Source organism: Streptomyces sp. NPDC039480, assembly GCF_055597165.1.
In genome coordinates, this window is sequence record NZ_JBVITX010000011.1 from 169,166 (window position 1) to 225,442 (window position 56,277).

At 70.7% G+C, this 56,277-nt stretch carries 55 protein-coding genes (1 of these 55 running past the window's edge); 41 read left to right on the forward strand and 14 right to left on the reverse strand.

Annotated elements, in window-relative coordinates; genetic code table 11:
* Window positions 1-728, reverse strand: partial view of a carbohydrate kinase family protein gene (locus ACZ56E_RS30605; RefSeq protein ID WP_471219072.1) — the 5' portion only. 199 nt of this gene lie to the left of the window's left edge; only the first 728 of its 927 coding nucleotides appear in the window; its start codon is at window positions 726-728; its stop codon lies beyond the left edge, outside the window.
* Window positions 729-905: 177 nt separating this feature from the next.
* On the opposite strand from ACZ56E_RS30605, the gene ACZ56E_RS30610 reads away from it, so the two are divergent.
* Entirely contained in the window at window positions 906-1,331 is a 426-nt protein-coding gene (locus tag ACZ56E_RS30610) for a QcrA and Rieske domain-containing protein (RefSeq protein WP_471219074.1), read from the forward strand.
* 37 nt (window positions 1,332-1,368) lie between these two features.
* Here the strand turns inward: ACZ56E_RS30610 and ACZ56E_RS30615 are convergent, their stop codons facing one another.
* Complete coding sequence (locus ACZ56E_RS30615; RefSeq protein WP_471219076.1) at window positions 1,369-2,367, reverse strand: hypothetical protein; 999 nt, start codon at window positions 2,365-2,367, stop codon at window positions 1,369-1,371.
* A 226-nt stretch (window positions 2,368-2,593) separates the two neighbouring features.
* Here ACZ56E_RS30615 and ACZ56E_RS30620 point away from each other — a divergent pair, with 226 nt between their 5' ends.
* From ACZ56E_RS30620 to ACZ56E_RS30685, 14 genes are all read left to right on the forward strand, one after another.
* Window positions 2,594-3,244, forward strand: a complete 651-nt coding sequence (locus ACZ56E_RS30620) for a papain-like cysteine protease family protein (protein WP_471219078.1) — start codon at window positions 2,594-2,596, stop codon at window positions 3,242-3,244.
* A gap of 5 nt (window positions 3,245-3,249) precedes the next feature.
* Window positions 3,250-4,128, forward strand: coding sequence for a hypothetical protein (locus ACZ56E_RS30625; RefSeq protein WP_471219080.1), 879 nt, complete (start codon window positions 3,250-3,252; stop codon window positions 4,126-4,128).
* A gap of 96 nt (window positions 4,129-4,224) precedes the next feature.
* Entirely contained in the window at window positions 4,225-6,249 is a 2,025-nt protein-coding gene (uvrC, locus tag ACZ56E_RS30630) for an excinuclease ABC subunit UvrC (protein WP_471219082.1), read from the forward strand.
* Window positions 6,246-7,181, forward strand: coding sequence for an RNase adapter RapZ (rapZ, locus tag ACZ56E_RS30635; RefSeq protein ID WP_468609614.1), 936 nt, complete (start codon window positions 6,246-6,248; stop codon window positions 7,179-7,181). The genes uvrC and rapZ overlap by 4 nt, the downstream gene beginning before the upstream one ends.
* Window positions 7,178-8,200 (forward strand): uridine diphosphate-N-acetylglucosamine-binding protein YvcK, encoded by a 1,023-nt coding sequence (locus ACZ56E_RS30640; RefSeq protein WP_398307510.1) that lies wholly within the window; start codon window positions 7,178-7,180, stop codon window positions 8,198-8,200. Before rapZ ends, ACZ56E_RS30640 begins: the two co-directional genes overlap by 4 nt.
* Complete coding sequence (whiA, locus tag ACZ56E_RS30645; RefSeq protein WP_471219084.1) at window positions 8,191-9,195, forward strand: DNA-binding protein WhiA; 1,005 nt, start codon at window positions 8,191-8,193, stop codon at window positions 9,193-9,195. Before ACZ56E_RS30640 ends, whiA begins: the two co-directional genes overlap by 10 nt.
* A gap of 188 nt (window positions 9,196-9,383) precedes the next feature.
* Entirely contained in the window at window positions 9,384-12,344 is a 2,961-nt protein-coding gene (locus ACZ56E_RS30650) for a M14 family metallopeptidase (protein WP_471219086.1), read from the forward strand.
* Between the two features lie 189 nt (window positions 12,345-12,533).
* Window positions 12,534-13,544 (forward strand): type I glyceraldehyde-3-phosphate dehydrogenase, encoded by a 1,011-nt coding sequence (gap, locus tag ACZ56E_RS30655; protein ID WP_471219088.1) that lies wholly within the window; start codon window positions 12,534-12,536, stop codon window positions 13,542-13,544.
* 105 nt (window positions 13,545-13,649) lie between these two features.
* Entirely contained in the window at window positions 13,650-14,861 is a 1,212-nt protein-coding gene (locus ACZ56E_RS30660; RefSeq protein ID WP_468609604.1) for a phosphoglycerate kinase, read from the forward strand.
* A 6-nt stretch (window positions 14,862-14,867) separates the two neighbouring features.
* Window positions 14,868-15,644, forward strand: coding sequence for a triose-phosphate isomerase (gene tpiA / locus ACZ56E_RS30665; protein ID WP_468609602.1), 777 nt, complete (start codon window positions 14,868-14,870; stop codon window positions 15,642-15,644).
* 101 nt (window positions 15,645-15,745) lie between these two features.
* Window positions 15,746-15,976 carry a preprotein translocase subunit SecG gene (secG, locus tag ACZ56E_RS30670; protein ID WP_055702100.1) on the forward strand — a complete coding sequence of 77 codons (231 nt, stop codon included), beginning with the start codon at window positions 15,746-15,748 and terminating at the stop codon, window positions 15,974-15,976.
* A 159-nt stretch (window positions 15,977-16,135) separates the two neighbouring features.
* The gene (locus ACZ56E_RS30675) at window positions 16,136-16,471 is read left to right on the forward strand and encodes an RNA polymerase-binding protein RbpA (protein ID WP_329389108.1); all 336 of its coding nucleotides are present in this window, start codon (window positions 16,136-16,138) and stop codon (window positions 16,469-16,471) included.
* A gap of 169 nt (window positions 16,472-16,640) precedes the next feature.
* A complete protein-coding gene (pgi, locus tag ACZ56E_RS30680) occupies window positions 16,641-18,293 on the forward strand; it encodes a glucose-6-phosphate isomerase (protein WP_471219091.1) in 1,653 nt (550 codons plus the stop codon).
* A 102-nt stretch (window positions 18,294-18,395) separates the two neighbouring features.
* A complete protein-coding gene (locus ACZ56E_RS30685; RefSeq protein WP_471219093.1) occupies window positions 18,396-18,884 on the forward strand; it encodes a DUF2087 domain-containing protein in 489 nt (162 codons plus the stop codon).
* Between the two features lie 52 nt (window positions 18,885-18,936).
* Here ACZ56E_RS30685 and pgl read toward each other — a convergent pair whose 3' ends face one another.
* Genes pgl through tkt form a run of 5 tightly spaced genes read right to left on the reverse strand, consistent with a single transcriptional unit; the run spans window position 18,937 to window position 25,529 of the window.
* Window positions 18,937-19,716 (reverse strand): 6-phosphogluconolactonase, encoded by a 780-nt coding sequence (gene pgl / locus ACZ56E_RS30690; protein WP_398307524.1) that lies wholly within the window; start codon window positions 19,714-19,716, stop codon window positions 18,937-18,939.
* Entirely contained in the window at window positions 19,713-20,762 is a 1,050-nt protein-coding gene (opcA, locus tag ACZ56E_RS30695; protein WP_471219096.1) for a glucose-6-phosphate dehydrogenase assembly protein OpcA, read from the reverse strand. Before opcA ends, pgl begins: the two co-directional genes overlap by 4 nt.
* The gene (zwf, locus tag ACZ56E_RS30700) at window positions 20,759-22,282 is read right to left on the reverse strand and encodes a glucose-6-phosphate dehydrogenase (RefSeq protein WP_468609592.1); all 1,524 of its coding nucleotides are present in this window, start codon (window positions 22,280-22,282) and stop codon (window positions 20,759-20,761) included. Before zwf ends, opcA begins: the two co-directional genes overlap by 4 nt.
* 6 nt (window positions 22,283-22,288) lie before the next feature.
* Window positions 22,289-23,407: a transaldolase gene (tal, locus tag ACZ56E_RS30705; protein WP_398307530.1), complete on the reverse strand. Its 1,119-nt coding sequence runs from the start codon at window positions 23,405-23,407 to the stop codon at window positions 22,289-22,291.
* A gap of 34 nt (window positions 23,408-23,441) precedes the next feature.
* Entirely contained in the window at window positions 23,442-25,529 is a 2,088-nt protein-coding gene (gene tkt / locus ACZ56E_RS30710) for a transketolase (RefSeq protein ID WP_471219099.1), read from the reverse strand.
* A gap of 418 nt (window positions 25,530-25,947) precedes the next feature.
* Here tkt and ACZ56E_RS30715 point away from each other — a divergent pair, with 418 nt between their 5' ends.
* The 3 genes from ACZ56E_RS30715 to ACZ56E_RS30725 all read left to right on the forward strand — a co-directional run bounded on the left by ACZ56E_RS30715 (window position 25,948) and on the right by ACZ56E_RS30725 (window position 28,546).
* On the forward strand, window positions 25,948-26,901 hold the full coding sequence (locus ACZ56E_RS30715) for a heme o synthase (RefSeq protein ID WP_365357022.1): 954 nt from the start codon (window positions 25,948-25,950) through the stop codon (window positions 26,899-26,901).
* Window positions 26,902-26,979: 78 nt separating this feature from the next.
* Window positions 26,980-27,327, forward strand: a complete 348-nt coding sequence (locus ACZ56E_RS30720) for a hypothetical protein (protein WP_471219102.1) — start codon at window positions 26,980-26,982, stop codon at window positions 27,325-27,327.
* Window positions 27,328-27,448: 121 nt separating this feature from the next.
* Window positions 27,449-28,546 (forward strand): amidohydrolase family protein, encoded by a 1,098-nt coding sequence (locus tag ACZ56E_RS30725; RefSeq protein WP_471219104.1) that lies wholly within the window; start codon window positions 27,449-27,451, stop codon window positions 28,544-28,546.
* On the opposite strand, the gene ACZ56E_RS30730 is transcribed toward ACZ56E_RS30725, so the two are convergent.
* The 3 genes from ACZ56E_RS30730 to ACZ56E_RS30740 form a co-directional block, all read right to left on the reverse strand.
* On the reverse strand, window positions 28,526-29,554 hold the full coding sequence (locus ACZ56E_RS30730) for a COX15/CtaA family protein (RefSeq protein ID WP_471219107.1): 1,029 nt from the start codon (window positions 29,552-29,554) through the stop codon (window positions 28,526-28,528). The two genes, ACZ56E_RS30725 and ACZ56E_RS30730, sit on opposite strands and share 21 nt — an antisense overlap.
* 79 nt (window positions 29,555-29,633) lie before the next feature.
* Window positions 29,634-30,404, reverse strand: coding sequence for an ABC transporter permease (locus ACZ56E_RS30735; RefSeq protein ID WP_471219109.1), 771 nt, complete (start codon window positions 30,402-30,404; stop codon window positions 29,634-29,636).
* The gene (locus ACZ56E_RS30740; RefSeq protein ID WP_468609580.1) at window positions 30,401-31,324 is read right to left on the reverse strand and encodes an ABC transporter ATP-binding protein; all 924 of its coding nucleotides are present in this window, start codon (window positions 31,322-31,324) and stop codon (window positions 30,401-30,403) included. The genes ACZ56E_RS30735 and ACZ56E_RS30740 overlap by 4 nt, the downstream gene beginning before the upstream one ends.
* Before the next feature lie 173 nt (window positions 31,325-31,497).
* On the opposite strand from ACZ56E_RS30740, the gene ACZ56E_RS30745 reads away from it, so the two are divergent.
* The 11 genes from ACZ56E_RS30745 (at window position 31,498) to ACZ56E_RS30795 (ending at window position 39,706) form a co-directional block, all read left to right on the forward strand.
* Window positions 31,498-32,238, forward strand: a complete 741-nt coding sequence (locus ACZ56E_RS30745; RefSeq protein ID WP_471219111.1) for a helix-turn-helix transcriptional regulator — start codon at window positions 31,498-31,500, stop codon at window positions 32,236-32,238.
* Window positions 32,235-33,656, forward strand: a complete 1,422-nt coding sequence (gene sufB / locus ACZ56E_RS30750; protein WP_471219113.1) for a Fe-S cluster assembly protein SufB — start codon at window positions 32,235-32,237, stop codon at window positions 33,654-33,656. The genes ACZ56E_RS30745 and sufB overlap by 4 nt, the downstream gene beginning before the upstream one ends.
* 62 nt (window positions 33,657-33,718) lie before the next feature.
* Window positions 33,719-34,900: a Fe-S cluster assembly protein SufD gene (gene sufD, locus ACZ56E_RS30755; RefSeq protein WP_471219115.1), complete on the forward strand. Its 1,182-nt coding sequence runs from the start codon at window positions 33,719-33,721 to the stop codon at window positions 34,898-34,900.
* Window positions 34,897-35,214 (forward strand): bifunctional 3-phenylpropionate/cinnamic acid dioxygenase ferredoxin subunit, encoded by a 318-nt coding sequence (locus ACZ56E_RS30760; RefSeq protein ID WP_468609574.1) that lies wholly within the window; start codon window positions 34,897-34,899, stop codon window positions 35,212-35,214. Before sufD ends, ACZ56E_RS30760 begins: the two co-directional genes overlap by 4 nt.
* Before the next feature lie 7 nt (window positions 35,215-35,221).
* Entirely contained in the window at window positions 35,222-35,986 is a 765-nt protein-coding gene (gene sufC, locus ACZ56E_RS30765; RefSeq protein WP_362995453.1) for a Fe-S cluster assembly ATPase SufC, read from the forward strand.
* Window positions 35,983-37,251 (forward strand): cysteine desulfurase, encoded by a 1,269-nt coding sequence (locus ACZ56E_RS30770; protein WP_471219119.1) that lies wholly within the window; start codon window positions 35,983-35,985, stop codon window positions 37,249-37,251. The genes sufC and ACZ56E_RS30770 overlap by 4 nt, the downstream gene beginning before the upstream one ends.
* A gap of 15 nt (window positions 37,252-37,266) precedes the next feature.
* The gene (sufU, locus tag ACZ56E_RS30775; protein WP_468609570.1) at window positions 37,267-37,740 is read left to right on the forward strand and encodes a Fe-S cluster assembly sulfur transfer protein SufU; all 474 of its coding nucleotides are present in this window, start codon (window positions 37,267-37,269) and stop codon (window positions 37,738-37,740) included.
* Window positions 37,737-38,075 (forward strand): metal-sulfur cluster assembly factor, encoded by a 339-nt coding sequence (locus tag ACZ56E_RS30780; RefSeq protein WP_030358830.1) that lies wholly within the window; start codon window positions 37,737-37,739, stop codon window positions 38,073-38,075. Before sufU ends, ACZ56E_RS30780 begins: the two co-directional genes overlap by 4 nt.
* 105 nt (window positions 38,076-38,180) lie before the next feature.
* Window positions 38,181-38,501 carry a DMT family transporter gene (locus ACZ56E_RS30785; protein ID WP_398307553.1) on the forward strand — a complete coding sequence of 107 codons (321 nt, stop codon included), beginning with the start codon at window positions 38,181-38,183 and terminating at the stop codon, window positions 38,499-38,501.
* The gene (locus tag ACZ56E_RS30790) at window positions 38,501-39,046 is read left to right on the forward strand and encodes a TetR/AcrR family transcriptional regulator (RefSeq protein WP_471219122.1); all 546 of its coding nucleotides are present in this window, start codon (window positions 38,501-38,503) and stop codon (window positions 39,044-39,046) included. The genes ACZ56E_RS30785 and ACZ56E_RS30790 overlap by 1 nt, the downstream gene beginning before the upstream one ends.
* Window positions 39,047-39,205: 159 nt before the next feature.
* Window positions 39,206-39,706: a hypothetical protein gene (locus tag ACZ56E_RS30795; protein WP_471219346.1), complete on the forward strand. Its 501-nt coding sequence runs from the start codon at window positions 39,206-39,208 to the stop codon at window positions 39,704-39,706.
* Window positions 39,707-39,953: 247 nt separating this feature from the next.
* Here ACZ56E_RS30795 and ACZ56E_RS30800 read toward each other — a convergent pair whose 3' ends face one another.
* Window positions 39,954-40,844, reverse strand: a complete 891-nt coding sequence (locus ACZ56E_RS30800) for a winged helix-turn-helix transcriptional regulator (protein WP_471219124.1) — start codon at window positions 40,842-40,844, stop codon at window positions 39,954-39,956.
* A 135-nt stretch (window positions 40,845-40,979) separates the two neighbouring features.
* Here ACZ56E_RS30800 and ACZ56E_RS30805 point away from each other — a divergent pair, with 135 nt between their 5' ends.
* The 11 genes from ACZ56E_RS30805 to ACZ56E_RS30855 all read left to right on the forward strand — a co-directional run bounded on the left by ACZ56E_RS30805 (window position 40,980) and on the right by ACZ56E_RS30855 (window position 50,921).
* Window positions 40,980-42,218, forward strand: coding sequence for an MFS transporter (locus tag ACZ56E_RS30805; RefSeq protein WP_471219349.1), 1,239 nt, complete (start codon window positions 40,980-40,982; stop codon window positions 42,216-42,218).
* A 9-nt stretch (window positions 42,219-42,227) separates the two neighbouring features.
* Window positions 42,228-43,217 carry a 2,3,4,5-tetrahydropyridine-2,6-dicarboxylate N-succinyltransferase gene (gene dapD / locus ACZ56E_RS30810; RefSeq protein ID WP_471219126.1) on the forward strand — a complete coding sequence of 330 codons (990 nt, stop codon included), beginning with the start codon at window positions 42,228-42,230 and terminating at the stop codon, window positions 43,215-43,217.
* 157 nt (window positions 43,218-43,374) lie between these two features.
* Window positions 43,375-43,935, forward strand: coding sequence for a SigE family RNA polymerase sigma factor (locus ACZ56E_RS30815; RefSeq protein WP_471219350.1), 561 nt, complete (start codon window positions 43,375-43,377; stop codon window positions 43,933-43,935).
* Window positions 43,932-45,158, forward strand: coding sequence for a YncE family protein (locus ACZ56E_RS30820; protein ID WP_471219128.1), 1,227 nt, complete (start codon window positions 43,932-43,934; stop codon window positions 45,156-45,158). Before ACZ56E_RS30815 ends, ACZ56E_RS30820 begins: the two co-directional genes overlap by 4 nt.
* Before the next feature lie 124 nt (window positions 45,159-45,282).
* The gene (locus ACZ56E_RS30825; RefSeq protein ID WP_468609558.1) at window positions 45,283-45,705 is read left to right on the forward strand and encodes a phage holin family protein; all 423 of its coding nucleotides are present in this window, start codon (window positions 45,283-45,285) and stop codon (window positions 45,703-45,705) included.
* A complete protein-coding gene (locus tag ACZ56E_RS30830; protein ID WP_471219131.1) occupies window positions 45,702-46,271 on the forward strand; it encodes a DUF3618 domain-containing protein in 570 nt (189 codons plus the stop codon). Before ACZ56E_RS30825 ends, ACZ56E_RS30830 begins: the two co-directional genes overlap by 4 nt.
* The gene (locus tag ACZ56E_RS30835; RefSeq protein WP_468609554.1) at window positions 46,268-46,534 is read left to right on the forward strand and encodes a DUF4235 domain-containing protein; all 267 of its coding nucleotides are present in this window, start codon (window positions 46,268-46,270) and stop codon (window positions 46,532-46,534) included. Before ACZ56E_RS30830 ends, ACZ56E_RS30835 begins: the two co-directional genes overlap by 4 nt.
* 69 nt (window positions 46,535-46,603) lie before the next feature.
* Entirely contained in the window at window positions 46,604-47,446 is an 843-nt protein-coding gene (locus tag ACZ56E_RS30840; protein ID WP_471219133.1) for an SDR family NAD(P)-dependent oxidoreductase, read from the forward strand.
* Window positions 47,447-47,536: 90 nt separating this feature from the next.
* Window positions 47,537-48,337, forward strand: a complete 801-nt coding sequence (locus ACZ56E_RS30845) for an SGNH/GDSL hydrolase family protein (protein WP_471219136.1) — start codon at window positions 47,537-47,539, stop codon at window positions 48,335-48,337.
* A gap of 99 nt (window positions 48,338-48,436) precedes the next feature.
* A complete protein-coding gene (locus ACZ56E_RS30850) occupies window positions 48,437-49,201 on the forward strand; it encodes an antibiotic biosynthesis monooxygenase (RefSeq protein ID WP_471219138.1) in 765 nt (254 codons plus the stop codon).
* 1,093 nt (window positions 49,202-50,294) lie between these two features.
* The gene (locus ACZ56E_RS30855; RefSeq protein WP_471219140.1) at window positions 50,295-50,921 is read left to right on the forward strand and encodes an SRPBCC family protein; all 627 of its coding nucleotides are present in this window, start codon (window positions 50,295-50,297) and stop codon (window positions 50,919-50,921) included.
* A 22-nt stretch (window positions 50,922-50,943) separates the two neighbouring features.
* Here ACZ56E_RS30855 and ACZ56E_RS30860 read toward each other — a convergent pair whose 3' ends face one another.
* The gene (locus tag ACZ56E_RS30860) at window positions 50,944-52,788 is read right to left on the reverse strand and encodes an endonuclease/exonuclease/phosphatase family protein (protein WP_471219142.1); all 1,845 of its coding nucleotides are present in this window, start codon (window positions 52,786-52,788) and stop codon (window positions 50,944-50,946) included.
* 250 nt (window positions 52,789-53,038) lie between these two features.
* Between ACZ56E_RS30860 and ACZ56E_RS30865 the strand changes: the two genes are divergently transcribed.
* On the forward strand, window positions 53,039-54,496 hold the full coding sequence (locus tag ACZ56E_RS30865; protein ID WP_471219144.1) for a hypothetical protein: 1,458 nt from the start codon (window positions 53,039-53,041) through the stop codon (window positions 54,494-54,496).
* 102 nt (window positions 54,497-54,598) lie between these two features.
* Here ACZ56E_RS30865 and ACZ56E_RS30870 read toward each other — a convergent pair whose 3' ends face one another.
* Both ACZ56E_RS30870 and ACZ56E_RS30875 read right to left on the reverse strand, forming a co-directional pair.
* Window positions 54,599-55,054: a hypothetical protein gene (locus tag ACZ56E_RS30870; RefSeq protein WP_468609540.1), complete on the reverse strand. Its 456-nt coding sequence runs from the start codon at window positions 55,052-55,054 to the stop codon at window positions 54,599-54,601.
* A gap of 26 nt (window positions 55,055-55,080) precedes the next feature.
* A complete protein-coding gene (locus ACZ56E_RS30875) occupies window positions 55,081-56,244 on the reverse strand; it encodes a chymotrypsin family serine protease (protein WP_471219146.1) in 1,164 nt (387 codons plus the stop codon).
* Window positions 56,245-56,277 lie beyond the last annotated feature (33 nt).

Sequence of the window (56,277 nt, forward strand, 5' to 3'; positions counted from 1 at the left end):
ACCACGTCGACCGGCTCGCCGGGCACGTGCAGCTCCGTGCCGTCCCGCGTGTACAGCGACAGGCCGTCCCCGCCGCGGGTGACGACCACGGCGGCGGGCCCCGAGGCCAGCCACTCGCGAGGGGTGCCGCCGAGCCAGTCGGCGTCCTCCTGCGACAGCTTGAGGAGCGAGACCGACGGCAGCCAGCTCTTGAACCGCGCCCGGTAGGCGTCCGCGTCCGGGATCAGACCGGCCCGTACGTTCGGGTCGAGGGCGGTGAAGACACCGCGCGCCGCCGCCCGGCGCATCAGCTTCTCGTACGCGCTCGCGCCCGGCTCCAGGACGAGCGAGCAGGTGCCGAACGACATCGCCCGTACGCCGTCGGGCAGCCGGTCGGGGACCTCGAAGAGCCGGTCGGCCGTGCCCTCGACGTAGAAGGAGTACCCGGCCGAGCCGTCCGCGCCGATCGAGGCGACGGCGAGCGTCGTCGGTTCCGGGCCGCGCTGCACGGGCAGCCCGTCGGCGGCGACCTCCACACCGGCCGCCCGCAACCCGCCGAGCAGCGCCTCGCCGAACGCGTCCCGCGAGACGCGCGAGCAGAAGGCGACGGGGGAGCCGAGCCGGCCGAGCGCCACGGCGGTGTTGTACGGGCCGCCGCCGAGCCGCGGCGCGAGCACGGGCAGCCCCGCGTCGCCGCCCGCGCCTTGCGGCACGAGGTCGATCAGGGCCTCTCCTGCGACGACAATCACGGGTGGTTCCTCTCGGGCGCTGTCTCGGCCGTCTCGCCCGCTCAGGCTAGGCCGTGCGCGGGCCCGCGGACGGAAGCGGGCGGCACTCGGGCACGCCCGTGCCCGACACGGTCGGAGCGCTGTGCACCGGTATGGTCTGATCCGTCACTGATCACGCCCCTGACCTGTGGAGACACCATGTCCGGCACGCCCCCCGCCCGCCGCACCGTGCTGCGGGCCGCCGCTCTCGCCCCGGCCGTCGGACTCGGGCTCACCGCCTGCTCGTCCGGCGACGGGTCGAACCGGTCGGCCCCGACCGCGCCGGTGGATCTCGGGAAGGCCGACGACGTGAAGGTGGGCGCGTCGAAGCTGTACACGGACCAGAAGGTCGTGGTCAGCCGGATCTCCGACGACGAGTACAAGGCGTACAGCACGATCTGCACCCACGCGCGGTGCCCCATCCAGAACCTGGAGGGGCACAAGCTGATCTGCCAGTGCCACGGCAGCCAGTTCGACGCCACGAACGGCAAGGTGCTGAAGGAGCCGGCCGTCGAGCCGCTCGTCGAGCTGCCGGTGAAGGTGGCGAACGGCAAGATCGTCGCGGGCCCGGCGAAGAAGGCCTAGGACACGCCCCAGCCCTCTCCGGAGGGCATGCAGGCTCTCACTCCCAGTCCCATGCGATCCCCAGGATGCCCGCCCGCACCTGCGGTTCGACCACGTGCACCGAGCGGTGGCTGCCGCTCAGCGTCAGCTCCTGGCGGCCGCCGCGCGGGGCGGCGGCGGAGTGCTGGGTGAAGCGGTGGCAGCGTACGGGCAGAGCGGCGTCGTCGTAGCGGATCTGCAGCGCGTACTGGCCGCCCGCGTAGGTGAAGCCGCGCATGTACTCGGTGGCCTCCCCGGCCGTGCCGTCCTCGAAGCCGTAACCGAACAGATGGGTGTCGCCCGCGCGCAGCCGCGCGTCGAAGAGCAGCTCGGCGACCAGCACCCCCGTCCCCTGGTGCCATCGCACGCGTCCCGTGCGGCAGTTCTCCAAGGCACGCACCCGGACGCGGTCGGGGGCGCACCCGGGATCGCCGTGGTGGATGGCCACATAGCGGTCCACGCCGTCCCGGTGGGCGCGCACGATGTGCTGCGACTCGCGGCCGACCAGCTCACGGCCCGCGCCGATCCGCACCCGCTCGTGGTGGCCGATGGTGTGCAGCCCGCCGTCGACCGGGGAGCCGAGCTCGGCCAGGAGCGAGCGCAGCACGTCGGAGGCCTCCACCAGGGAGCGGTACGAGCGGGCGGCGGGCCGGTTCCGGTCGGCGCGCTCGGCCGGCCGGACGAGCAGCCGGATCAGTGACTCCTCAGGGAGCTGGAGGATCTCCTCCAGGGCCCGTACGGCGCGCAGGGACTCGGCGCGCTGGGGGCGCCGGGCGCCCTGCTGCCAGTAACTCAGGCTCGTCACGCCGACGTTGACGCCGTGCCGGATCAGGTGGTGGCGTATGCGCTGAAGGGGCAGCCGCCGGGTGGCGATGGCGGTGCGCAGCGCGAGGTGGAACGGGCCGGTGCGCAGGGCGGCCGCCAGCTCCGCGAACTCGTCGTCCGCCGTCCGTGCCGCGTCCGCCGTCCCTGCCGCGTCCGCGGGCGCGCCTTGCGCGAGCCGGGTGCCGTGCCGCATGGGGGCCCCTATCTGTGAACGTTCACTCCAGCCGCCGGGCGTTCGCGCCGGTCGGAGCGGGCCAGCAGGTCGGCGTACGGCATGCGTTCACATCCGTACGCCGCCGTTCACGGCCCGGTTGATTCCGCATTGAAGCGTGTTGACCTGCACCCGACAACACTCGATGCTCAATCGCAGCGTCCGGACGCGCTCCTCCACACCCCACACCCCGCTCGGGAGGAACGCGATGCGCCCACCGATCAGCAGGAGCAGAAGCACAGGCAGACGCAGACGTCTCTGCGTGCTCGCCGCCGTCGCCGCGGCGCTCCTGACCGCACCCACGGCCGCGGCCACGGCGGCCCCGGCCCCCGCCGCGTCGACCACGTCGGCCACCTCCGCAGCCGACCCCTCCGTACTCGCCGCCAAGCGGCTGAACATCACCATGCAGGCGCAGCAGAAGACCAACTGGTGCTGGGCCGCGGGCGGCAACACCATCGCGGCCTTCATGGGCCGCAACTACAGCCAGAACCAGTTCTGCAACGCCGCCTTCGGGCGCAGCCAGAACACCGAGTGCCCCAACAACCAGGCCACGCTCGGCAATGTGCAGAACGGCCTGCGCTGGGCGGGCGTCAACCCCGGCTCGTACGTCACCGGCTGGCTGCGCTACTCGACCGTGCAGGCCGAGATCAACGCGAACCGCCCGGTCGAGACCCGCATCCAGTGGTCCAACGGCGGCGGCCACATGCATGTCATCTACGGCTACGACGACGCCAGCAGCTGGGTCTACTGGGGCGACCCGTGGCCGTCCAGCGACCGCTACAACTGGGCCTCGCACGCCTGGTACGTCGACAACAACACCTTCTCCTGGACCCACTCGCTGTACCGGATAGGGGCGTGAGAGCGATGACCCGTCACCTTTCCCGCCGCCTGACCCGTCCCCTTCCCCGCCGTCTGGCAGGGACCGCGCTCGCGGGCACGGCCGCCACCACCCTGCTCCTCGGCCTCGCGGCCCCCGCCGCCTCCGCCGACTCCGGCCCGCCCGCGCCCTCCGCCGCCTCCCGCGACGCGGCACACCGCGCGGCCGAGGCGCCGAAGACCCTCGACACGCTCTCCCGCTTCTTCTCGCGCGAGGGAGCGGTCACCAGGTCCGCCGCCGACCCGCGGGTCGAGGGCAGGACCGTCCCCGTGTACTACCTCTCCGCGGACTTCGTCGCGGGCAAGAAGGGCGCGCCGATCGCCCGCTTGGAGTTCCTCGCCAGCAAGGCGGTCTCCTCCGACGGCCAGGAAGCCTCCCTCTGGACCGTGAAGCGAGGCGGCTCGTGGCAGGTCGTGAACATCGCCACCGGGGACGACGAGACCCACTACGCGCGCGTGGGCGCGAAGAAGTCCCCCGGAGGCACCGTCTTCCACGAGCCGCAGATCAACGCCTGGTACGTCCGGGACGACCGGGACGGTGACCACGCGCGCGTGCTGCCCCTCGACAAGGACGCGGTACGCGCCGTCGGCGCCGACGGGACCACGGTCGCCGCCTACCGCGAGCGCGTCCGGAAGGCGTACGCCGACAAGCTGCCCGGCTCCGCGTACGAGAAGTCCGGCAAGGCGGGCGGCTACGACGCCGGGAAGCCCGCGCGGACCGCCGCCGACGCACCGGCGCAGGCCTCCGCCCAGGACGACGGCCCTGTCACGGTGGCCTCCTCGATAGCCGGCGCGGGCGCCCTGCTCGCCCTCGGCCTCTCCGGAGCGGCGCTCGTCCGGCGCCGCGCCGCCCGGCAGGAGAGCTGACCCCCGCGAGCGGCGGCCGGGCCACCGGCCGCCGCTCGCACCGGCGGAGCCGTAGGCCGCCCCGGACTGTCGGTGCCCGCCAGTAGGCTGTCCGACATGGCCGACCCTTCCAGCTACCGCCCCAAGCCGGGACAGATCCCCGACGCCCCGGGGGTCTACAAATTCCGCGACGAGCACCGCCGGGTGATCTACGTCGGGAAGGCCAAGAGCCTGCGCCAGCGCCTGGCCAACTACTTCCAGGACCTGGCCGGGCTCCACCCGCGCACCCGCTCCATGGTGACGACGGCCGCCTCCGTCGAGTGGACCGTGGTGACCAACGAGGTCGAGGCGCTCCAGCTGGAGTACACCTGGATCAAGGAGTTCGACCCCCGGTTCAACGTCAAGTACCGCGACGACAAAAGCTATCCGTACCTCGCCGTGACGATGAACGAACAGTTCCCGCGCGTGCAGGTGATGCGCGGCGCCAAGAAGAAGGGCGTGCGCTACTTCGGTCCCTACGGCCACGCGTGGGCGATCCGCGACACCGTCGACCTCCTCCTGCGCGCCTTCCCCGTCCGGACGTGCTCCGCGGGCGTGTTCAAGAACGCCACCCGCACCGGCCGCCCCTGCCTCCTCGGCTACATCGGCAAGTGCTCGGCACCCTGTGTGGAGCGCGTCACACCGGACGCCCACCGTGAACTCGCCGAGGACTTCTGCGACTTCATGGCGGGCCGCACGGGCACGTACATCCGCCGCCTCGAGCGCCAGATGGCGGACGCCGCCGAGGAGATGGAGTACGAGCGGGCGGCCCGCCTGCGCGACGACATCGAAGCCCTCAAGAAGGCGATGGAGAAGAGCGCCGTCGTCCTCGCGGACGCCACGGACGCCGACCTCATCGCCCTCGCCGAGGACGAGCTCGAAGCCGCCGTGCAGATCTTCCACGTCCGCGGCGGCCGCGTCCGCGGACAGCGCGGCTGGGTCACCGACAAGGTCGAGGCGGTCACCAGCGGCGACCTCGTCGAGCACGCCCTCCAGCAGCTGTACGGCGAGGAGAGCGGCGACGCCGTGCCCAAGGAGGTGCTCGTCCCCGCGCTGCCCGACCCCATAGAGCCGGTCCAGGAGTGGCTGACCGAGCGCCGCGGCGCGGGTGTCTCCCTGCGCATCCCGCAGCGCGGCGACAAGAAGGCCCTCATGGAGACCGTCGCGCGCAACGCGCAGCAGTCCCTGGTCCTGCACAAGACCAAGCGCGCCTCCGACCTCACCACGCGCTCGCGCGCCCTGGAGGAGATCGCCGCCGCCCTGGAGCTGGACAGCGTCCCCCTGCGCGTCGAGTGCTACGACATCTCGCACCTCCAGGGCGACGACGTCGTGGCGTCCATGGTCGTCTTCGAGGACGGCCTCGCCAGGAAGAGCGAGTACCGCCGCTTCCAGATCAAGAGCTTCGAGGGCCAGGACGACGTCCGCTCCATGCACGAGGTGATCACCCGCCGCTTCAAGCGGTATCTCGCCGAGAAGGAGCGGACGGGGGAGTGGGTCGACGAGGAGACCGGCGAGATCGCCGACCTCGGCCCCACCGAGGAGGACGGCCGCCCCAAGCGTTTCGCGTATCCGCCGCAGCTCGTCGTCGTGGACGGCGGCCAGCCGCAGGTCGCGGCCGCCAAGCGGGCCCTGGACGAGCTCGGCATCGACGACATCGCGGTCTGCGGCCTCGCCAAGCGCCTGGAGGAGGTCTGGGTCCCCGACGAGGACGACCCGGTGATCCTGCCGCGCACCAGCGAGGGTCTTTACCTCCTCCAGCGGGTACGTGACGAAGCCCACCGCTTCGCCATCACCTACCAGCGGAACAAGCGGTCCAAGCGCTTCCGCGCCGGGCCGCTGGACGCCGTGCCGGGCCTCGGCGACGCCCGAAAGCAGACGCTGATCAAGCACTTCGGTTCGGTGAAGAAGCTCCGATCCGCGACAATCGACCAGATCTGCGAGGTCCCCGGAGTGGGCCGCAAGACGGCCGAGGCCGTCCTCGCGGCCCTCGCCGGGGCGGTTCCCGCCGGCCCCGCCGTGAACACGGCGACCGGAGAGATCATGGAAGAGGAGGAGCCCGTGACCGCGGGCGCCTCGGAAGAACGACGGGGGCAGGAGACATGAGCGAGCACGACGAAGGTGAAGAGCAAGTGAGTGCGGGCACGCCCATCGAAACGCCGGGAGTCCCCGACGCCGCCATCCCCGAGCTGGTGATCATCTCCGGGATGTCCGGCGCCGGACGCAGCACGGCGGCCAAGTGTCTGGAGGACCTCGGCTGGTTCGTGGTCGACAACCTGCCGCCCGCGCTGATCCCCACCATGGTGGAGCTCGGCGCCCGCTCCCAGGGGAACGTCGCCCGCATCGCGGTCGTCGTCGACGTGCGCGGCAGGCGCTTCTTCGACAATCTCCGCGAGTCCCTCGCCGAGCTGGAGGCGAAGAACGTCACGCGGCGCATCGTCTTCCTGGAGTCCTCGGACGAGGCCCTGGTCCGCCGCTTCGAGTCGGTCCGCCGCCCGCACCCGCTGCAGGGCGACGGCCGCATCGTCGACGGCATCGCGGCCGAGCGCGACCTCCTGCGCGAGCTGCGTGGCGACGCCGACCTGGTCATCGACACCTCCAGCCTGAACGTGCACGAGCTGCGCGCCAAGATGGACGCCTCGTTCGCCGGCGAGGAGGAGCCCGAGCTGCGGGCCACCGTCATGTCCTTCGGCTTCAAGTACGGCCTGCCGGTCGACGCCGACCTCGTCGTGGACATGCGCTTCCTGCCCAACCCGCACTGGGTCCCCGAGCTGCGCCAGTACACCGGCCAGCACGAGGAGGTCGCCGCGTACGTCTTCAACCAGCCCGGCGCCAAGGAGTTCCTCGACCGGTACGCCGAACTGCTCCAGCTCATCGCCGCGGGTTACCGCCGCGAGGGCAAGCGGTACGTGACGATCGCCGTCGGCTGCACGGGCGGCAAGCACCGCTCCGTCGCCATGTCGGAGAAGCTCGCGGCGCGCCTGGCGTCCGAGGGCGTGGAGACCGTCCTCGTCCACAGGGACATGGGGCGCGAGTGAAACCGACCCGCCGGACCGTCCGCCTGAGCCGACTGGGCCGCAAGCGGGGTACCCAGCCGAAGGTGGTCGCGCTCGGCGGGGGCATGGGCCTGTCCGCCTCGCTCGCCGCGCTGCGCCGCATCACCGGAGCCGGAGACCTCACCGCCGTCGTCACGGTCGCCGACGACGGCGGCTCCAGCGGTCGGCTGCGCGACGAGCTGGGCGTGCTGCCGCCCGGCGATCTGCGCAAGGCCCTCGCCGCGCTCTGCGGCGACGACGACTGGGGCCAGACGTGGTCCCGCGTCATCCAGCACCGCTTCCAGTCCAAGGGCGACCTGCACGAGCACGCGGTCGGCAATCTGCTGATCGTCGCCCTGTGGGAGCAGCTCGGCGACCATGTGCAGGCCCTGGACCTGGTCGGCAGGCTGCTCGGCGCGCAGGGCCGCGTCCTGCCCATGTCGGCCGTGCCGCTGGAGCTCCAGGCCCTCGTCAAGGGCCACGACCCGGACCGGCCCGACGACGTGGACACCGTGCGGGGGCAGGCCACGGTCGCGCTCACGCCCGGCGAGGTCCAGTCCGTGCACGTCGTCCCGCACGACCCGCCGGCCGTCCCCGAGGCGGTCGCCGCCGTCCTCGACGCGGACTGGGTGGTGCTCGGTCCGGGCTCCTGGTTCTCCTCGGTGATCCCGCATCTCCTCGTGCCCGAACTGCTCGACGCGCTCACCGCGACGAAGGCCCGCAAGGTCCTCTCCCTCAACCTGGCGCCGCAACCGGGAGAAACCGATGGCTTCTCTCCGCAGCGTCATTTGGAGGTTTTGGCCCGACACGCCCCTAAACTCGCCCTGGACGTGGTGCTGGCCGACGAGGCAGCCGTGCCCGACCGTGAGTCACTGACCGACGCCGCGAAGCGGCTGGGTGCCACGGTCGAGCTGGCGCCGGTGGCCCGGCCCGACGGGACTCCGAGGCACGATCCGGAGCTCCTGGCAGCCGCGTACGACCGTATTTTTCGGATGCATGGAAGGATCGGCCCATGGCGATGACGCCAGCGGTGAAGGACGAGATCTCCCGGCTCCCCGTCACCCGGACCTGTTGCAGGAAGGCAGAGGTCTCGGCGATCCTGCGGTTCGCGGGAGGCCTTCACCTGGTGAGCGGCCGCATCGTGATCGAGGCGGAGCTGGACACCGCGATGGCGGCACGCCGCCTGAAGCGGGACATCCTGGAGATCTTCGGGCACAGCTCGGAGCTGATCGTGATGGCCCCGGGCGGCCTGCGGCGCGGCTCGCGTTACGTCGTCCGGGTGGTTGCGGGCGGCGATCAGCTGGCCCGCCAGACGGGTCTCGTGGACGGCCGCGGCCGCCCCATCCGGGGCCTGCCGCCGCAGGTGGTCTCGGGGGCCACCTGCGACGCCGAGGCGGCCTGGCGCGGGGCGTTCCTCGCGCACGGCTCGCTCACCGAGCCCGGCCGCTCCTCCTCCCTGGAGGTGACGTGCCCGGGCCCGGAGGCCGCGCTCGCCCTGGTCGGCGCCGCCCGCAGACTCCAGATCGCCAGCAAGGCCCGCGAGGTGCGGGGCGTGGACCGCGTGGTCGTCCGCGACGGCGACGCGATCGGCGCGCTGCTCACCCGCCTCGGGGCGCACGAGTCGGTCCTCGCCTGGGAGGAGCGGCGGATGCGGCGCGAGGTGCGCGCCACCGCCAACCGCCTGGCCAACTTCGACGACGCGAACCTGCGCCGCTCGGCCCGCGCGGCCGTCGCCGCCGGAGCCCGGGTGCAACGCGCCCTGGAGATCCTCGCCGACGAGGTCCCCGAGCACCTCGCGGCCGCCGGACGCCTGCGCATGGAGCACAAGCAGGCGTCGCTGGAGGAGCTGGGCGCGCTCGCCGACCCGCCGCTGACCAAGGACGCCGTCGCGGGCCGCATCCGGCGGCTGCTCGCCATGGCGGACAAGCGGGCCCAGGACCTCGGCATCCCGGGCACGGAGTCCAGCCTCACCGAGGAGATCGCGGACAACATGCTCGCGGAGAACATGGCGGTCTGACGCCCGTCCCGCACGCCTCCCGCCGCACGTCTCGGCCGTACGTCTCCTGAGCCGCCGGCGCCCCACCGGGCGCCGGCGGCTTTCTCGTGCCCGCCCCGCACGCCTTCACCCACCGTATTGACATGATCATGCACTGTCACGAGCCTGGCATCCCGCACATGTGTGCCGGACAACCGCAAGGGGGGCTCATGAGACGAAGAGCGAGCGCGAGATCGGTTCTCGTCGCGAGCGCACTGCTCGTCGGCGGACTTGTCACCGCCCCGCACGCCCAGGCCGAAGGACCCGCGAAGGCCCCGGCCGCCGACGACCCGGCAGCCGTCAACGTCTACCAGGCCGAGGTCACCAAGAAGCAGATCCCGATCCTCGTCGCGGCGGGCCAGGACGCCCACGAACTCGCCGGACAGGCGCCCGAGCGCGGCACCGGCCGCGTCGAGCTGTATCTCACCGAACGCCAGGCCAAGGCCGTCGAGCGCAAGGGCATCGAACTCAGCGAGCACAAGGTGTCGGCGGCGACGCAGAAGCGGCTCAAGGCCGCGGGGGACGGCGTCTACCGGCCGTACAGCGGAAAGGGCGGCCTCAAGGAGGAGATCGTCAGGACCGGGCAGGCCCACCCCGGCCTCACCAAGGTCGTCTCCATCGGCAAGAGCCTCCAGGGCAAGGACATCCTCGCCCTGAAGCTCTCCAAGAACGCCAAGAAGTCCAAGGACGGCGCCAAGCCGTCCACGCTCTACATGTCCAACCAGCACGCGCGCGAGTGGATCACCCCCGAGATGACCCGCCGCCTGATGCACCACTACCTGGACAACTACGGCAAGGACAAGCGCATCACCAAGCTCGTGAACTCCACCGAGCTGTGGTTCGTGCTCTCCGCCAACCCCGACGGCTACGACTACACGCACGCCGCCGACGGCAACCGCCTGTGGCGCAAGAACCTCCGCGACATCGACGGCGACGGGAAGATCGCCCCGGGCGACGGCGTCGACCTCAACCGCAACTTCGCCTACAAGTGGGGCTACGACAACGAGGGCTCGTCCCCGAACCCGTCCTCCGAGACCTACCGCGGCACGGGCCCCATGTCCGAGCCGGAGACGAAGGCGCTCGACCGCTTCCAGAAGCGCATCGGCTTCACCTACGGCATCAACTACCACTCCGCGGCCGAACTGATCCTCTACGGAGTGGGCTGGCAGGTCGCCACGCCGACCCCGGACGACGTGCTCTACCGATCGCTGGCCGGCACGCCCGAGAAGCCCGCGATCGCCGGGTACCACCCGCAGGTCGCCTCCGAGCTCTACACCACCAACGGCGAGGCCGACGGGCACGCGGGCAACATCAACGGCATCCCGATGTTCACCCCGGAGATGTCCACCTGCCAGACCGCGTCGAACGTCGACCCGAACGACGCCTGGCGGCCGCAGGACTGCGCGTCCATCTTCACCTTCCCCGACGACGAGAAGCTGATCCAGCAGGAGTTCGCCAAGAACGTCCCCTTCGCGCTCGCCGTCGCCGAGACGGCGCTCCACCCGGACCGGCCGGTCTCCGTCACCGGCATCGAGGCCCCTGACTTCACCCCCGACACCTTCACCACGTCGTACGCGCGGGGCGGGGACCAGGAAGTCGCCGTCACCGCCCGCAAGTCCGTCCGCGACAAGGAGCTCAAGTACCGCGTCAACGGCGGCCGTACGCACGAGGAGGACCTGCGGGCCTGGAAGGGCGGCGAGACCTACGGCGGCGAGGACAACCTCCACTTCGACGAATACCGCGCCGAGGTCGAGGACGCGCGCGTGGGCGACAAGGTCGAGGTGTGGTTCACCGGCCGTACCAAGAAGGGCCGCACCGAGAGCGAGCACTTCACCTACACCGTCGCCGAACGCCCCAGGGCGAGCACGCTCGTCGTCGCCGAAGAGGGCGCGACGGCCACCCAGACCCAGAAGTACGTCGACGCGGTGAAGGCCAACGGCCGCTCGGCCGCCGTCTGGGACGTCGCGAAACAAGGCGTCCCGCACCCCCTCGGCGTCCTGTCGCACTTCTCCGCCGTCGTCCACTACACCGGCGACCCCGTGCCCGGCGCACCCACCCAACTCGCCCTGCGCGACTACCTCAACGAGGGCGGCAAGCTCATCGAGTCCGGCGAGCGCGCCGGCGGCGACGTCGACCTCGGCGAGGCCCTCACCGACGACTTCGCGCAGTACTACCTCGGCGCCTACGAACGCCTCTCCGCACCCGGGGCCACCAGCTTCAAGGGCAGCGGCGCCCTCGACGGCGTGAGCACCCCGCTCGCCGCCGCCGACGCCAACCCGCTCGACAAGGCGGGCCGCTTCACCGTCACCTCCGACAGCCTGCCGCCCGAGAAGTTCCCGCAGTTCAAGAGCGCGGCAGCGGGCTCCTACCCCGGCCTCAGCAACCCGTACGCGCCCTTCGCGGGCCAGGGCATGGCCTCGGCCACCCACGCCGACCAGGACTGGAAGCGGCTGACCCGCACCATCGACCTGACCGGCGTCACGGCCGCGGACCGGCCCGAGCTGCGGTTCGCGCTCAACTGGAACCTGGAGCCCGGCTACGACCACGGGCTGCTCGAAGCCCGCACCGCGGGCGCCGACGACTGGACCACGCTGCCCGACAAGAACGGCAGGACGTCCGCCACCGTGCCCGCCGAGTGCGCGGCCGGCTTCTTCGTCAACGGCCACCCGTTCCTGCGCCACTACCTGACGGTGGGCGCCGACGCGTGCACGGCATCCGGCACCAGCGGCGCCTGGCACAGCTTCACCGGCTCCTTCGGCGGCTGGCAGCCCGTCGCCTTCGACCTCGGCGCCTACGCGGGCAAGAAGGTCGAGGTGTCGCTCAGCGCCGTCACCGACCCCTCCAGCGGCGGCCGCGGCCTCTTCGCGGACAACGCGCAACTGGTCGTCGGCGGCACCGCCACACAGACCGAGGGATTCGAGACGTCGCTCGGCTCCTGGAGCGCCGCGCCGCCCCCGGCCGGCAGCCCCAATATCACAGGTGACTGGACGCGGACCGGGGAGCTCTACCGATCCTTCGCGGCGGTCACAGCGCGTGACAGCGTGCTGCTCGGTTTCGGGTTCGAGCATGTGCCCGGAAGTGCCGAGAGGGCCGCTCTTATGGGCGCCTCCCTGGCACATCTGCGCAGCTGACAGTGCGTAATCGGGACCAAGGTCCCGGTGGCCCGTACCCCTACTGCGGGGTACGGGCCTTTGTGCCGCTTACGGCCCCTCTCGATGTCACCTCAGAGGCTTCAGAGAGGTAGGGTCGGAGGCGGTCGGGGACATCCCATACAACTCGCCGGCGTCTAAAACCGGCGTACCAACGAGGAGATCGGTTTCGTGACGATCCGCGTAGGCATCAACGGCTTTGGCCGCATCGGTCGCAACTACTTCCGCGCGCTGCTCGAGCAGGGTGCGGACATCGAAGTCGTGGCTGTCAACGACCTGGGTGACACCGCGACCACGGCCCACCTGCTGAAGTACGACACCATCCTGGGCCGCCTCAAGGCCGAGGTGTCGCACACCGAGGACACCATCACGGTCGACGGCCACACCATCAAGGTGCTGTCCGAGCGCAACCCCGCCGACATCCCGTGGGGCAAGCTGAACGTCGACATCGTGATCGAGTCCACGGGCATCTTCACCAAGAAGGCCGACGCCGAGAAGCACATCGCCGGTGGCGCGAAGAAGGTCCTCATCTCGGCTCCGGCCAAGGACGAGGACATCACCATCGTGATGGGCGTCAACCAGGACAAGTACGACGCGGCCAACCACCACGTCATCTCCAACGCCTCCTGCACCACCAACTGCGTGGCGCCGATGGCCAAGGTCCTCGACGAGAACTTCGGCATCGTCAAGGGCCTGATGACCACGGTGCACGCGTACACCAACGACCAGCGCATCCTGGACTTCCCGCACTCGGACCTGCGCCGCGCCCGCGCCGCCGCCGAGAACATCATCCCGACCACCACCGGTGCCGCCAAGGCCACCGCGCTGGTCCTGCCGCAGCTCAAGGGCAAGCTCGACGGCATCGCGATGCGCGTCCCGGTCCCGACCGGCTCGGCCACCGACCTGGTCGTCGAGGTCTCCCGCGAGGTCACCAAGGACGAGGTCAACGCCGCGTTCAAGAAGGCCGCCGACGACGGCGACCTGAAGGGCTACCTCTTCTACACCGAGGACCCGATCGTGTCGTCCGACATCGTCAGCGACCCGGCCTCCTGCACCTTCGACTCGTCGATGACGATGGTCCAGGACGGCAAGTCGGTGAAGATCCTCGGCTGGTACGACAACGAGTGGGGTTACTCCAACCGTCTGGTCGACCTCACGGCCTTCGTCGGCGGTCAGCTCTAACCCCAGAGCAGGCACCTCGATGTGAGCACAGGGTTCGTCCCGCGCGATGATGCGCCGGACGGGCCCTGTTGCACGTCAGCGTCAGCCCTCCCAAGGAGTCCAGTAGTGAAGACGATCGACGAACTTCTCGCCGAAGGGGTCGAAGGCAAGCGGGTCTTCGTCCGCGCCGACCTCAATGTGCCGCTCGCCGACGGCACCATCACCGACGACGGCCGCATCCGCGCCGTCCTGCCGACCGTCAAGGCTCTCGCCGACGCGGGCGCCAAGGTCGTCGTGGCCTCGCACCTGGGCCGCCCCAAGGGCGCCCCGGACCCGGCCTTCTCGTTGCTGCCGGCCGCCGAGCGGCTCGGTGAACTCCTGGGCGGGTCCGTCGCGTTCGCTCAGGACACCGTCGGCCCGGCCGCGCACGACGCGGTGAACGGCCTGCAGCCCGGCCAGGTCGCCGTCATCGAGAACCTCCGCTTCAACGCGGGCGAGACCAGCAAGGACGACACCGAGCGCGGCGAGTTCGCCGATCAGCTCGCGGCCCTCGCGGATGTCTACGTGGGCGACGGCTTCGGCGCCGTGCACCGCAAGCACGCCTCCGTCTTCGACCTGCCGGCCCGCCTGCCGCACTACGCCGGCTACCTCATCGCCACCGAGGTCGGCGTCCTGAAGAAGCTCACCGACGACGTCAAGCGGCCCTACGCCGTGGTCCTCGGCGGCGCCAAGGTCTCCGACAAGCTCGGCGTGATCGACCACCTCCTGGAGAAGGCCGACCGCATCCTCATCGGCGGCGGCATGGCCTACACCTTCCTCAAGGCCCAGGGCCACGAGGTCGGCATCTCCCTCCTCCAGGAGGACCAGATCCCGGCGGTGAAGGACTACATGAAGCGCGCCGAGGAGAAGGGCGTCGAGTTCGTCTTCCCCGTCGACGTGCTGGTCTCCGCCGAGTTCCCGGACCTGAAGACCAAGGCCCCGGCCAACCCCACCACGGTCGCCGCCGACGCCATCCCGGCCGACCAGGAGGGTCTCGACATCGGCCCCGAGACCCGTAAGCTCTACGCCTCGAAGCTCTCCGACGCGGCCACCGTCTTCTGGAACGGCCCGATGGGCGTCTTCGAGCACCCCGACTACGCCGAGGGCACCAAGGCGGTCGCCCAGGCGCTCCTCGACTCCCCGGCCTTCACGGTCGTCGGCGGCGGCGACAGCGCCGCGGCCGTGCGGACGCTGGGCTTCGACGAGAACGCATTCGGCCACATTTCCACCGGTGGCGGCGCCTCCCTCGAATACCTCGAGGGCAAGACGCTCCCCGGCCTCGCGGCACTGGAGAACTGACACCTGATGACTACGCGCACCCCGCTGATGGCGGGCAACTGGAAGATGAACCTCAACCACCTCGAGGCCATCGCCCACGTGCAGAAGCTCGCCTTCGCCCTGGCGGACAAGGACTACGAGGCCTGCGAGGTCGCCGTCCTGCCGCCCTTCACCGACCTGCGCTCCGTGCAGACCCTCGTCGACGGCGACAAGCTCAAGATCAAGTACGGCGCCCAGGACATCTCGGCGCAGGACTCCGGTGCCTACACCGGCGAGATCTCGGGCCCGATGCTGGCCAAGCTGAAGTGCACCTACGTCGCCGTGGGCCACTCCGAGCGCCGCCAGTACCACAACGAGACCGACCAGATCTGCAACGCCAAGGTGAAGGCCGCCTTCAAGCACGGTCTGACCCCGATCCTCTGCGTCGGCGAGGGCCTGGACATCCGCAAGGCCGGCCAGCAGGTCCAGTACACGCTGAACCAGCTCGACGGCGGCCTGAAGGACGTCCCGGCCGAGCAGGCCGAGACCATCGTGATCGCCTACGAGCCGGTCTGGGCGATCGGCACCGGCGAGGTCGCGACCCCCGAGGACGCGCAGGAGGTCTGCGGCGCGATCCGCGGCCGCCTCGCCGAGCTGTACTCCCAGGAGCTCGCCGACAAGGTGCGCATCCAGTACGGCGGCTCCGTCAAGGCGAAGAACGTCGCCGACATCATGGCGCAGCCCGACGTGGACGGCGCGCTGGTCGGCGGCGCCGCGCTGGACTCGGACGAGTTCGTCAAGATCGTTCGCTTCGGCGACCAGTGAGTATGCGCTAGCGGCGTTACGTCGTACCCTGACGGGGGCCGAAGCCTGCCTTCGGCCCCCGTCGTCGTTTCAGATCCGAGGAAGTTGGTCCAGCCGTGGTTATGGGGTTCTCGATCGCCCTGATCGTCTTCAGCCTGCTGATGATGCTGCTGGTGCTGATGCACAAGGGCAAGGGCGGCGGTCTCTCCGACATGTTCGGTGGCGGCATGCAGTCGTCCGTCGGCGGCTCCTCCGTCGCGGAGCGCAACCTCGACCGCATCACGGTCGTGGTCGGTCTGCTCTGGTTCGCCTGCATTGTCGCGCTCGGCCTGCTGATGAAGGCGAACAACTAGCGCCGCCCGCTGCTCGCTTGTCCGGTGCAGCCCAGCGTGCGCGGCTTATCATGGGGCTTGCGTCCGGGGGAGGGGTGTAACTCCCAACACTGGACGCGCGTTGGGCCTTACGTAAACTGAGGCGCCCGCAGCAGCACCATCACGCAGGGAGTTACGACCGTGGCAAGTGGCAACGCGATCCGAGGAAGTCGGGTCGGGGCGGGGCCGATGGGCGAGGCCGAGCGCGGTGAGTCCGCGCCGCGTGCGCGCATCTCCTTCTGGTGCTCCAACGGGCACGAGACTCAGCCGAGCTTCGCCAGCGACGCGCAGATCCCCGACACGTGGGACTGTCCCCGCTGCGGCTTCCCAGCAGGTCAGGACCGGGACAACCCGCCGGACCCGCCGCGCACCGAGCCGTACAAGACGCACCTGGCGTATGTGCGGGAGCGGCGCAGCGACGCGGACGGCGAGGCCATCCTCGCGGAAGCGCTCGCCAAACTGCGGGGCGAGATCTAGTACTTGAGAGCCGGCCGGGCACCGAGAGGTGTCCGGCCGGTTTCTTTCTCCCGGCACGTGTGCGGACAGACAGTTTCGGACATCTCATCCCGCTCTCTGATCGATTAGGTTGGAGGATGCAGCGGGGCACATGGACGTACGCGCGTACGAGAGAAGGCTGAAGTCCGAGATGAACGCAGAAAGCCGCGCCAGGCTCGATCAGACTCCCGAATGGACGGCGCTCGCCGAGCACCGTGAGCGGCTGGGGGAGGTGCGGCTGCGTGAGCTGTTCGCCGCTGACCCGGCCCGTGGCACGGCGTACACCCTGCAGGTCGGTGACCTGCACATCGACTATTCCAAGCACCTCGTCACCGCCGAGACGCTGACGCTGCTGCGCGAGCTCGCCGCCGCCACCGACGTCTTCGGCCTGCGGGACGCCATGTTCCGCGGCGAGAAGATCAACACCACCGAGGACCGCGCGGTCCTGCACACCGCGCTGCGCGCCCCGCGGGACGCCGTGATCAAGGTCGACGGTGAGAACGTGGTGCCGGCGGTGCACGCCGTCCTCGACAAGATGAGCGCCTTCTCGGAGAAGGTCCGCTCCGGCGAGTGGACCGGGCACACCGGCAAGCGCATCAAGAACGTCGTCAACATCGGCATCGGCGGCTCCGACCTCGGCCCCGCGATGGCGTACGAGGCGCTGCGCTCCTTCACCGACCGCGGCCTCACGGTCCGCTTCGTGTCGAACGTGGACGGCGCCGACCTGCACGAGGCCGTGCGGGACCTGGACGCCGCCGAGACGCTGTTCATCATCGCCTCGAAGACGTTCACCACCATCGAGACGATCACGAACGCCACCTCGGCGCGCGACTGGCTGCTGACCGAGCTCAAGGCCGGCCAGGACGCCGTCGCCAAGCACTTCGTGGCCCTGTCGACGAACGCCGAGAAGGTGTCGGAGTTCGGCATCGACACGGCCAACATGTTCGAGTTCTGGGACTGGGTCGGCGGCCGCTACTCGTACGACTCCGCGATCGGTCTCTCCCTGATGATCGCCATCGGGCCCGACCGCTTCCGCGAGATGCTCGACGGCTTCCACCTCGTCGACGAGCACTTCCGCACCGCGCCCGCCGAGTCCAACGTGCCGTTGCTGATGGGCCTGTTGGGCATCTGGTACGGCAACTTCCACGACGCGCAGTCGCATGCCGTCCTGCCGTACTCGCACTACCTCTCCAAGTTCACCGCGTACCTTCAGCAGCTGGACATGGAGTCCAACGGAAAGTACGTCGACCGGGACGGCAAGGAGGTCGACTGGCAGACGGGCCCGGTCGTCTGGGGCACCCCCGGCACCAACGGCCAGCACGCCTACTACCAACTCATCCACCAGGGCACCAAGTTGATCCCGGCGGACTTCATCGGCTTCGCCGAGCCGGTCGCCGACCTGCTGCCCGGCCTGGTCCCCCAGCACGACCTGCTGATGGCCAACTTCTTCGCGCAGACGCAGGCGTTGGCGTTCGGCAAGACGCCCGACGAGGTCCGTGCCGAGGGCGTCGCGGAGGAGCTCGTCCCGCACAAGACGTTCAAGGGCAACCACCCGACGACGACGATCCTCGCCAAGGAGCTGACCCCGTCGGTCCTCGGCCAGCTCATCGCGCTCTACGAACACAAGGTGTTCGTGCAGGGCGCCGTCTGGAACATCGACTCCTTCGACCAGTGGGGCGTCGAGCTCGGCAAGGTCCTCGCCAAGCGCGTCGAGCCCGCGCTGACCGAGGGCGCCGAGGTGCCGGACCTGGACGGGTCGACGACGGCGCTGGTCGCCAAGTACCGCGATCTGCGCGGCCGTTGACCCGGTGCGGCCGAACCGCCGCACGCGTTAATCGGATGCGGGCGTCCCGTCCGGCGGGTGACACTGCTTCGGCTCTGTCACCCGCCGGGAGGGAACCCCGTCATGGACCAGCTGCTCGCCTCGCTCGCCGACCCCGAGAGACTCAGGCTGTACGCACGCGTCGTCCTCGACGACCTGCCGCCGGGCGAGGCCGCCTCCCCCGACGCCCGCAGGCACCTGAGGCGTCTGCTCGCCAGCGGGCTCGTGGAGCGGCTGCCCGACGGGTCGCTGCGGGCCGACGCGGCCGTCTTCCGGCGCTCGCCGCTCCCCTTGGACACCCACCCCGGCGTGCCGCGCCGGCTCACCGGCTTCTTCGCGCACGGCCGCCTCACGGCCATTCCCGTGCGCCCCGTCGTACGCCACGAACTCCTCGTCCATCTCACGGACACCCTGTTCGACGCCGACCGCGTCTACAGCGAGGGCGAGATCAACGACGCGTTCCGCACCGTCCACGACGACACCGCGGCGCTGCGGAGGTACTGCGTCACCGACGGCCTCCTCGTCCGCGACCAGGACGGCAGCAGCTACCGCCGCGTCCCCGCTCACGTCTGAGGGCCCCGCACCACCCGGTGCGGGGCCCTCATTCGCGTACGACCGGAGGCCGCTATGCCACGGCCGGCGGATACAGCTCCGGCGGGAGCTGTGAGGCCGCCGCGGCGTCGAGCAGCCACAGCGTGCGCGAGCGGCCGTAGGCACCGGCCGCCGGGGCCTGCACCTCACCGGCGCCCGACAGGGCGATCGCCGCGGCGTTCGCCTTGTCCTCGCCCGCCGCGAGCAGCCACACCTCGCGGGCCGCCCGGATCGCCGGGAGCGTCAGCGAGATACGGGTCGGCGGGGGCTTCGGCGCGCCGTGCACGCCGACCACCGAGCGCTCCGTCTCCCGCACCGCGGGGAGCTCCGGGAAGAGCGACGCGACATGCGTGTCCGGGCCGACGCCGAGCATCAGGACGTCGAAGGACGGCACGGGGCCGTGGTCCTCGGGGCCCGCGGCGGCGGCCAGCTCGGCGGCGTAGTGCTCCGCCGCCGCGTCGACCTCGTACGGACCGTCCGACGCGGGCATCGGATGCACCCGGGCCGGATTGACCGGCACCGAGTCGAGCAGCGCCTCCTTGGCCTGCGTGTAGTTGCGCTCCGGGTCGCCGTCCGGCAGGAACCGCTCGTCGCCCCACCACAGGTCGAGCCGCGACCAGTCGATCGCGTCCTTCGCCGGGGAGGCGCCCAGCGCCGCCAGGAGGCCGTTGCCGTTGCGGCCGCCGGTGAGGACCACCGACGCGTGGCCGCGGGCGGCCTGCGCGTCGACGATCTTCGTGATGAGGCGGGCCGCCGCGGCCTGCGCCATCAGCTCCTTGTCGCGGTGGACGACGAGCTGCGGGGCCGCGCTCACTTCGCGGCCGCCTTCTTGGCCGCGGCCTTCTTCGCCGGTGCCCTCTTCGGCTCGGGAGAGGCCTCGGAGTCACCGGACTCCCGGGCCTCCTCGGCCGTCTCGGTCACCCGCTCGGTGGGCGTCTGCGCCAGCCGGTCCACGCCGTACTTCAGCGCGGAGGCGTAGGTGTCGTCCGGGTCGAGGCGGCGCAGCTCCTCGGCGATCAGCTCGGCCGTCTCGCGGCGCTTGAGCGCCACCGCGCGGTTGGGCTGGCCCTCGATGTGGAGCGTGGCGAGCGAGCCGTCGGCCCGGTCGAGCACGATGGGGCCGCAGTCGGTCTCCATGCGCACACCGGTGAGCCCGGGGCCGGGCGAGAGCGCCCGCTTCACCGGTACGTCGAGCCGGTCCGCGAGCCACATGGCGAGCAGCTCGCAGCTCGGGTTGAACTCCTCGCCGTCGACCTGCACCGACTTCACCTTGCAGGCGATCTGGTCCAGGGCGGCCGCGAGCATCGAGCGCCAGGGCGTGATGCGCGTCCAGGACAGGTCCGTGTCGCCGGGGTGGTAGGCCGCGGCGCGGGCGGTCAGCTCCTCGATGGGCTGCTCGGCCGCGTACGTGTCCGTGACGCGCCGCTGGGCCAGGGCGCCCAGCGGGTCGTTGGCCGGGTCCAGCGGGGCGTTCACCGGCCACCAGACGACCACGGGGGCGTCGGGCAGCAGCAGCGGCAGCACGACCGACTGGGCGTGGTCGATGACCTCGCCGTACAGCCGCAGGACCACCGTCTCGCCGGTGCCCGCCTCCACGCCGACCCGCACCTCGGCGTCGAGGCGCGAGCTGGTGCGGTCACGGGGCGAGCGCGCGGCCCGCTTGATGACGACGAGGGTGCGCGAGGGGTGCTCGCGGGACGCGTCGTTGGCGGCCTTCAGGGAGTCGTAGGCGTTCTCCTCGTCGGTGACGATGACGAGGGTCAGGACCATGCCGACGGCCGGGGTGCCGATCGCCCTGCGGCCCTGCACGAGCGCCTTGTTGATCTTGCTGGACGTGGTGTCCGTAAGGTCGATCTTCATGGCCGACGCCAGCTCCGTCCGTCTCGTGCGAGCATTTCGTCCGCCTCGGTCGGGCCCCAGGTGCCTGCCGGGTACTGCGCGGGCTTGCCGTGCTTGTCCCAGTACTCCTCGATCGGGTCGAGGATGTTCCAGGACAGCTCGACCTCCTCCGTGCGCGGGAAGAGGTTGGCGTCGCCGAGCAGGACGTCCAGGATCAGGCGCTCGTACGCCTCGGGGCTGGACTCGGTGAAGGACTCGCCGTACGCGAAGTCCATCGACACGTCCCGGATCTCCATGGAGGTGCCGGGCACCTTCGAGCCGAACCGGACCGTGATGCCCTCGTCCGGCTGGACGCGGATGACGATCGCGTTCTGCCCGAGCTCCTCGGTGGCGGTGTGGTCGAAGGGGGAGTGGGGAGCGCGCTGGAAGACCACCGCGATCTCCGTGACCCGTCGGCCGAGCCGCTTGCCGGTGCGCAGGTAGAAGGGGACGCCCGCCCAGCGGCGGTTGTCCACCTCCAGCTTGATCGCCGCGTAGGTGTCGGTCTTCGACTTGGGGTCGATGCCGTCTTCCTGGAGGTAGCCGACGGCCTTCTCGCCGCCCTGCCACCCCGCGGCGTACTGGCCGCGGACCGTGTTCCTGCCGAGGTCCTTCGGCAGCCGGACGGCGCCGAGCACCTTCGCCTTCTCGGCGACCAGCGCGTCCGCCTCGAAGGAGGCGGGCTCCTCCATCGCGGTCAGCGCCATCAGCTGGAGCAGGTGGTTCTGGATGACGTCGCGGGCGGCGCCGATGCCGTCGTAGTAGCCGGCGCGGCCGCCGATGCCGATGTCCTCGGCCATCGTGATCTGGATGTGGTCCACATACGACCGGTTCCAGATCGGCTCGAACATCTGGTTGGCGAAGCGGAGCGCCAGGATGTTCTGGACGGTCTCCTTGCCGAGGTAGTGGTCGATCCGGAACACCTGGTCCGGGGCGAACACCTCGTGCACGATCGCGTTCAGCTCCTGGGCCGACGCGAGGTCGTGGCCGAACGGCTTCTCGATGACCGCGCGGCGCCAGCACCCCTTGGGGGCGTCCGCGAGCTCGTGCTTCTTGAGCTGCTGGACGACCTGCGGGAAGAACTTCGGGGGCACGGAGAGGTAGAAGGCGAAGTTGCCGCCCGTCCCCTGCGCCTTGTCGAGCTCCTGGATGGTGGCCTTGAGCTGCTCGAAGGCGGCGTCGTCGTCGAAGTTGCCCTGGACGAAGCGCATGCCCTGGATGAGCTGCTGCCAGACCTCCTCGCGGAACGGCGTGCGGGAGTGCTCCTTGACCGCGTCGTGGACGACCTGGGCGAAGTCCTCGTCCTCCCAGTCGCGGCGGGCGAAACCAATCAGGGAAAAGCCCGGCGGCAACAGACCTCGGTTGGCGAGGTCGTACACGGCAGGCATCAGCTTTTTACGGGACAAATCGCCCGTGACGCCAAAGATGACCAGGCCCGACGGCCCCGCGATACGCGGGAGCCGTCGGTCTGCGGCGTCACGCAGCGGATTGCTGCTTGACAAAGTGGGTCAGCCCTTCGCGGGAGCGAGGCGCTTGAGCTCGGCCTCAGTCGACTTGAGCAGGTCGGTCCAGGACGCCTCGAACTTCTCGACGCCCTCGTCCTCGAGCAGCTGCACGACCTCGTCGTACGAGATCCCGAGCTTCTCCACGGCGGCGATCTCGGCGCGCGCCTGGTCGTAGGTGCCCGCGATGGTGTTGCCCGTGATCTGGCCGTGGTCGCCGGTGGCTTCCAGGGTCGCCTCGGGCATCGTGTTCACCGTGTTGGGCGCGACGAGCTCGTCGACGTACAGGGTGTCCTTGTACGCCGGGTCCTTGACGCCGGTCGAGGCCCACAGCGGACGCTGCTTGTTGGCCTGCGCCTTGTCGAGCGCGGCCCAGCGGTCGGAGGAGAAGACCTCCTCGTACGCCTCGTAGGCGAGCCGGGCGTTGGCGAGCGCGGCCTTGCCCTTGAGGGACTTGGCCTCGTCCGTGCCGATGCCGTCCAGGCGCTTGTCGATCTCGGTGTCCACGCGGGACACGAAGAAGGACGCCACGGAGTGGATCTTGGAGAGGTCCAGGCCGCGCTCCTTGGCCTTCTCCAGGCCCGCGAGGTACGCGTCCATGACCATGCGGTAGCGCTCCAGCGAGAAGATCAGCGTGACGTTGACGCTGATGCCGAGGCCGATGACCTCGGTGATCGCCGGGATGCCCGCCTGGGTGGCCGGGATCTTGATGAGCGCGTTCGGACGGTCCACCAGCCAGGCGAGCTGCTTGGCCTCGGCCGTGGTGGCCTTGGTGTTGTGCGCCAGGCGCGGGTCGACCTCGATGGACACGCGGCCGTCCTGGCCGCCCGTCGCGTCGAAGACCGGACGCAGGATGTCGGCGGCGTCACGGACGTCCGCCGTCGTGATCATCCGGATGGCTTCCTCGACGGTGACCTCGCGGGCGGCGAGGTCCGAGAGCTGCTGGTCGTAACCGTCGCCCTGCGAGATGGCCTTCTGGAAGATCGAGGGGTTGGTGGTGACGCCCACGACGTGCTGCTGGTCGATCAGTTCGGCGAGGTTGCCGGACGTGATCCGCTTGCGCGACAGGTCGTCCAGCCAGATCGCGACGCCTTCTTCTGAAAGGCGCTTGAGTGCGTCTGTCATGGAATTACATCTCCTACTTGGTCGTATATGGGCGTCAGCGCTGAGCGGCGGCGATCGATTCCCGGGCCGCCTCGGCCACCGCGTCGGCGGTGAAACCGAACTCGCGGAACAGCACCTTGGCGTCCGCCGAGGCACCGAAGTGCTCCAGCGAGACGATGCGGCCCGCGTCGCCCACGAAGCGGTGCCAGGTCAGACCGACGCCCGCCTCGACCGCCACGCGCGCCTTCACCGACGGCGGCAGCACGCTGTCGCGGTACCCCTGGTCCTGCTCCTCGAACCACTCGACCGACGGCATCGAGACGACGCGCGTCGGAACACCCGCGGCCTGCAGCTGCTCGCGCGCCTCGACGGCGAGCTGGACCTCGGAGCCGGTGCCGATGAGCACGACCTCGGGCGAGCCGCCCTCGGCCTCGAAGAGGACATAGCCACCCTTGGCGGCGTCCTCGTTGCGCTCGTACGTCGGCACGCCCTGGCGGGTCAGCGCGAGGCCGTGCGGGGCGCCCTTGCCGAACTCCTTGGTGTAGCGCTTGAGGATCTCGCGCCACGCGATGGCGGTCTCGTTGGCGTCGGCCGGGCGCACGACGTTCAGGCCCGGGATGGCGCGCAGCGAGGCCAGGTGCTCGACCGGCTGGTGGGTCGGGCCGTCCTCGCCGAGGCCGATCGAGTCATGCGTCCACACGTACGTCACCGGCAGGTGCATCAGCGCGGACAGGCGGACGGCGTTGCGCATGTAGTCGGAGAACACCAGGAAGGTGCCGCCGTAGATGCGGGTGTTGCCGTGCAGCGCGATGCCGTTCATCTCTGCGGCCATGGAGTGCTCGCGGATGCCGTAGTGGATCGTGCGGCCGTACGGGTCGGCGCCCGGCAGCGGGTTGCCCGTGGGCAGGAACGACGACGTCTTGTCGATCGTCGTGTTGTTCGAGCCCGCGAGGTCGGCGGAGCCGCCCCACAGCTCGGGAATGACCGCGCCGAGCGCCTGGAGGACCTTGCCGGACGCGGCGCGGGTGGCGACGCCCTTGCCGGTCTCGAACTCCGGGAGCTTCTCCTCCCAGCCCTCGGGCAGCTCGCCCTTGGCGACGCGGTCGAACTCGGCGGCGCGCTCGGAGTTGGCGGTGCGCCAGGCGGCGAAGCCCTTCTCCCACTCGGCCTTGGCCTCGCGGCCGCGGTCGAGCGCCTTGCGGGTGTGCGCGAGGACCTCGTCGGAGACCTCGAAGGTCCGCTCGGGGTCGAAGCCGAGGACGCGCTTGGTGGCGGCCACTTCCTCGTCGCCGAGCGCCGAGCCGTGCGCGGCCTCGGTGTTCTGCGCGTTCGGGGCGGGCCAGGCGATGATCGAGCGCATCGCGATGAAGGAGGGGCGCTCGGTCTCGGCCTTGGCGGCCTGGATCGCGGCGTAGAGGGCGGCGGGGTCGAGGTCGCCGTTCTCCTTGGGCGCCACGCGCTGGACGTGCCAGCCGTACGCCTCGTACCGCTTGAGGGTGTCCTCGGAGACCGCGGTCTCCGTGTCGCCCTCGATCGAGATGTGGTTGTCGTCCCACAGCAGGATCAGGTTGCCGAGCTTCTGGTGCCCGGCCAGCGACGAGGCCTCGCCGGAGATGCCCTCCTGGAGGCAGCCGTCACCGGCGATCGCGTAGATGTAGTGGTCGAACGGGGACGAGCCGTCGGCCGTCTCCGGGTCGAAAAGGCCGCGCTCGTAGCGGGCGGCCATCGCCATGCCCACGGCGTTGGCGACGCCCTGGCCCAGCGGGCCCGTGGTCGTCTCCACGCCGACCGTGTGGCCGTACTCCGGGTGGCCCGGGGTCTTCGAGCCCCAGGTGCGGAAGGCCTTCAGGTCGTCCAGCTCCAGGCCGAAGCCGGCCAGGTAGAGCTGGATGTAGAGGGTCAGGGACGAGTGGCCCGCAGAGAGGACGAACCGGTCGCGGCCGGTCCAGTCGGCGTCCGCCGGGTCGTGGCGCATCACCTTCTGGAAGAGGGTGTACGCGGCGGGCGCGAGGCTCATGGCCGTACCGGGATGGCCGTTGCCGACCTTCTGTACGGAATCCATGGCCAGGACGCGGGCGGTGTCAACAGCCCGCTGGTCCAGTTCGGTCCACTCGAGGTCTGTGGTGGTCGGCTTGGTGCTCACCCTGAGTCAGGGCTCCTCTCCACATGTCGAATGCCGGCGGCGTTGATCCCACCGGCCGATGTCGAGCCTACCGCTGCTAGAACGCTCATTTTTTCGAGTCATTCCAGACTGCAGTGACATGCGAGGATCCGCCTGTCGAAAGGAAAGCGGAGACATTCCGCAAGTGAATATGGGCTCGCTCATATGTCCGCTCAAAAGGCCACCGGTATCGCCCATTTGTCCGCTCAATGAACGGCCGGTTCCGCTCATGTGACGACACGGCCCGCCGCGGACGCCGTTCGACCGGCCGCCCAACACGACCCGACCCCCGCGAAGAGCGGGGTATGGGCAACGTCTACAGTGGCGTGGTACGCGCGGGCTTTACCGGATCTTCATGTCTGAAGGTGCTGGTCGGCCTGCTGGGATGTCTCTGTCAGGGGTGTGCGTGACGGCCGTTGAATCCCGTCCAGCGGGGGTTTCCGGGACGGACCTTAGCCCGAGCCATCGGCCGTTCGGGGCTCGTGTCAAGGCGTTCGTGGCGCTGACCAAGCCGCGGATCATCGAGCTGCTGCTCATCACCACCGTTCCGGTGATGTTCCTCGCCGAACAAGGAGTGCCCGACCTCTGGCTGGTCTTCGTGACCTGCCTCGGCGGCTATCTCTCCGCGGGGGGCGCCAACGCGCTCAACATGTACATCGACCGCGACATCGACGCCCTCATGGACCGCACGTCGCAGCGGCCCCTGGTGACCGGCATGGTCAGCCCGCGCGAGTGCCTCGTCTTCGGCATCACCCTCGCGATCGTCTCGACCCTGCTGTTCGGCTTCGCCGTCAACTGGCTCTCCGCCTGGCTCTCGCTCGGCGCCCTGCTCTTCTACGTGGTCGTCTACACGATGATCCTGAAGCGCCGCACCTCGCAGAACATCGTCTGGGGCGGCATCGCGGGCTGTCTGCCGGTCCTCATCGGCTGGTCCTCGGTCACCAACTCCATGTCGTGGGCGCCGGTCGTCCTCTTCCTCGTGATGTTCTTCTGGACGCCGCCGCACTACTGGCCGCTGTCCATGAAGGTCAAGGAGGACTACGCGCGCGTGGGCGTGCCGATGCTGCCGGTCATCGCCTCCAACAAGGTGGTCGCCCGCCAGATCGTCCTCTACTCCTGGGTGATGGTCGCCGTCTCGCTGCTGCTCCAGCCGCTCGGCTACACCGGCTGGTTCTACACCGCGGTCGCGCTGGTCACCGGCGGCTTCTGGCTGTGGGAGGCGCACGGGCTGCAGAGCCGCGCCAAGGCAGAGGTCACGGGCGGCAAGCTCAAGGAGATGCGGCTCTTCCACTGGTCGATCACCTACGTCTCGCTGCTCTTCGTCGCGGTGGCGGTGGACCCCTTCCTCCGGTAGGGCTGCCGCCCGCCGCGTGGCCGATGCCACGTCGCCCGCCTGTCGCCAGGTGATCTACCCGTCGGTAGCATCCTGCTCATGGCAGACACGCAGCAGGTGGACGACAGCAAGCAGGCCGCTCGCGCCGAGCGCAGGGCCGCCAAACTCGCCAAGGAGATCGGCACCTTCGCGCAGGCGCACGGCGGCGCCGAGGGGCAGATCGCGTACATCGGCCACGAGGGCACCCGGATCGTCCTCGTCGGCGGGGACGGCAACTGGGGCGACCTGGTGGCGCCCACCTACGCCGTCGCGCAGAGGGCCGTGGAGAAGGCCGGAATCACCGTCCACGAGGAGTTCGACGGTGAATTCGCCGCCAAGGTGAAGACCGGTCCCTACGAATGGACACGAATGGCCGGTATCCAGCTCGGCGGCCCGAAGAACGACTGAGCCCGAAGGAAGAACGGCTGAGCCCGAAGAACGGCTGAGCGACAGACCGGCCGAAAGCAACACCTGACACCCGGGTCACCCGTTAGGACCGTAGGAGCACGGTCCACCCTCGGGAGCCCGGATGATCGAAACGCCGTCCCTGGTGGACCAGTACTGCCATGGCGTCCTCCGTACGGAGCTGGGTCTCGGCACCTTCGAGGCCCACCTCGGCCGGGGCGAGGGGCCGCCCGCCCCCGGCACCACCTTCTTCGACACCCAGACCGGCTTCGCGGTGCGCCGCTGGTGTCCGCCGCTGCTCGGCCTGGAGCCGCACTGCCCGCCGGCCCGCTATCTCGCCCGCCGCCGCGAACTGGGCGTACTGGAAACGGGCCGGCGCCTGCTCCGGGGCAGCGGCATCACCACCTACCTCGTCGACACGGGGCTGCCCGGGGATCTGACGGGGCCCGGCGAGATGGCCTCCACCGGCGACGCGGCGGCCCACGAGATCGTCCGCCTGGAGTTACTGGCCGAGCAGGTCGCCGACACCTCGGGCACCCCCGACTCGTTCCTCGCCAACCTCGCCGAGTCCGTGCACGCCGCCGCCGTCGGAGCGGTCGCCTTCACCTCGGTCGCGGGCGTACGGCATCCGCTGGCGCTCGCCGCGGAGCCGCCGGGGCCCGGCGAGGTGCGGGGCGCGGTGGGGCGCTGGCTGGCGGGGCGGCAGGTGGGCGGGGCGCTCACCGATCCCGTGCTGCTGCGGCACCTGCTGTGGATCGCGGTGGCCTCCGGGCGGCCGCTGCAGCTGCACGCGGGCGCCGGGGACCCGCAGACGTACGTCGGGGAGTTCGCGCGCGCCACCGCGGGCCTCGGCACCGACCTGGTGCTGCTGCACGGCTATCCGTACCACCGCAGCGCCGCGCATCTCGCGGCCGTCTTCCCGCACGTGTACGCCGACCTCGGCCCCGCGCTCGTACGGACCGGGGCGCGTGCGGCGGCCGTGCTCGCCGAGATCCTGGAGCTCGCGCCCTTCGGGAAGCTGCTGTTCTCCAGCGGCGCGCACGGGCTGCCCGAGCTGCACGTCGTCGGGGCACACCTGTTCAGGGAGGCCCTCGGACGGGTGCTCGGCACCTGGGTCGCCGAGGGCGCCTGGTCGCTCACCGACGCGCAGCGCGTGGCCGGGCTGATCGCCGCGGGCAACGCCCGGCGGGTGTACGGACTCTCAGACGGCCGAGAGCCGTGAGTCGTCCGCCTGTGCCGGCACGTCGGCCGTCGTGAGCGGCCGCTCCCGCAGCGAGAGCAGCACCCGCACCACGGCGATCCACACCAGGCACGAGCCGAGCATGTGCAGGCCGACGAGGAGCTCCGGCAGGTCCGTGAAGTACTGGACGTATCCGATCGCGCCCTGCGCGAGGAGGATCAGGAACAGCTGGCGGGTGCGGGCCAGCGGTCCGGCCGGCGCGTCGACCGCCTTCAGGACGAACCACAGGGCGAACGTCAGCGTGACCACGATCCAGGCGAGGACCGCGTGCAGCTTGCTGACGGCCTCCCAGTCGAAGCCCATCCGCGGGACGTCGCTGGAGTCGCCCGCGTGCGGCCCGGAGCCCGTCACGACCGTGCCCACCGCGATCAGCACCGCGGAGGCCGCGACCAGGGACCACACCAGCTGCACCACGGCCTTGCCGACCAGCGGACGCGGCTCGCCGTCGCCCTCGCGGGTCCGCTGCCACATCGTGATGGCGACCGCGATCAGGGCGGAGGAGAGCAGGAAGTGCGCCGCGACCGTCCACGGGTTCAGACCGACCAGGACCACGATGCCGCCGAGCACGGCGTTGCCCATGACCAGCCAGAACTGGGTCCAGCCGAGCAGGGTGAGGCTGCGCCGCATGGGCTTCTGGGAGCGGGCCGCGATGATCGCCCAGCCGACGGCCGCGCACAGCACGTACGTCAGCATGCGGTTGCCGAACTCGATGACTCCGTGGAAGCCCATCTCATGGGTCGCGGTCAGCGAGTCGTCCGTGCACTTGGGCCAGGTCGGGCAGCCGAGCCCCGAGCCGGTCAGCCGGACGGCGCCGCCCGTCACCACGATGACCACCGTCATGACGAGGGAGATCAGGGCCGCCTGCTGGACGGTCCGCTGGGTGGGGGTCCAGCGCTCGGCGATGAAGGCGAGCGGGTTCCGCACGGCTTGAGCGATGTCGGCTCGGGTCACGTTTGGCACGCGCACCATCGTAGGGGGCCGCTTGTGCATGTCTTCACGAGGGGGACGTATGCGGGAAATCTGTGACGCCGGTTACGCCCCTGGCCGCTCTTCACGCCCCTGCCGCCCGCTACTCCCAGCGGAAGAACTTCGCCGCCGCGCCGAGCCCGAGCACCGCCCACACCGCGAGGATCCCGAGGTCCGCCCACGGCATGCCCGCGCCGTGCTGCAGGACGTCGCGGAGCCCGTCCGAGAGCGCCGAGATGGGCAGCAGGCCGAGCACCGTCTGGGCCGCGGCGGGGAACTTGTCGAGCGGGACGATCACACCGCCGCCCAGGAGCAGGAGCAGGAAGACGAGGTTCGCGGCGGCGAGTGTCGCCTCGGCCTTGAGCGTGCCCGCCATCAGCAGGCCGAGCCCGGAGAAGGCGGCCGTGCCGAGCACCAGGAGGAGCAGGACGGAGACGGGGTTGCCGTGCGGCGACCAGCCGAGCGCGAAGGCGATGACCGTGAGCAGCACGATCTGCAGCACCTCCGTGACCAGCACGGAGAGCGTCTTGGCCGCCATCAGGCCCCAGCGGGGGAGCGGCGAGGCGCCGAGCCGCTTGAGCACGCCGTAGCGCCGCTCGAAGCCGGTCGCGATGGCCTGGCCGGTGAAGGCCGTCGACATCACGGCGAGCGCGAGGATGCCGGGCGCGAGGAAGTCCACGGCCTCGCCGTCGCCGGTGTCGACGATGTCGACCGCGCTGAAGAGGACGAGCAGGAGGGTCGGGATGACGACGGTGAGGAGCAGCTGCTCGCCGTTGCGCAGCAGCATCTTCGTCTCCAGGGCCGCCTGCGCCGCGATCATGCGGGGGAGGGGGGCGGCGCCGGGCTTGGGCGTGTACGTTCCGGCGGCGCTCATCCGCGCAGCTCCTTACCGGTCAGCTCCAGGAAGACGTCTTCCAGAGTGTGGCGTTCGACGGAGATCTTGTCCGGCATGACGCCGTGCTGGGCGCACCAGGAGGTGACGGTGGCGAGCAGCTGGGGGTCGACCGTGCCGCTGACGCGGTAGGAGCCGGGGGTGAGTTCGGCGGCGGCGGAGTCCGGCGGGAGCGCCTTGAGCAGCGAGGCGACGTCGAGGCCGGGGCGGCCGGTGAAGCGCAGGGTGTTCTCGGCGCCGCCGCGGCACAGCTCGTCGGGGCTGCCCTGGGCGATGACCTTGCCCGCGTCGACGATCGCGACGTCGTCGGAGAGCTCCTCGGCCTCGTCCATGTGGTGCGTGGTGAGGATGACGGAGACGCCGTCGCGGCGCAGGTCGCGGACGAGTTCCCAGGTCGCCCGGCGCGCCTGCGGGTCCAGGCCGGCGGTGGGCTCGTCGAGGAAGACGAGCTCCGGCCTGCCGACCACGGCCATGGCGAGCGCGAGGCGCTGCTGCTGGCCGCCGGAGAGGCGCCGGTAGGTGGTGCGGCCGCAGCTGCCGAGGCCGAGGCGTTCGATGAGCGCGTTCACATCCAGCGGGTGCGCGTGCAACTTCGCCACGTGGCGGAGCATCTCGTCGGCGCGGGCGCCGGAGTAGACGCCGCCGGACTGGAGCATCACGCCTGTCCGGGGCCGCAGCGCGTCGGCCTGGCGGACCGGGTCGAGGCCGAGGACGCGGACGGTGCCGGAATCCGGCTTCCGATAGCCCTCGCAGGTCTCGATCGTGGTGGTCTTGCCCGCGCCGTTGGGGCCGAGGACGGCGGTGATGCCCGCCCCGGCGGTGAGGTCGAGACCGTCGACCGCGGTCTTGGTTCCGTACCGCTTGACCAGACGCTCGATCTGGAGGACGGGCTCGTTTCGCATGGTGAGCCAGTCTAGGGACGGACCAGAGGGGCCGGGCGGCCGGGGCGCGGTCGGCAGGGGTGCCGATGATCGTTTCCGCAGGTCAGCTTAGGTTTACCTAAGTGATGCAGCGCACCGCGCGGTGATCACGACGTGGGTTGTCAGGCTCTGAGGAATTACGCAACAATGGCGTTGTGAAAAACGTTGGCGAGGCTCCGCAGGAGGAACTCGCGACCGGAGAGCGGTCCACCCGCAACCGGGTCGCGCGCTCCATCCTGGACCACGGCCCGTCCACCGTCACCGATCTCGCGAAGCGCCTCGGCCTCACCCAGGCAGCCGTCCGCAGGCACCTGGACGCCCTCGCGCACGAGAACGTCGTGGAGCCCCGTGAGCAGCGGGTCTACGGCGCACGGACCCGCGGCCGGCCCGCCAAGGTGTTCGCCCTGACCGACTGCGGACGCGACGCCTTCGACCAGTCGTACGACAAGCTGGCCGCCGACGCGCTCCGGTGGATCACCGAGCGCCACGGCGAGGGCGCCGTCGTCGACTTCGCCCGGGCGCGGATCGCCGCCCAGGCCGAGACGTACAAGAAGGCGATGGACGCCGCGCCGCCCGAACAGCGCACCGAGGCTCTCGCGAAGGCGTTGACCGCCGACGGGTACGCTGCTACGGCGCGCAGCGCACCGGTCGGCGAGCAGCTCTGCCAGCACCACTGCCCGGTCGCCCACGTCGCCGAACAGTTTCCGCAGCTGTGCGAGGCGGAGACGGAAATGTTCTCCACGCTGCTCGGCACGCATGTGCAGCGCCTCGCCACCATCGCCCACGGAGACGGCGTCTGCACGACGTTCATCCCGCGCAGCGGCAGCGGCGGCAGTACCACCACACAGACCACCACACCAGCATCAGCACGCACGGCCGGGAGGAACCCCGCATGACGCTCCCCACGGAGACTGCCCACCCCGAACTCGAGGGTCTGGGCAACTACGAATACGGCTGGGCCGACTCCGACGTCGCCGGTGCCTCTGCCAAGCGCGGCATCAACGAGGACGTCGTCCGCGACATCTCCGCGAAGAAGAACGAGCCGGAGTGGATGACCAAGCTCCGCCTCAAGGGCCTGCGCCTCTTCGACAAGAAGCCCATGCCGAGCTGGGGCTCGGACCTCTCCGGCATCGACTTCGACAACATCAAGTACTTCGTGCGCTCCACGGAGAAGCAGGCGGAGTCCTGGGAGGATCTGCCCGAGGACATCAAGAACACGTACGACAAGCTCGGCATCCCCGAGGCGGAGAAGCAGCGCCTCGTCTCCGGTGTCGCGGCCCAGTACGAGTCCGAGGTCGTCTACCACCAGATCCGTGAGGACCTGGAGGAGCAGGGCGTCATCTTCCTGGACACCGACACGGCGCTGAAGGAGCACCCGGAGCTCTTCAAGGAGTACTTCGGAACGGTCATCCCCGTCGGTGACAACAAGTTCGCGTCGCTGAACACCGCAGTGTGGTCCGGTGGCTCGTTCATCTACGTCCCCAAGGGCGTGCACGTCGACATCCCGCTCCAGGCCTACTTCCGCATCAACACGGAGAACATGGGCCAGTTCGAGCGGACCCTGATCATCGTGGACGAGGACGCCTACGTCCACTACGTCGAGGGCTGCACCGCGCCGATCTACAAGTCGGACTCGCTGCACTCCGCCGTCGTCGAGATCATCGTGAAGAAGGGCGGCCGCTGCCGCTACACGACGATCCAGAACTGGTCGAACAACGTCTACAACCTGGTCACCAAGCGCGCCGTGGCGTACGAGGGCGCGACCATGGAGTGGATCGACGGCAACATCGGTTCCAAGGTCACGATGAAGTACCCCGCCGTCTACCTCATGGGCGAGCACGCCAAGGGCGAGACGCTGTCCATCGCCTTCGCGGGCGAGGGCCAGCACCAGGACGCCGGCTCCAAGATGGTCCACATGGCGCCGAACACCTCGTCGAACATCGTCTCCAAGTCGGTGGCCCGCGGCGGCGGTCGTACGTCGTACCGCGGCCTCGTCGAGATCGGCGAGGGCGCCGCAGGATCGAAGTCGAACGTGCTGTGCGACGCGCTGCTCGTCGACACGATCTCCCGCTCCGACACCTACCCGTACGTCGACGTCCGCGAGGACGACGTGTCGATGGGACACGAGGCGACGGTCTCCAAGGTCTCCGACGACCAGCTCTTCTACCTGATGAGCCGCGGCATGACGGAGTTCGAGGCCATGGCGATGATCGTGCGCGGCTTCGTCGAGCCGATCGCCAAGGAGCTGCCCATGGAGTACGCCCTGGAGCTGAACCGGCTGATCGAGCTGCAGATGGAGGGTTCGGTCGGTTAGGACCGGACACCGTCCCCGCAGCGACTGACTTCTTTACGCAGAGAGAGAGCACGACGACAGCCATGGCTGAGGCTCAGAACATCCCGGTGGGCTCCACCACCGCCGGATCGATCGCGGTGGCCGCCGAGTCCACCGTCGCCACCCGTATGAGCGCGCCCCCGTCCTTCGACGTGGCGGACTTCCCGGTCCCCCACGGCCGCGAGGAGGAGTGGCGGTTCACCCCGCTGGAGCGCCTTCGCGGACTGCACGACGGTACGGCGGCGGCCAGCGGCGGCATCCGCGTCGAGGTGAGCGCCCCCGAGGGCGTCACCCAGGAGACCGTCGGCCGGGACGACGCGCGCGTCGGCAAGGCGGGCAAGCCCGTCGACCGCGTCGCCGCCCAGGCGTACTCGTCCTTCGAGAAGGCCTCGGTCGTCACCGTCCCCAAGGAGACGGTCCTCACCGAGCCGATCCGGATCGCCGTGCACGGCGAGGGCGGCACCGCCTTCGCGCACCAGGTGATCGAGCTGGGCGCGTTCGCCGAGGCCCTCGTCGTCATCGACCACACCGGTGACGCCGTCCTCGCCGCCAACGTCGACTTCGTCGTCGGCGACGGCGCCAAGCTCACCGTCGTCTCCGTCCAGGACTGGGACGACAAGGCGGTGCACGTCGCCCAGCACAACGCGCTGGTCGGCCGCGACGCCTCCTTCAAGTCCGTCGTCGTCACCTTCGGCGGCGACCTGGTCCGCCTGCACCCGCGTGTCACCTACGCGGGTCCCGGCGGCGAGGCCGAGCTCTTCGGCCTGTACGTCACCGACGCGGGCCAGCACCAGGAGCACCGCCTCCTGGTCGACCACAACACCCCGCACTGCAAGTCGAACGTCGTCTACAAGGGCGCGCTCCAGGGCGACGACGCGCACGCCGTGTGGATCGGCGACGTCCTCATCGAGGCCGCCGCCGAGGGCACCGACACGTACGAGATGAACCGCAACCTCGTGCTGACCGACGGCGCCCGGGTCGACTCCGTGCCGAACCTCGAGATCGAGACCGGCGAGATCGTCGGCGCGGGCCACGCCTCGGCGACCGGCCGCTTCGACGACGAGCAGCTCTTCTACCTCCAGTCGCGCGGCATCCCGGAGGACGAGGCGCGCCGCCTGGTCGTCCGCGGCTTCTTCGCCGAGCTCGTCCAGCAGATCGGTCTGCCGGACGTCGAGGAGCGCCTCATCGCGAAGATCGAAGAGGAGCTGGAGGCGACGGTCGCATGACGTTCGTACGCGCCTGCGGACTGAGCGAGCTGGAGAAGGACACCCCGAAGCGGGTGGAGCTCGACGGCACGCCGGTCTCGGTCGTCCACACCGAGGGCGAGGTGTACGCGATTCACGACATCTGCTCGCACGCGAACGTCTCCCTCTCCGAGGGAGAGGTGGAGGACTGCCAGATCGAGTGCTGGCTGCACGGCTCCAGCTTCGACCTCCGTACCGGCAAGCCGTCCGGCCTTCCCGCGACGCGCCCCGTCCCCGTATACCCCGTAAAGATCGAAGGGGATGACGTGCTCGTCTCCCTTTCCCAGGAGTCCTGAGGCACCCATGGCAACGCTTGAAATCAAGGACCTGCACGTCACCGTCGAGGCCGACAACTCCACCAAGGAGATCCTCAAGGGCGTCGATCTGACCGTGAAGCAGGGCGAGACCCACGCCATCATGGGCCCGAACGGCTCCGGCAAGTCGACGCTCGCCTACTCGGTCGCGGGTCACCCCAAGTACACGATCACCCAGGGCAGCGTGACCCTCGACGGCGAGGACGTCCTCGAGATGTCCGTCGACGAGCGCGCCCGCGCCGGCATGTTCCTCGCCATGCAGTACCCGGTCGAGGTCCCCGGCGTCTCGGTGTCCAACTTCCTGCGTACGTCGGCGACGGCGATCCGCGGCGAGGCCCCCAAGCTGCGCACCTGGGTGAAGGAGGTCAAGTCCGCGATGGAGCAGCTCCAGATGGACCCGGCCTTCGCCGAGCGCAACGTGAACGAGGGCTTCTCCGGCGGTGAGAAGAAGCGCCACGAGATCCTCCAGATGGAGCTTCTGAAGCCGAAGATCGCGATCCTCGACGAGACGGACTCCGGTCTGGACGTCGACGCGCTGCGCCAGGTCTCGGACGGCGTGAACCGCGTCCGCGAGACCGGCGAGGTCGGCACGCTCCTGATCACGCACTACACGCGCATCCTGCGCTACATCAAGCCCGACTTCGTGCACGTCTTCGCGAACGGCCGCATCGCCGAGTCCGGCGGCGCCGAGCTCGCCGACAAGCTCGAGGCCGAGGGCTACGAGGCATACACGAAGGGTGGCGCATCCGCGTGACAGTGGCCCACCAGGGGCTTTCCGGCCTCCTCGACACCGAGGCGATCCGCAAGGACTTCCCGATCCTGGATCGCACGATCCACGACGGCAAGAAGCTCGTGTACCTGGACAACGCGGCGACCTCGCAGACGCCGCGCCAGGTCCTCGATGTACTGAACGAGTACTACGAGCAGCACAACGCCAACGTTCACCGCGGCGTGCACGTCCTCGCCGAGGAGGCCACGGCGCTCTACGAAGGCGCCCGTGACAAGGTCGCGGAGTTCATCAACGCGCCCAGCCGCAACGAGGTGATCTTCACCAAGAACGCCTCGGAGTCGCTGAACCTCGTGGCTAACATGCTGGGCTGGGCCGACGAGCCCTACCGCGTGGACCACGAGACCGAGATCGTCATCACGGAGATGGAGCACCACTCCAACATCGTGCCGTGGCAGCTGCTCTCGCAGCGCACCGGCGCGAAGCTGAAGTGGTTCGGTCTCACGGACGACGGCCGGCTCGACCTCTCCAACATGGACGAGATCATCACGGAGAAGACGAAGATCGTCTCCTTCGTGCTGGTTTCGAACATCCTGGGCACGCACAACCCGGTCGAGGCGATCGTGCGCCGCGCCCAGGAGGTCGGCGCGCTCGTCCTCATCGACGCCTCGCAGGCCGCCCCGCACATGCCGCTGGACGTGCAGGCGCTGCAGGCCGACTTCGTGGCCTTCACGGGTCACAAGATGTGCGGTCCGACCGGCATCGGCGTCCTGTGGGGAAGGCAGGAGCTCCTCGAGGACCTCCCGCCGTTCCTCGGCGGCGGCGAGATGATCGAGACCGTGTCGATGAACTCGTCGACGTACGCTCCCGCGCCGCACAAGTTCGAGGCGGGCACGCCCCCGGTCTCCCAGGCCGTCGGCCTGGGCGCGGCTGTGGACTACCTCTCGGCCATCGGCATGGACAAGATCGCCGCGCACGAGCACGCGATCACGGAGTACGCGGTCAAGCGCCTCCTGGACGTCCCGGACCTCCGCATCATCGGTCCGACGACGGCCGAGGAGCGCGGCGCCGCGATCTCCTTCACGCTCGGTGACATCCACCCGCACGACGTGGGCCAGGTGCTCGACGAGCAGGGCATCGCGGTCCGCGTGGGTCACCACTGCGCACGCCCCGTCTGCCTTCGCTACGGAATTCCTGCGACCACGCGAGCGTCGTTCTATCTGTACTCCACGCCCGGCGAGATCGACGCCCTCGTCGACGGCCTGGAGCACGTACGGAACTTCTTCGGCTGAGGGGCTGACCGGGACGTGAAGCTGGATTCGATGTACCAGGAAGTCATCCTGGACCACTACAAGCACCCGCACGGGCGTGGTCTGCGTGATGGCGACGCCGAGGTGCACCACGTCAACCCGACGTGCGGCGACGAGATCACGCTGCGCGTGAAGTACGACGGGTCGACGATCGCCGACGTGTCGTACGAGGGCCAGGGCTGCTCCATCAGCCAGGCCAGCGCGTCCGTCCTGAACGACCTGCTGGTCGGCAAGGAACTCGCCGAGGCGCAGAAGATCCAGGAGGTGTTCCTGGAGCTGATGCAGTCCAAGGGGAAGCTGGAGCCCGACGACGCGATGGAGGAGGTCCTGGAGGACGCGGTCGCGTTCGCCGGTGTCTCCAAGTACCCCGCGCGCGTCAAGTGTGCTCTGCTGAGCTGGATGGCGTGGAAGGACGCGACGGCCCAGGCACTGGGCGAGAACGACGGGGCCGCTGAAAGGAAGACGGCATGAGCGAGAACGAGACACTCACGACGAAGCCCGCTTCGGAGGAAGAGGTCCGCGAGGCGCTGTACGACGTCGTCGACCCCGAGCTGGGCATCGACGTCGTCAACCTCGGCCTGATCTACGGCGTGCACATCGACGACGCCAACATCGCCACGATCGACATGACGCTGACGTCGGCGGCCTGCCCGCTGACGGACGTCATCGAGGACCAGGCGAAGTCCGCCACGGAAGGCATCGTCAACGAGCTCCGGATCAACTGGGTCTGGATGCCGCCGTGGGGCCCGGACAAGATCACGGACGATGGGCGCGAGCAGTTGCGGGCGTTGGGGTTCAACGTCTGAGGTTCGACGTCTGCACCGAGTCTGTCGCGAAGTCCCCCGGAGGATGCCTCCGGGGGACTTCGTGTTTGCGTACGCCCGTACGCATCGATATGTACACTCGTACGCATGGGATACGCACTGCTGGCCGCGGCCATCGCGGCGGAAGTGGCCGGGACCACGGCCATGAAGTACAGCGAGGGCTTCAGCAGGCTGGTGCCGTCGCTCATCACGGTCGCGGGGTATCTGCTCGCCTTCACGTTGCTCGCGCAGACCCTCAAGACGCTGTCCGTGGGTACCGCCTATGCCATCTGGGCCGGTATCGGCACCGCCGCCGTCGCCGCGATCGGGATGATCTTTCTGGGGGAGTCGGCCAATCTCGTCAAGATCGCGGGCATCGGTCTGGTGATCGCGGGGGTCGTCGTGCTCAATCTCGGCGGGGCGCACTGATGCCCCGGCGCTATGACCCCGAGCGCCGCCAGCGGATCATCGACGCCGCGATCCGTGTGGTGGGGGAGAAGGGCATCGCCGGGCTCAGTCACCGCTCGGTCGCCGCTGAGGCCGATGTGCCGCTGGGCTCGACGACGTACCACTTCAAGACGCTCGACGAGCTGCTTGTCGCCGCGCTGCGGCAGAGCAACGAGGGGTTCGCGAAGGTGATGGCCGCAAGTGGCGCCTTCGAGGACCCGGACGCCGACGTCGCGGCGGAGCTGGCCCGGCTGCTCGGCGACTGGTTCGCGGGGGAGCGGGCCGGGGTCGAGCTGGAGTACGAGCTGTATCTCGCCGCGCTGCGCAGGCCCGCGCTGCGTCCCGTGGCCGCCGAGTGGTGCCAGGGGCTCACCGAGGTCCTGGAACCGCGCACCGGCCCGGTGACCGCGCGCGCCCTCGTCGCCCTGATGGACGGGATCAGTCTGCAGGTGCTGCTCACGGGGGGCGAGTACGACGAGGAGTACGCGCGGGGCATGCTCCGTCGGCTCGTGGCGCCCGGCGACTGACCGCGCGTTTTCCGTTTCCCCTGTGGGTTTTGTGGAGGGGTGTCGTCAAGGAATCCCGCTCTGCAAACAAGGTCATTGCGTGCGCGGAGTACGCGCTGGTAGCGTCCTGGGTGCATTGACCAAGCAATTGCGGCAAGTTGGGGGAACAACTCCGTGAGCATGCGTAATAAAGGGATTTCCGTCGTGATTGCCTGCGCCTTGACCGGAGCGGCGGGCAGTACGGCGTACGCGGCTTCGACGCACCACGAGGAAATTGCGGCGACCGCGCCGTCCGTGGTGGACCGACAGGCTCTCGGTGCGGATGAGATCTGTGCCGTCCTGGGGATCGGCAGTGGGGCGGCAGGCCTTGCCAAGGCGCTGGCCAAGGGGGCATCGTGGGTGGGGATCGGCGCGAGCGTCGGGTGTTATGCCTACACGAAGGCCAAGCAGGCGACGCCCGCGCAGAAGCGCGCAGCCATGATCAAGTCGTACGAGAAGTACCAGGCCATGAGCGACCTCAAGAAGCTTGATGCCCTCGGCTATTACTGCCGTAAGCAGGACGGCGGCGGTGGTGGTGGGACCGATGTCGCCCCCATGAACAAGACGGTAGGGGTGATGGCAGGATGGCGGACCATCAAAATGAAGGGCGTCAAGTACTCGTGCACCGCCAGCAGGGACTGAGGGGAAATCGCCGCCCCGGGAATGGAGAGCGGTTTCTGCTCTCTCTGGCATTGCTCGCGGTGAGCTTGCTGTGGATGACACAGGAAATGGCTCAGTGGGCGATTGTCCTGTGTGCTGTTGGGGCGGCCGGTGGAGTTGCCGGAATGTTCTACTTCGGGCGGCGCCACATGCGTGCGCGCGGAAATGCGCAATGAGGCCGACTTCATAAGTGGTGTCGAATTTGTAGTCGAATTATTCGACCGCGTGCTCAGTGAGCGCGCTGCGTCAGGCTTCTGGCCGTCCGCAGCGCCGCCGTCACGCTCGCCGTGATGTCCGTGACCGGGTACTGCACGTCCCGCACCACCCGGTCACGGTCCACCACCAGTGTCAGCCGCTTCATCCGGCTCACGCCCGCCGCGCGGAACGTCGGCAGGCGCAGGGCCGCCGTCAGGGCCAGTTCGCCGTCCGACAGGAGCGGGAAGCGCAGGTTCTCCTTCTCGGCGAACGCCCGCTGCTCGTCGGGGCGCTGCGTCGATACGCCGTGCACCGTCGCCCCCGCCGCCGTGAACTCCGCGAGCTGGTCGCGGTAGGAGCAGGACTCCAGGGTGCAGCCGCGCGCGCCGGGGATGCCGGCCCAACCGGGCGGATAGGCGTCCTTGCGGGCGTACGCGCCGGGGAAGCAGTACAGGACCGTGCAGGGGGTGTCGCCGGCCACCGGGTCGCGCGGCTCCCCGTCGTGGCCGACGAGCCGGAGCTCCGGCACCCGGGTGCCGAGCAGCTCGTGGACCCGCCGGGCCTCCAGTGATGCCTCCGCCGCGGTCGCCATCGTCTCTCCCTCTCCCATCACCCAGGTGTCGCCCCAGTCCTGGAGCGCGACCAGGACGGGCAGCAGTGCGCGGCCACGCGGCGTCAGCCGGTACTCGTGGCGCACCGGGCGGTCCTGGTAGGGGACGCGCGTGAGCACGTCCGCCTCCACCAGGAGCCGCAGGCGCTCGGTCAGCACCTTGCGGGACACGCCCAGTTCGCGCTGGAGCTCGTCGAAGCGGTGCACCCCGCGCGCGGTGTCCCGCACGATCAGCAGGGTCCACCAGTCGCCGACGACGTCCAGCGCCTGCGCGATGGCGCAGTGATCGTCGTCGAGCCGGGTTCGTTGCGCCATGGTTCTCATGCTGACATAGTCCGTTCCCAAAAGGAACTGACTGCTGGGGGCGCTGTGTCGGTGTCGGGGAACGTGTCGGGGGATGTGTCAGGGAATGCGTCCGGGAACGTGCCGGGGAAGGGCAAGTCGCGTGGTCTGCGGGACGTGCCGAGGACCGTGTGGCTGCTCGCCGCCGGCCAGTTCTTCAACATGGTCGTCGCCTTCACCTTCGTCTACTTCTTCGTCTACCTGACGGACGAGCGCGACCTCTCCGTCGTCCGGGCCGGGCTGATCAGCGGCATCGGCGGCGCCGGCATGGTCGCGGGCAACTTCACCGGCGGCTGGTTCGGGGACAGGTACGGCCACCGACGCGTCCTGCTCGCCGGCTCCCTGCTCAGCGGCGTGGGCGTGCTCGCGCTGCCCGCCCTGCCGGACGCCCTGCTGTACGTCGTGCCGACGCTGAGCCAGTACGCCGGAGGCTGCGCCCGCGCCGCCAACGGCGCCCTCGTCGCCGTCACCGTGCCCGAGGGCGCACGCCGCCAGGGCTTCGCCGTGACACGGTTCGCGGCCAACGCGGGCTTCACCGTCGGGCCGCCGCTGGGCGCGCTGCTCATCGCCCACGTCTCGTACACCTGGCTCTTCGTCGTCGACGGGCTCGGCACCCTCGTCTTCGCCGCCTACGCCTGGCGGGTCCTGCCCGCACACGGCGCGGTGCGTGCCAAGGCGGCCGACCCCGGCACCGGAGTCCTCGCCGCGCTGCGGCAGCGCCCCACCGTCCTCGTCCTCCTCGGCGCGATCCTCGTCACCGACCTCGTCTACCGCCAGCAGTACTCGACACTCCCCGTCGACCTCGACCGGCACGGCCTGGACACCGGCGTCTACGGCTGGCTCCTCGCGATCAACGGCGGCGTCATCCTGCTCCTGGAACTCCCCGTCACCCTCGCCCTGCGCCACCGCGCCCCGCTGCGGATCATCGGGGCCGGACTGCTGCTCGTCGGCGCGGGCTACGCCGTGCTCGCCCTCGGCACCGGCATCGCCACCGCCGTGGCCATGATGCTGCTGCTCACCGCGGGCGAGATCCTCTACAAGACACCCGCCACCGCGTACGTCGCCGACCACGCGCCCCCGCACGTGCAGGGCCGCTTCCAGAGCCTGTACTCGGGCGTCTCGGTCAGCGGCGTCGTGCTGTCGGCGCCGCTCGGCGGGGCGCTGTACACCGCCGCGCCGGGGCTGCTGTGGCCGGTCTGCGCGGTGCTCGCGGGGGCCGCGGGGTGCCTGGTCGTCGCGGCGGGCCGGGGCCGGAGCCGCGGGCGGTCCGCCGCCGTCACCGCGGGCGGCCCCACCGCGAGCCCGGACCCTGAGACCGGTTCGCCCGCGCGCCGTGCCTCCGGTTAGGTTTCACCCATGACCGACACGAATGCTTCCCGCACCACCGGCGCCGTCGCCGCAGGCCTCGCCACCGTCGCCGCCGACGGCACCGTTCTCGACACCTGGTTCCCCGCCCCCGAGCTCGTCGCCGAGCCCGGACCCGCCGGCAGCGAGCGGCTGACCGCCGAGCGCGCCGTGGAACTGCTCGGTGAGGGCGCCGCGAAGGCCGTCGGGCCGGACGCCCGCCGTGGCGTGGAGATCATCGCCGTACGTACGGTCATCGCGTCCCTCGACGACAAGCCGCTGGACGCCCACGACGTCTACCTGCGCCTGCACCTGCTCTCGCACCGCCTGGTCAAGCCGCACGGCGTGAACCTCGACGGCCAGTTCGCCTTCCTCGCCAACGTCGCCTGGACCTCGCTCGGCCCGGTCGCCGTGGACGACGTCGAGCAGGTGCGGCTCAACGCCCGCGCCGAGGGCCTGCACCTCGCGGTGACGTCCATCGACAAGTTCCCGCGCATGACGGACTACGTGACGCCGAAGGGCGTCCGCATCGCCGACGCCGACCGGGTCCGCCTCGGCGCGCACCTCGCCGAGGGCACCACGGTCATGCACGAGGGCTTCGTGAACTTCAACGCGGGGACCTTGGGGACCTCGATGGTCGAGGGGCGCATCTCCGCCGGTGTCGTCGTCGGCGACGGCTCGGACATCGGCGGCGGTGCCTCCACGATGGGCACGCTGTCCGGCGGCGGCAACGTGCGGATCGTCATCGGCGAGCGCTGCCTGATCGGTGCCGAGGCCGGCGTCGGCATCGCGCTGGGCGACGAGTGCGTCGTCGAGGCCGGTCTCTACGTCACCGCGGGCACGCGCGTCACCCTGCCCGACGGACAGATCGTCAAGGCCCGCGAGCTCTCCGGCGCCTCGAACATCCTCTTCCGCCGCAACTCGGTCACCGGCGCCGTCGAGGCCCGCCCGAACAACGCGGTGTGGGGCGGCCTGAACGACGTGCTGCACAGCCACAACTGACACGACTGATCACCACCGAAGCGCCCTCAGGGCCGTCCTCGGACGGCCCTGAGGGCGCTTCGGTGTTTTTTTCCGTGCACAGGCATAGCGGCGGGCCCCCGGACCCGTCCTCATCCATGCGGGAGGGCAACAGGCCCACCAGGGAGCGAAGGTGACGATGGATGTCCAGGAGCAGGAGAACTTCCGCGAGTTCGTGGAGACGAGATCGTCGGCGTTGCTGAAGACCGCCGTACTGCTCAGCGGGGGCGACCGGCACGCGGGGGAGGACCTGCTGCAGAACGCGCTCGTCAAGGCGGCGGGGCGGTGGCAGCGGATCGACGAGCCGGAGGCGTACGTCCGGCGGATCCTGTACCGGCAGCAGGTCAGCCGCTGGCGGCTGAAGTGGCCACGACGCGAACAGGCCGTCGCCGAGCCGCCGGAACGCGCCGCGTCCGGCGACGGCACCTCCGCGGCGGAGCTGCGCGTCGTGATGCGCGGGGCGCTCGCCCGGCTCACCACGCGGCAGCGGACCGTGCTCGTCCTGCGCTACTTCGAGGACCTGCCGGAGGCGGAGGTGGCCGCCATCCTGGGCTGCTCCGTCGGCACCGTGCGCAGCACGACACACCGTTCCCTGGCCCGGCTGCGGGGCCTCGCGCCCGAGCTGGCGCGGCTCGAAGGACCGGACGACCGGCCCACGACCGCGTCCACCGACTTCTCGCCGATGGAGGTACGACCGTGAAGGTGGCAGATCTGGTCCGTGAATCGCTGCGGGAGCAGGCGGACCGAGGGGCGCCCGTGCCGGGAGACTTCGCCGACCGGGTGCTGGCCGTACGCAGGCGGCGCAAGACCCGGACGATGGTGGGCGCCTCCCTCGCGGTGGTGACGGCCACCGTCGTGGCGGTGGCCGTACCGGGCCTCGGCCAGGACTCCGCGGACGACGGCCCGCGCCCGGCCAGCGAGCTGCGGAGCGGCGACGTCCTCGCGCACCCCGGCCAGACACCGCCCCGCGAGCTGATCGCCGCGGGCGACACCGCGCTGGCCGCCTACAGCACGAACAGACGCGTCAAGCAGCCCGACGGCGACGCCGTCATCACCCGCACCTACCGGCTCCTCGACCAGAAGACCGGCACCTACCGCAAGGCGCCCCAATGGTCCTGGATCGACGTCGCGCCCGGCATGCGGACCGCCGCCGTCCTGGAGCGCGGCCTGCCGACCCACCGGATCGGTCTGCTGAACCTGCTGACCGGTGAGGTCGAGCGCTGGATCCCCGTCCCGCGCGGCGTCGGGGGCGTGGAGTTCTCGCCCGACGGCAGGAAGCTCGTCGCGACGACGTACGCGAAGGACCCGGACCGGCTCGACAAGGACCGGCCGATGAGCGACGGCAAGAACACGGAGCCGGGGCCCGCCGACCCGAGCAGGACCGGCTTCTACGTCCTCGACGTGGCGTCCGGGAAAGGCAGTTGGAGCGAGGTGAAGACGAAGACCGGCGGGTTCGGCATCGCGGACATCAACACCCGCCAGGACTTCACCTTCAGCCATGACGGCGCCCTCGTCTACACGGGTCTCACCTCCGCGCCGCACCAGCAGTACTACGACTTCGAGGGCCGCAAGCGGAGCGCCCCCGCGAAGGAGCGGCATCTGCGCTGGTTCGTCGACGGCGGGCTCTCCCCGAACGGAAAGCTCGCCGCCGGTGACTTCGCGGGCAGCGGCAATACCACCGCGAGCGAGATCAACGACCCTCTCACCGGCAAGCGCGTCGCCAAGGTTCCCGGCCAGCAGCTTCTCGCCTGGGCCGACGACAAGCGGCTCATCGCCTGGGACATCGCGCCCGGCACGAGTGAATACCGCAACCGTCTCGTCCTCGTCACCATCGGCAGCAAGAAGACCGTCCCGCTCAGCGGATACCGCTCGTCGAAGGCCGACGCCGTCGACCGCTGGACGCCGCTCTTCGCCCGGCGCTGAACACAGCACCGAACACCCGGCCGAACACCCGGTGCTGAACAAAAGGCGCTGATCACCCCGCGGTATGGATAGCGTCGCCCGGTCCGGGTACTCGGGACTCCCAGCCAGAAGGGAGGCGGACCCCGTGACCGGGACCATGGGCGAGCAGCCGACGCGCGATCACCCGCAGCACTCGGTGGGAGAGCTCGTCGAGCGGGCCACCGCACAGCTTTCGGAACTCGTACGTCAGGAAATGCGGCTCGCAGGCCAGGAGATGGCCGAGAAGGGCAAGCGCGCGGGCCGCGGTGGAGGGCTCCTCGGCGCGGCCGGCGCGATCTCCTACATCGGACTCATGGCGCTGGCGGCCACAGCGGCCGCGGCGCTCTCACTGGCCATGCCCGTGTGGGCCGCCACCCTCATCGTCACCGGCGTGCTGTTCGCCGTGGCCGGGGTGCTCGCCGCGCTGGGGCGCAAGCAACTGGCCCGCGCGGTACCCCCAGTGCCGCAGGAGGCGATCGACAGCGTCAAGGCGGACGTCGACGAGATCAAGGAAAGGGCCCACCGATGACGGACACCCCGAAGGACTCCACCAGCACGGGCGCGAAGGGGCCGGACGAACTGCGTCGGCAGATCGACGAGACCCGCGGCAATCTGGGCGAGACCGTCGAGGAGCTGGCGGCGAAGGCGGACGTGAAGACCCGCGCCCGGGAACGGGCCGCGGTGGTCAAGGGACAGGTACAAGGAACGGCGGCACAGGTGAAGGACAAGGTGACCGAACAGGCGGCGCGTGCCAAGGGCAAGGCCGCCGAGGAGGCGGGACACGCGAAGACCGTGACGGCCGAGAGCGCGACACGCGCCAAGGACAAGGCGGTCGAGGGCGCGGCCCGGGCCAAGGAAGCCGTACTGGAGGGCAAGGCGCGCGCGGAGCAGTACCCCGCCGTGGTCCAGGCCGAGGAGAAGGTGGCCGAGGCCGCCCGCCGGGTGCAGGACGGCACGCCCGAACCCGTACGGGCCGTCGCGAACGGCCTCGTGACCAGCGGGCGCCGCCGCCCGGGGGCGTTCGCCGCGGCCGGGGCGGGTCTCCTGCTCGCCTACGTGATGCTGCGCCGCCGCAAGGGGGCGGGCCGGTCATGAGCAAGATCCAGGTCCTCTACAAGCCGCTCGGCCTGGCCTTCGGCATGGCCGGCGGCGCGCTCGCGGGCGCGCTGTTCCAGCGCACCTGGAAGGCGGTGGCGGGCGAGGACGACGCGCCGGACGCACATGACGAGGAACGCGACTGGGGCGAGATCCTCGTCGCGGCCGCGCTCCAGGGTGCGATCTTCGCCGTGGTCAGGGCCGCGGTGGACCGCGGCGGCGCGATCGGGGTGCGGCGTGTGACGGGCCGCTGGCCGGGCTGACGCCGACGGCCGTCTGGCATGATCGGCGCGGGCGCCGACAGGCCGGACGACACAGAGGCTTGAGGCACGATGAACGACAGCACCACCGAAGGCAACACCAGCACCAGCACCACCGAAGGCAGCACCAGTAACACCAGCAACACCACAGACAACGCCGCCGGTGGCGGAGCGGGGCGGGGCGAGCGGCGCGTCGCCCTGGTGACGGGCTCCTCGTCCGGCATCGGGGCCGCCGTCGCCCGCCGCCTCGCCGCCACCGGCGTCCGCGTGGTCGTCAACTCCGCCCGCTCGGCGGAGGCGGGCGAGAAGCTGGCGGCCGAACTGCCCGACGCCGTCTACGTGCGGGCGAACGTCGCCGACGAGGCCGACGCCGCACGGCTCGTCCAGGCGGCCGTCGACACGTACGGCCGCCTGGACATCCTGGTCAACTGCGCGGGGACCACCCGGTTCATCGACCACGACGACCTCGCGGCCGCGAGCCCCGACGTGTGGCGCGAGCTGTACGACGTCAACGTCATCGGCGTGTGGCAGACCATCACCGCGGCCGTCCCGCATCTGCGGGCGAGCGGCGCGGGCAGCATCGTCAACATCTCCTCGCAGGCGGGTGTGCGTCCGAACGGCAGCTCCATCCCGTACGCGGTCAGCAAGGCTGCCGTGAACCACATGACCAAGCTGCTCGCCAAGACGCTCGGCCCGGCCGTGCGCGTCAACGCGGTGGCGCCCGGCATGATCGACACCCCGTGGTTCGACGGCGTCGAGGGCATCGAGGCGTCCATGGAGGCGGTGGCGGCACGGCTGCCGCTGGGCCGCGTCGGCCGGCCCGAGGACATCGCTGGGGCGGTGGTCGACCTGGCCGACTCCTCGTACATCACCGGCGAGGTGCTCCTCGTCGACGGCGGCGGCCACCTTCTGTAGCCACCTCCCGCGGCCCACTGCCCGCAGCCGCCACCGGGGCGCCGGGGAGCCCGCGTTGACGGGGCCCGGCGCCCGGAGGAAGCTCGGCGCATGGCCACGACGCAGCACCAGCCGTACGCGCGCTACGTCGCGATCGGCGACAGCCAGACGGAGGGGCTCGGGGACGGCGACGAGGAGCACGGCTACCGCGGCTGGGCCGACCGGCTCGCCGAGCTCCTCGCCGCGCGGAACCCCGACCTCATGTACGCCAACCTCGCCGTGCGCGGCCGCCGGACGGCGCGGATCAAGGCGGAGCAGCTGGCTCCGGCCCTCGCGCTGAAGCCGGATCTGGTGACCGTCATGGCGGGCATGAACGACCTGGTGCGGCCGGACTTCGACGCCGCGCGCGTCGCCGCCGACATCGAGGAGATGTTCACCGAACTCACCGCGGCGGGCGCGCGGGTGGCCACGGTGACCTTCCCGGACATCGCGCGGGTCTCGCCGCTCGCACGGCGCGCGCTGCCCCGCGTCCTGGAGCTGAACGCCCGGATCCGCGCGGCCGCCGACCGCCACGGTGTGCTCGTGTTCGACACGTTTCCGTACCGCATCACCACCGATCCGCGGCTGTGGAGCAGGGACCGCCTGCACGCCAGCCCGCTCGGCCACGCCCGGATCGCCGCGGGGATGGCGGACGTGCTCGGCGTCACCGGGCACGAGAGCTGGCTGACCCCGCTGCCGCCGCTGGCCCCGGTGTCCGTGCTCGGGGCGGTGACGGCGGAGGCGCGTTGGTTCGCGGGGTTCATGGGGCCCTGGCTGTGGCGGCGGGTGCGGGGGCGGTCGTCGGGGGACGGGCGGGAGGCGAAGCGGCCGGCGCTCGCGGAGGTGTCGGTACGCGAGCACCGCGGGGCTTGACTTCAAGTTCGGTTGAGGTAGGAGCGTTGCCCTTGCCCCCGCAGGGCCAGGCCCAGCGGGGACATCGACACCCACCTCGACCGATACGGACGGCCGACCATGCCCACGACCTCCTCCACCCCCTCCACCCCCTCCGCCCTCAGCACCGGAACCCTCCCCGACCCCACCCGCCGCGACGGGGGACTCACCTTCATCAGTACGTGGAGCACCGGCTCGCCCGAGCGGCAGCGGGCCACCCTCGACGCCATCGCCAAGGCCTGGGAGACCCGCCCATGGCCGCACGAGGGCCTCCTCTCGTACACGGTGTACGCCGGCTCCGACGGCTCGACGGTCCTGCACCACTCGCAGTGGCGCGACGAGGAGGCCTACCAGGACTTCTTCGCGAGCGCGGGGAACGGCAGGGACGCCAGGAACGCCGACATCGACGCGGCTGTCCCGGGCATCGAGCGGCTCGACCTGAACAAGACGCGGCTGTACCGGAGTTGGACCGACGGGCGCGGGCGCGAGGGGCGCGAGCCCGGGGCGATCGTGATCGTGCAGGTCGACTTCGAGGGCCCCGACGCCGAACGGCAGCGCGCCTGGGTGGACGGGGTGGTCGAGGCCCTGGACAGCGGACCGGCCGACGCCGACGGTTTCGGGCTGTACGCCGCGCACTTCCACGTCAGCACCGACGGCAGGCGGGTCGTCAACTACGCGGAGTGGGAGAGCGAGCAGGCCCACATCGACGCGCTCGCCTCGGCCGGCGACGGGGTCGGCTCGCCCACGCCGGCGTGGCGGCGGGTGCAAGAGTTCCCCGGCGTACGGGACGACTCGGCGGTGGCCCGGTACCGGTTCGCGTACGGCTTCGTACCGAGCAAGGCGTAGTTTCTTGGCGCCGCCCCGGCGACGGCTCCACCCGCCTGGACAGTGCGAGGTGTCGGCGGGACGGTGGGACCATGCGGGGCGTCACCGCGACCGGGGACCCGCCGACGGGAACGCCGACGGGCCGGGCGGGGCTGCCCCGACGGACCCTCGCGGGGCCCGCATGAGCGACGACGACAGGCCGAACCGTCATAGGCCGCGCAGACGCAGACCGCCCCTCGGCAGAGGCCGCCGCTCCGACCGCGGCCGACCCGACAGCGGGGGGTCTACCGACGCCGCCGAGGCTGCCGGAGCCACCGGTGCCACCGGTGCCACCGGAGCCGCCGGTGCCGCCGGGGCTGCCGACGCCGCCGGGGCTGCCCGTTCCACCGAAGCAGCCGGTGCCGCTGAGGCTGCCGGAGCGACCGGAGCCGCCGGGGCAGCCGAAGCCGCCGGGGCAGCCGAAGCCGCTCGTGCCGCCCCTGCCGCCGAGGCCGCCGACGCTGCCGGTGCCGCGGAGGCTGCCCGTGCCGCTGAAGCAGCTGGAGCCACCGGTGCCGCCGAAGCAGCTGGAGCCACCGGTGCCGCCGAAGCAGCCGAAGCCGTCCGTGCCGCCGGTGCTGCCGGGGCCGCCGAAGCCACCCGTGCCACCGCTGCCGCCCATGGCACCGGAGCCACCGGAGCCACCGGACCTGCCGAAGCAGCCGAAGCCGCCCGTGCCGCCGAGGCTGCGGGAGTCGCCGGTGCTGTCGGGGCCGCCGAGGCGGCTGGTGCGGCTGGTGCGGCTGGTGCTGCTGGTGCTGCCGAAGCCGCTCGTGCCGCTCGTGCCGCCGAGGCTACCGGAGCCACCGGTGGCGCCGAGGCTGCCGAAGCAGCAGGTGGCACCGACGCTGCCAGTGCTGCCGGTGCCCCCCGTGCTGCTGGAGCCACCCGTGCCGCCGTGGCCGCCCGTGCAGCCGGAGCCGGCCGTGCCGCCGAAGCCACCCGTGCCCCCGATGCCCCCGACGCGCCCCCCACCCGCATGGCGTTCGAGATTGTTCGGGAGATGGAGGTCGAGGGGGGACCGGAGCGGCTTTGGGCTGCTCTTACCACTGGGGCCGGGGGATGGCTCTGGCCGGTGGAGTATGAGCCGCGTGAGGGCGGTGCCGCCCCCTCCGGTGGCACCGTCACCCGCTGGGACCCGCCCCGCCGCCTCACCGCCCGCGTCGAGGACCCGGACCGTGTGCCGGGCCAGACCCTCGACGAGCTCGACCATCTCATCGAGCCGCGTGACGGCGGGCGCCGCTCCTGGCTGCGTCACGTGCACAGCGGCGTCTTCACCGGCGACCGGGACGCGCGGTACGACGCCATGGTGCAGCGGACCGACTTCCACCTGCACACCCTTGGCCAGTACATGGCGTACTTCGAGGGCCGCCCGGTCACCTTCTCCGCCGTCAGCGGCCCGCCCGCGTCCAGCGCCCCGGACGCCTTCGGCAGGCTCGCCCGCGCCCTCGGCCTGCCCGACGACGCGATGGACGGCGCCCGCGTCCGCGTCCAGGCCCCATGCGGGGAACTGGACGCGGTGATCGACTTCCGCAGCCCGCACTTCATCGGCCTGCGCGCGGACGAGACGCTGCACCGCTTCTTCGGCCGCAACCGCTTCGGCGCCCGGGTCGGCGTCACCGTCCACGACTTCGGCGTACACGCGGACGCCAAGCGCACCGAACTGGCGTGGCGGGACTGGCTGGAGCACCTCTACGGCTGACCGACCGTCGGGCACGGCACCGTCAGGGGCGGAAGCGCAGTACCTGCGGGTCGTGGTCGCTGTTCTGCTCCGCGAACTCCGCGTTGATGTGCACGCTGTCGTAGCTGAAGTCGTCCGCGTCCCCCACTCCGGGGCTGGTCAGGATCTGGTCGAGGACCTGCGAGTTGCCCTGGTAGACGTACGAGTAACGCTCGCTCCTCGGCAGCGACTTGATGGCCGCCCGCAGCGCGCCGCCGTCCTCCAGGGCCTTGGTGGTCGCCGAGAACTCGAAGTCGTTGATGTCCCCGAGCACGACCACGTCGGCGTTCCGCTGGGCCTTCCGGATGTCCTTCACGAAGCCGTTCACGGCCTGCGCCTGCTTGAGCCGCTTCGCCTCGGAGGAGCGGACCGGCGGCTGGTGGTGCGAGGTCAGCCCCTCGTCGCCGCCCTTGGAGCCGAAGTGGTTGGCGATCACGAAGACCGTGCGGCCGCGGAAGACGAACTCACCGGCCAGCGGCTTGCGGCTGTCCGCCCACGCGGCGTTCAGCGGGTCGACGCGCCCGGGGGAGTGGCTGAGCGCGGGCCGGCCCTTCTCCCGTACGACCTCCGTGGGCGTCGTCGCGTCGCCGGGCGCGCGCTCGGTGAAGGAGACGCGCTCGGGGTTGTGGAGGAAGACCTGCCGGATGTTGCCGCCGGGCTCGCCGCCGTCCTTGTTGTTCTGCGGGTCGACGGAGTGCCATGCGTAGCGCGGCCCGCCCGCGGCGACGATCGCGTCGGTGAACTTCTTCAGGGTGGCGTCCGCGGAGACCGTCCCGTCGTTCTTCGCGCCGTTGTCGTCCTGGATCTCCTCCAGGGCGAGGATGTCGGGCGAGGCGAGGTTCGAGACGACGGCCGAGGCCAGCGCGTCGAACTTCTGCTGCGGGTCGCCCGGGTCGAGGTTCTCGACGTTGTACGTGGCCACGGCGAGCTCACCCTTGGCCTGTCGCCGCGTCTTCTCGCGCGCGAGGCCCTTGTCGGCGATGCTCCCGAGCTCGCGGGCCACCAGGGTGTAGCCGCCGAACTGGTTGAAGTCCAGGGGGCCTTCGGCGCCGTCGCGCAGCACGTCACCGACGTTCGCCTTGGGGAAGGGCTTCTCGGAGACGGGCGCGAGCTGCTGGATCTGCAGCCGCCCGCCGTTCTGCGCGTCGTACGAGCCGTAGACGGTGCCGCCGCGCCGGTTCCGGTTCTCGTGCTTCTTCACCGTCACCCACAGCTCGTTGTACGCGTCGGTCGCGCCGACGACACGCGAGCTGCCGACCCGTACGTTCATGCCCTCCAGGGACTCGTACAGGTCCAGGGCGTACGAACGGGGCTTCAGCGGCAGCGCGTTGACGCTGCCGCCCTGCGCGGGGTCGCCGGCCGGAGCGTACGCGGCGGGCACGGACTTCGCGCCGAGCGTGACGGGCGCGGGCAGCGGGTTGCCCGACGACTCCACGGTCACCGTCGGCTTCGTGATCTGGGTGAGGGACTGATTGCCGGATCCGGCGCCCCCGGGAACGTACTCCGAGACCGTGCCGGAGACCCGGACCGCGTCGCCCGCCCGCACGGTGAGCGCCGCCGAGCCGGTGAAGACGAAGACCGCCTCACTGGTGGCGGGGTCGCCGTCGGCCGCGCCGTCGGCGGACTGGATCCAGAAGCCCTTGGAGCCGTATCCGCGGACACCGGTCACGATGCCCGCGACGTCCGTGACCTGCTGTCCCGCGAGGGGCGAGACGCGGGTGGTGCCCTGGATGTCGTGGACGCGGACCTCGTCGGCGGACGCGGCGGAGGACGAGACCGCGAGCAGTCCCGCCGCGAGGGCGATGGCGGTGACGGCACTGACGGCGGCGGATCTCGGTATCTGGGGCATCTGGGAACTCCGGATGAGGGAAGACGGTGAGGGAGGAAGAGAACAGCTGGCAGTGGGCGCCCGGACGGACGCTCTACGCGCGTCAATCTCTTGCCTGACCAGGGGAGTTGTCAAGGTTCTCCGGGTGCCCTTTCCCTGTACGGCTTCTGACAGGGACATGAACCGGGCGGCATGGTGCCAAATCCGTCTAGGCTTGCGCCTTGCCGATCCGTACTCCCGGCGCCCCGCACCTCCGGAGGAGAACCAGCCGATGTCCGTAAGCCCCGCCACCCTGCCGCCGGTGCTGCTGCACTCCGAAGCGGAACTCGCGCGGGCCGCGCTCGCCACACCACTGCTGTCCCGCGCCGTCCGGCTCGCCCGCTGGGCGGGGCCGGACACCCGGGTCGGCGCGGGCGGCGAGCTCGTCGACGCCCAGCTCCCGGCGGCTGCGGCCGAGCTGGGCCTCGAAGCGGAGGGCATCGACGAGGCGGACGCGGCCGCGTACACGAGCGAGGCCTGGCGGGTCGCGGTGGACACCGGCCTCGTCGAGGTCACGGACGCCGAGGAGGAGGGCGGAGAGGGCACCGTCACCCAGGGCGAGGACCTCGCGCTGCTCTCCGCGGGCAGCCCGCAGGACGTCCTCGGCGTCTGGCTCGGCGCCCTCGACACCGTCTACGCGGACGCCACCGTGCCCGACATGGACAACCTCCTCGACGTCCTGGAGGAGAAGGGCGAGGTCGACTTCGCCGAGCTCGGCTGGGACCCGCAGGCCGAGGCCGACTTCCTGGACGGCGTCCTCGGCAACCTCTACCTGCTGACGGTGGGCGACGCCGCGGCCGGCGAGGGCCCGGTGCCGCTGCCCGCGCTCGCCGCCTCGATGATCGTCCCCGACGACATGGGCGAGCCCACCGACGACGTCCTGGAACAGGTGTCGGACGCGATGATGAAGCTCGACGACCAGTTCCGGCTCTTCGAGCCGCTCGGACTCGTCGAGTACCAGCCGGTCGACGAGGCGCTCATGGCCGACGCCGACGAGGACACCACCGAGGGCCCCGGGCCCGTCGACGAGGAGGACGTCAGCCGCTACGGCATGGTCCGGCTCACCCCCCTCGGCCTGTACGGCGTCCGCGCCCGCATGCTGGAGGCCGGGGTCGACGCGCCCGCCGTCGGCGACCTCGCGGACAAGGGCGCCGACGCGCTGCTCGACGGCACCTCCGGCTTCCCGCAGCACGCCGCGCAGGCCGAGATCGAGCAGTGGCTCGCCCGGCACGAACCGCTCGCCGCCGCACGGGAGCTGCTCGCCGCGGCGCGCGGCGGCGACGAGGGCGCGCCCCTGCGCAGGCTCCGCTGCCAGCAGGCACTCTCCCTGGTCGGGAACGAGGCGGAGCCCGCGCTCCGCGACGTCCTCGACGACCCGGAGCTCGGCGGCCTGGCCCGGGTGTGGCTCGCCGAGCACGGCGCCACCGACGTGCCCGCGCCCTCGGAGGCGCTCATCTTCTGGCTGACCATCGACACGCTCGCCGCGCAGCTCGCCGCCGAGGGCAACTCGGACGAGCTGCAGGGCCTGGTCGAGGGCCTCGCGGAGCAGCACAGCGGGTTCTTCGCCACGGCGTGGCGCGTCGAGCACCCCGCCACGGCCGACGTCCTGGACGCGATGGGCCGCCTGCACCCCGACAAGAAGGTGGCCAAGGAGGCCCGCAAGGCGGCGTTCAAGGCGCGGAACATCTAGCCCGTCCGGCGGTCGAGGACGAGCCCGAAGGGCGATGGACAGCACCCCGGGTGGGCCCGACGGCACGGGCCCACCCGGGGTGCGTTCATCCCGCCGGAGGCGTCAGCACTCGTAGCGCGTCGTGTGCTTGAACGACGACGTCGCCCCGTCGAACCCGTACGTCCCCCGGTACGCCGGAGGATTCTGGTACTCGCCGACGATCGTGACCGTCGTCGCGCACGAGCCCTGCCCGGCGCGCTTCGCGTCGAGCCGCATCGTCTCGCCGAGCGTGCCGCCCGTGATGTCCCACGGCGCGCCGCAGATGCCGGACCTGATCTGCCCGCCCGTCACCACGTGCGGATAGGTGGTCGGGTTGTACGAGACCTGAATGGCGAACGTGACGGCGCCGCTGTGCAGCGTCAGCCTGCACTCCGTCGACAGGGCCTCGGCCGACACACCGGCGGCCGGCGCGGCGAACGCCTCGTCGCGCGTCTTGACCTCGGCGCCCTGCGGATTGTGGAAGCGGTGCTCCGACGTCCGCGACTGGCCGCCCTTCTGCTTACGTGCCTGAGAGGTCATGGAAAACCCTCCTTCCGTCCTGACCGTCAGGCCAGCAGCTCGGCGATCTCCACACGCAGCAGCGCGCGGACGTTCTCGATGTGGTTGACGATGGTCGCGACCGACGAACCGGCGAAGAGCAGCCCCACCGCGACGTCGTCCTGCGAGGTCACCAGCGAACCGGAGTCGCCGCCCGCCGAGATGTTCGTCGTGACGATCTGGTCCTTGAACCGGGCCGTGCCCGCGGTGCCGTAGTTCACGTCGACCGTCGCGTCGACCGCGATGATCCGGCCGAAGCTGATGTTCGTCGTCCTGCCGGACTTCTTCACCAGGTCGCCGACGGCCACGTTGGCCTTGCGCCGCCAGGCGCGCGGGGCGCCGCTGAAGTACTGCTCGCGCGTCGCGTCCTGGAAGTCGACCGCGCCGAGCGCCGCGTCCACCACGTTGTTGTGCCGCTCCAGCGGGATCTGCGGGGCGAACTGGATCGTGATGAACCGCTCCAGCGTCGCGATGCGGTCCGCCGGGTCCTGCCCGCCGTCGAAGACGCCCGGCTGCACGATCGCGCTGCCCAGCTGCGCCCGGTTGGAGTCGGCGAGCACGTGGTTGTTGGAGAGGATGTAGAACTTCGACGGTATGCCGAGACCGGCGCCGGGCGGGTCGACGGAGGCGCCGGGCAGGAAGTCGTAGACCACGCTGCCGAGCGTGCCCGCGGTCACCCGGACGTTGCCGACCGAGAAGCCGGAGGGGCACGGGCGCATCCGCCGCTTGAGGAGCTGCGGCTCGAACGCGCCACGCCCCGCGAGCTCCTCGAGCTGCGGCTGTCCGAGGCTCGCGAGCTGTTCGCTGACGCTGCCCTCCGGGCCGTACGCCACCGGCGAGCGGTCCTCGGCGCGCCGGCCGCCGGGCCTGCTCTGCTGGCGCTGCGCCGCGATGTGACCGACCGCGACGACGTCGGTCGGGGTGCCGTCGTCCATCTGGCGCGGGACGACGTCCCGCTCCGGGAGCATGGACTCCGGGACCTTCTGGGTGACGAACACGACGACGGTGGGCTCGCCGGTGGGCTCCCCGTCGCTCCACTTCACGCCGTGGCCGAAGCCGACGACGTTGGACAGCGGCTGCTGGGGCCGCAAGAAGTCGGACATCGCCTGCTGACGGGAGCTGTCGCTCAGCTGACCGCCGGTGGGACCTCGCATCAGTTCGGGCCGGCTCACCACGCCAGACCACCTCTTCCCCTTTGAAGGGTG

Excerpts from the sequence above, each read along its gene's own strand:
- ACZ56E_RS30610 (WP_471219074.1), top strand. The coding sequence starts at position 906 with ATGTCCGGCACGCCCCCCGCCCGCCGCACCGTGCTGCGGGCCGCCGCT.
- ACZ56E_RS30615 (WP_471219076.1), bottom strand. The coding sequence starts at position 2,367 with ATGCGGCACGGCACCCGGCTCGCGCAAGGCGCGCCCGCGGACGCGGCA.
- ACZ56E_RS30620 (WP_471219078.1), top strand. The coding sequence starts at position 2,594 with ATGCGCCCACCGATCAGCAGGAGCAGAAGCACAGGCAGACGCAGACGT.
- ACZ56E_RS30625 (WP_471219080.1), top strand. The coding sequence starts at position 3,250 with ATGACCCGTCACCTTTCCCGCCGCCTGACCCGTCCCCTTCCCCGCCGT.
- uvrC (WP_471219082.1), top strand. The coding sequence starts at position 4,225 with ATGGCCGACCCTTCCAGCTACCGCCCCAAGCCGGGACAGATCCCCGAC.
- rapZ (WP_468609614.1), top strand. The coding sequence starts at position 6,246 with ATGAGCGAGCACGACGAAGGTGAAGAGCAAGTGAGTGCGGGCACGCCC.
- whiA (WP_471219084.1), top strand. The coding sequence starts at position 8,191 with ATGGCGATGACGCCAGCGGTGAAGGACGAGATCTCCCGGCTCCCCGTC.
- ACZ56E_RS30650 (WP_471219086.1), top strand. The coding sequence starts at position 9,384 with ATGAGACGAAGAGCGAGCGCGAGATCGGTTCTCGTCGCGAGCGCACTG.
- tpiA (WP_468609602.1), top strand. The coding sequence starts at position 14,868 with ATGACTACGCGCACCCCGCTGATGGCGGGCAACTGGAAGATGAACCTC.
- secG (WP_055702100.1), top strand. The coding sequence starts at position 15,746 with ATGGGGTTCTCGATCGCCCTGATCGTCTTCAGCCTGCTGATGATGCTG.
- pgi (WP_471219091.1), top strand. The coding sequence starts at position 16,641 with ATGAACGCAGAAAGCCGCGCCAGGCTCGATCAGACTCCCGAATGGACG.
- ACZ56E_RS30685 (WP_471219093.1), top strand. The coding sequence starts at position 18,396 with ATGGACCAGCTGCTCGCCTCGCTCGCCGACCCCGAGAGACTCAGGCTG.
- opcA (WP_471219096.1), bottom strand. The coding sequence starts at position 20,762 with ATGAAGATCGACCTTACGGACACCACGTCCAGCAAGATCAACAAGGCG.
- tal (WP_398307530.1), bottom strand. The coding sequence starts at position 23,407 with ATGACAGACGCACTCAAGCGCCTTTCAGAAGAAGGCGTCGCGATCTGG.
- ACZ56E_RS30720 (WP_471219102.1), top strand. The coding sequence starts at position 26,980 with ATGGCAGACACGCAGCAGGTGGACGACAGCAAGCAGGCCGCTCGCGCC.
- ACZ56E_RS30725 (WP_471219104.1), top strand. The coding sequence starts at position 27,449 with ATGATCGAAACGCCGTCCCTGGTGGACCAGTACTGCCATGGCGTCCTC.
- ACZ56E_RS30730 (WP_471219107.1), bottom strand. The coding sequence starts at position 29,554 with ATGCACAAGCGGCCCCCTACGATGGTGCGCGTGCCAAACGTGACCCGA.
- ACZ56E_RS30735 (WP_471219109.1), bottom strand. The coding sequence starts at position 30,404 with ATGAGCGCCGCCGGAACGTACACGCCCAAGCCCGGCGCCGCCCCCCTC.
- ACZ56E_RS30740 (WP_468609580.1), bottom strand. The coding sequence starts at position 31,324 with ATGCGAAACGAGCCCGTCCTCCAGATCGAGCGTCTGGTCAAGCGGTAC.
- sufB (WP_471219113.1), top strand. The coding sequence starts at position 32,235 with ATGACGCTCCCCACGGAGACTGCCCACCCCGAACTCGAGGGTCTGGGC.
- sufD (WP_471219115.1), top strand. The coding sequence starts at position 33,719 with ATGGCTGAGGCTCAGAACATCCCGGTGGGCTCCACCACCGCCGGATCG.
- ACZ56E_RS30760 (WP_468609574.1), top strand. The coding sequence starts at position 34,897 with ATGACGTTCGTACGCGCCTGCGGACTGAGCGAGCTGGAGAAGGACACC.
- sufC (WP_362995453.1), top strand. The coding sequence starts at position 35,222 with ATGGCAACGCTTGAAATCAAGGACCTGCACGTCACCGTCGAGGCCGAC.
- ACZ56E_RS30780 (WP_030358830.1), top strand. The coding sequence starts at position 37,737 with ATGAGCGAGAACGAGACACTCACGACGAAGCCCGCTTCGGAGGAAGAG.
- ACZ56E_RS30785 (WP_398307553.1), top strand. The coding sequence starts at position 38,181 with ATGGGATACGCACTGCTGGCCGCGGCCATCGCGGCGGAAGTGGCCGGG.
- ACZ56E_RS30790 (WP_471219122.1), top strand. The coding sequence starts at position 38,501 with ATGCCCCGGCGCTATGACCCCGAGCGCCGCCAGCGGATCATCGACGCC.
- ACZ56E_RS30795 (WP_471219346.1), top strand. The coding sequence starts at position 39,206 with ATGCGTAATAAAGGGATTTCCGTCGTGATTGCCTGCGCCTTGACCGGA.
- ACZ56E_RS30800 (WP_471219124.1), bottom strand. The coding sequence starts at position 40,844 with ATGGCGCAACGAACCCGGCTCGACGACGATCACTGCGCCATCGCGCAG.
- dapD (WP_471219126.1), top strand. The coding sequence starts at position 42,228 with ATGACCGACACGAATGCTTCCCGCACCACCGGCGCCGTCGCCGCAGGC.
- ACZ56E_RS30815 (WP_471219350.1), top strand. The coding sequence starts at position 43,375 with ATGGATGTCCAGGAGCAGGAGAACTTCCGCGAGTTCGTGGAGACGAGA.
- ACZ56E_RS30830 (WP_471219131.1), top strand. The coding sequence starts at position 45,702 with ATGACGGACACCCCGAAGGACTCCACCAGCACGGGCGCGAAGGGGCCG.
- ACZ56E_RS30835 (WP_468609554.1), top strand. The coding sequence starts at position 46,268 with ATGAGCAAGATCCAGGTCCTCTACAAGCCGCTCGGCCTGGCCTTCGGC.
- ACZ56E_RS30840 (WP_471219133.1), top strand. The coding sequence starts at position 46,604 with ATGAACGACAGCACCACCGAAGGCAACACCAGCACCAGCACCACCGAA.
- ACZ56E_RS30845 (WP_471219136.1), top strand. The coding sequence starts at position 47,537 with ATGGCCACGACGCAGCACCAGCCGTACGCGCGCTACGTCGCGATCGGC.
- ACZ56E_RS30850 (WP_471219138.1), top strand. The coding sequence starts at position 48,437 with ATGCCCACGACCTCCTCCACCCCCTCCACCCCCTCCGCCCTCAGCACC.
- ACZ56E_RS30860 (WP_471219142.1), bottom strand. The coding sequence starts at position 52,788 with ATGCCCCAGATACCGAGATCCGCCGCCGTCAGTGCCGTCACCGCCATC.
- ACZ56E_RS30865 (WP_471219144.1), top strand. The coding sequence starts at position 53,039 with ATGTCCGTAAGCCCCGCCACCCTGCCGCCGGTGCTGCTGCACTCCGAA.
- ACZ56E_RS30870 (WP_468609540.1), bottom strand. The coding sequence starts at position 55,054 with ATGACCTCTCAGGCACGTAAGCAGAAGGGCGGCCAGTCGCGGACGTCG.